General features: G+C 36.4%; 54 protein-coding genes and 1 other annotated feature (1 of these 55 cut by a window edge). Of the genes, 46 read left to right on the forward strand and 8 right to left on the reverse strand.

The genetic code is table 11. The features are described from left to right. Positions 1–11: 11 nt before the first annotated feature. From BLR36_RS03770 to BLR36_RS03785, 4 genes are all read left to right on the forward strand, one after another. Entirely contained in the window at positions 12–326 is a 315-nt protein-coding gene (locus tag BLR36_RS03770) for a hypothetical protein (protein ID WP_093060396.1), read from the forward strand. Next, a complete protein-coding gene (locus BLR36_RS03775) occupies positions 319–906 on the forward strand; it encodes a hypothetical protein (RefSeq protein WP_093060397.1) in 588 nt (195 codons plus the stop codon). Before BLR36_RS03770 ends, BLR36_RS03775 begins: the two co-directional genes overlap by 8 nt. A 460-nt stretch (positions 907–1,366) precedes the next feature. Next, positions 1,367–3,124, forward strand: a complete 1,758-nt coding sequence (locus BLR36_RS03780) for an extracellular catalytic domain type 1 short-chain-length polyhydroxyalkanoate depolymerase (protein ID WP_371326694.1) — start codon at positions 1,367–1,369, stop codon at positions 3,122–3,124. A 160-nt stretch (positions 3,125–3,284) separates the two neighbouring features. Continuing rightward, a complete protein-coding gene (locus tag BLR36_RS03785; protein ID WP_139185061.1) occupies positions 3,285–3,602 on the forward strand; it encodes a hypothetical protein in 318 nt (105 codons plus the stop codon). A gap of 83 nt (positions 3,603–3,685) precedes the next feature. On the opposite strand, the gene BLR36_RS03790 is transcribed toward BLR36_RS03785, so the two are convergent. Next, positions 3,686–4,141, reverse strand: coding sequence for a universal stress protein (locus BLR36_RS03790; RefSeq protein WP_093060399.1), 456 nt, complete (start codon positions 4,139–4,141; stop codon positions 3,686–3,688). Between the two features lie 226 nt (positions 4,142–4,367). Here BLR36_RS03790 and ald point away from each other — a divergent pair, with 226 nt between their 5' ends. The 3 genes from ald to BLR36_RS03805 all read left to right on the forward strand — a co-directional run bounded on the left by ald (position 4,368) and on the right by BLR36_RS03805 (position 6,241). After that, positions 4,368–5,483 carry an alanine dehydrogenase gene (ald, locus tag BLR36_RS03795; RefSeq protein ID WP_093060400.1) on the forward strand — a complete coding sequence of 372 codons (1,116 nt, stop codon included), beginning with the start codon at positions 4,368–4,370 and terminating at the stop codon, positions 5,481–5,483. A 66-nt stretch (positions 5,484–5,549) separates the two neighbouring features. Then, positions 5,550–5,906: a fluoride efflux transporter CrcB gene (gene crcB / locus BLR36_RS03800; protein WP_093060401.1), complete on the forward strand. Its 357-nt coding sequence runs from the start codon at positions 5,550–5,552 to the stop codon at positions 5,904–5,906. After that, entirely contained in the window at positions 5,903–6,241 is a 339-nt protein-coding gene (locus BLR36_RS03805; RefSeq protein ID WP_093060402.1) for a fluoride efflux transporter FluC, read from the forward strand. Before crcB ends, BLR36_RS03805 begins: the two co-directional genes overlap by 4 nt. 43 nt (positions 6,242–6,284) lie before the next feature. Here the strand turns inward: BLR36_RS03805 and BLR36_RS03810 are convergent, their stop codons facing one another. Next, positions 6,285–7,379, reverse strand: coding sequence for a M24 family metallopeptidase (locus BLR36_RS03810; RefSeq protein ID WP_093060403.1), 1,095 nt, complete (start codon positions 7,377–7,379; stop codon positions 6,285–6,287). 124 nt (positions 7,380–7,503) lie between these two features. Here BLR36_RS03810 and BLR36_RS03815 point away from each other — a divergent pair, with 124 nt between their 5' ends. Both BLR36_RS03815 and BLR36_RS03820 read left to right on the forward strand, forming a co-directional pair. Continuing rightward, on the forward strand, positions 7,504–8,193 hold the full coding sequence (locus BLR36_RS03815) for a metal-dependent hydrolase (RefSeq protein WP_093060404.1): 690 nt from the start codon (positions 7,504–7,506) through the stop codon (positions 8,191–8,193). A 55-nt stretch (positions 8,194–8,248) separates the two neighbouring features. Continuing rightward, positions 8,249–9,556 carry a DRTGG domain-containing protein gene (locus BLR36_RS03820; protein WP_093060405.1) on the forward strand — a complete coding sequence of 436 codons (1,308 nt, stop codon included), beginning with the start codon at positions 8,249–8,251 and terminating at the stop codon, positions 9,554–9,556. Between the two features lie 209 nt (positions 9,557–9,765). On the opposite strand, the gene BLR36_RS03825 is transcribed toward BLR36_RS03820, so the two are convergent. Beyond that, positions 9,766–10,071 (reverse strand): YtpI family protein, encoded by a 306-nt coding sequence (locus BLR36_RS03825; protein WP_093060406.1) that lies wholly within the window; start codon positions 10,069–10,071, stop codon positions 9,766–9,768. Positions 10,072–10,165: 94 nt separating this feature from the next. On the opposite strand from BLR36_RS03825, the gene BLR36_RS03830 reads away from it, so the two are divergent. The 8 genes from BLR36_RS03830 (at position 10,166) to BLR36_RS03865 (ending at position 20,286) form a co-directional block, all read left to right on the forward strand. After that, positions 10,166–11,095 (forward strand): DHH family phosphoesterase, encoded by a 930-nt coding sequence (locus BLR36_RS03830; RefSeq protein ID WP_093060407.1) that lies wholly within the window; start codon positions 10,166–10,168, stop codon positions 11,093–11,095. Positions 11,096–11,108: 13 nt separating this feature from the next. Then, complete coding sequence (dnaE, locus tag BLR36_RS03835) at positions 11,109–14,168, forward strand: DNA polymerase III subunit alpha (protein ID WP_093060408.1); 3,060 nt, start codon at positions 11,109–11,111, stop codon at positions 14,166–14,168. Positions 14,169–14,275: 107 nt separating this feature from the next. Next, positions 14,276–14,920, forward strand: a complete 645-nt coding sequence (locus tag BLR36_RS03840) for a FadR/GntR family transcriptional regulator (RefSeq protein ID WP_093060409.1) — start codon at positions 14,276–14,278, stop codon at positions 14,918–14,920. Then, positions 14,921–15,793: an acetyl-CoA carboxylase, carboxyltransferase subunit beta gene (accD, locus tag BLR36_RS03845; protein ID WP_093060410.1), complete on the forward strand. Its 873-nt coding sequence runs from the start codon at positions 14,921–14,923 to the stop codon at positions 15,791–15,793. Then, positions 15,787–16,740 carry an acetyl-CoA carboxylase carboxyl transferase subunit alpha gene (gene accA, locus BLR36_RS03850; protein ID WP_093060411.1) on the forward strand — a complete coding sequence of 318 codons (954 nt, stop codon included), beginning with the start codon at positions 15,787–15,789 and terminating at the stop codon, positions 16,738–16,740. The genes accD and accA overlap by 7 nt, the downstream gene beginning before the upstream one ends. Before the next feature lie 84 nt (positions 16,741–16,824). Next, the gene (gene pfkA, locus BLR36_RS03855; RefSeq protein WP_093060412.1) at positions 16,825–17,784 is read left to right on the forward strand and encodes a 6-phosphofructokinase; all 960 of its coding nucleotides are present in this window, start codon (positions 16,825–16,827) and stop codon (positions 17,782–17,784) included. Positions 17,785–17,825: 41 nt separating this feature from the next. Further along, positions 17,826–19,586 (forward strand): pyruvate kinase, encoded by a 1,761-nt coding sequence (gene pyk, locus BLR36_RS03860; protein ID WP_093060413.1) that lies wholly within the window; start codon positions 17,826–17,828, stop codon positions 19,584–19,586. Between the two features lie 304 nt (positions 19,587–19,890). Further along, entirely contained in the window at positions 19,891–20,286 is a 396-nt protein-coding gene (locus BLR36_RS03865) for an FxsA family protein (RefSeq protein WP_254771323.1), read from the forward strand. Here BLR36_RS03865 and BLR36_RS03870 read toward each other — a convergent pair. Then, a complete protein-coding gene (locus tag BLR36_RS03870) occupies positions 20,270–21,238 on the reverse strand; it encodes an AI-2E family transporter (protein ID WP_093060415.1) in 969 nt (322 codons plus the stop codon). The two genes, BLR36_RS03865 and BLR36_RS03870, sit on opposite strands and share 17 nt — an antisense overlap. Before the next feature lie 184 nt (positions 21,239–21,422). Here BLR36_RS03870 and citZ point away from each other — a divergent pair, with 184 nt between their 5' ends. The 22 genes from citZ (at position 21,423) to BLR36_RS03980 (ending at position 45,551) form a co-directional block, all read left to right on the forward strand. After that, a complete protein-coding gene (citZ, locus tag BLR36_RS03875) occupies positions 21,423–22,538 on the forward strand; it encodes a citrate synthase (RefSeq protein ID WP_093060416.1) in 1,116 nt (371 codons plus the stop codon). Between the two features lie 83 nt (positions 22,539–22,621). Continuing rightward, a complete protein-coding gene (icd, locus tag BLR36_RS03880; protein ID WP_093060417.1) occupies positions 22,622–23,887 on the forward strand; it encodes an NADP-dependent isocitrate dehydrogenase in 1,266 nt (421 codons plus the stop codon). Positions 23,888–24,109: 222 nt separating this feature from the next. Further along, the gene (gene mdh / locus BLR36_RS03885) at positions 24,110–25,048 is read left to right on the forward strand and encodes a malate dehydrogenase (RefSeq protein WP_093060418.1); all 939 of its coding nucleotides are present in this window, start codon (positions 24,110–24,112) and stop codon (positions 25,046–25,048) included. 449 nt (positions 25,049–25,497) lie between these two features. Beyond that, positions 25,498–25,947 carry a MaoC/PaaZ C-terminal domain-containing protein gene (locus tag BLR36_RS03890; protein WP_093060419.1) on the forward strand — a complete coding sequence of 150 codons (450 nt, stop codon included), beginning with the start codon at positions 25,498–25,500 and terminating at the stop codon, positions 25,945–25,947. Between the two features lie 58 nt (positions 25,948–26,005). Beyond that, the gene (locus BLR36_RS03895; protein WP_093060420.1) at positions 26,006–26,713 is read left to right on the forward strand and encodes a response regulator transcription factor; all 708 of its coding nucleotides are present in this window, start codon (positions 26,006–26,008) and stop codon (positions 26,711–26,713) included. Further along, positions 26,713–28,245, forward strand: coding sequence for a two-component system histidine kinase PnpS (pnpS, locus tag BLR36_RS03900; RefSeq protein ID WP_093060421.1), 1,533 nt, complete (start codon positions 26,713–26,715; stop codon positions 28,243–28,245). Before BLR36_RS03895 ends, pnpS begins: the two co-directional genes overlap by 1 nt. 11 nt (positions 28,246–28,256) lie before the next feature. Beyond that, positions 28,257–29,471: a carboxylate--amine ligase gene (locus BLR36_RS03905; protein ID WP_093060422.1), complete on the forward strand. Its 1,215-nt coding sequence runs from the start codon at positions 28,257–28,259 to the stop codon at positions 29,469–29,471. A gap of 966 nt (positions 29,472–30,437) precedes the next feature. Next, entirely contained in the window at positions 30,438–31,433 is a 996-nt protein-coding gene (gene hflK, locus BLR36_RS03910; protein ID WP_093060423.1) for an FtsH protease activity modulator HflK, read from the forward strand. Then, positions 31,433–32,413, forward strand: coding sequence for a protease modulator HflC (gene hflC, locus BLR36_RS03915; RefSeq protein WP_093060424.1), 981 nt, complete (start codon positions 31,433–31,435; stop codon positions 32,411–32,413). Before hflK ends, hflC begins: the two co-directional genes overlap by 1 nt. 77 nt (positions 32,414–32,490) lie before the next feature. After that, positions 32,491–35,118 (forward strand): DNA polymerase I, encoded by a 2,628-nt coding sequence (gene polA, locus BLR36_RS03920; protein WP_093060425.1) that lies wholly within the window; start codon positions 32,491–32,493, stop codon positions 35,116–35,118. A 12-nt stretch (positions 35,119–35,130) separates the two neighbouring features. Next, positions 35,131–36,003 carry a DNA-formamidopyrimidine glycosylase gene (gene mutM / locus BLR36_RS03925; protein ID WP_093060426.1) on the forward strand — a complete coding sequence of 291 codons (873 nt, stop codon included), beginning with the start codon at positions 35,131–35,133 and terminating at the stop codon, positions 36,001–36,003. A gap of 12 nt (positions 36,004–36,015) precedes the next feature. Further along, entirely contained in the window at positions 36,016–36,612 is a 597-nt protein-coding gene (gene coaE, locus BLR36_RS03930; RefSeq protein WP_093060427.1) for a dephospho-CoA kinase, read from the forward strand. Between the two features lie 296 nt (positions 36,613–36,908). Next, complete coding sequence (locus tag BLR36_RS03935; protein ID WP_093060428.1) at positions 36,909–37,913, forward strand: glyceraldehyde-3-phosphate dehydrogenase; 1,005 nt, start codon at positions 36,909–36,911, stop codon at positions 37,911–37,913. A gap of 200 nt (positions 37,914–38,113) precedes the next feature. Further along, entirely contained in the window at positions 38,114–38,497 is a 384-nt protein-coding gene (gene speD, locus BLR36_RS03940) for an adenosylmethionine decarboxylase (protein ID WP_093060429.1), read from the forward strand. Between the two features lie 118 nt (positions 38,498–38,615). Further along, entirely contained in the window at positions 38,616–39,080 is a 465-nt protein-coding gene (gene nrdR / locus BLR36_RS03945) for a transcriptional regulator NrdR (protein ID WP_093060430.1), read from the forward strand. Positions 39,081–39,128: 48 nt separating this feature from the next. After that, positions 39,129–40,484, forward strand: coding sequence for a replication initiation and membrane attachment family protein (locus BLR36_RS03950; protein WP_254771335.1), 1,356 nt, complete (start codon positions 39,129–39,131; stop codon positions 40,482–40,484). A gap of 9 nt (positions 40,485–40,493) precedes the next feature. Continuing rightward, the gene (gene dnaI, locus BLR36_RS03955) at positions 40,494–41,432 is read left to right on the forward strand and encodes a primosomal protein DnaI (RefSeq protein ID WP_093060431.1); all 939 of its coding nucleotides are present in this window, start codon (positions 40,494–40,496) and stop codon (positions 41,430–41,432) included. A 388-nt stretch (positions 41,433–41,820) separates the two neighbouring features. Continuing rightward, positions 41,821–43,746: a threonine--tRNA ligase gene (thrS, locus tag BLR36_RS03960; protein WP_093060432.1), complete on the forward strand. Its 1,926-nt coding sequence runs from the start codon at positions 41,821–41,823 to the stop codon at positions 43,744–43,746. Positions 43,747–44,003: 257 nt separating this feature from the next. Next, on the forward strand, positions 44,004–44,567 hold the full coding sequence (infC, locus tag BLR36_RS03965; RefSeq protein ID WP_093060784.1) for a translation initiation factor IF-3: 564 nt from the start codon (positions 44,004–44,006) through the stop codon (positions 44,565–44,567). A 30-nt stretch (positions 44,568–44,597) separates the two neighbouring features. After that, positions 44,598–44,798, forward strand: a complete 201-nt coding sequence (gene rpmI, locus BLR36_RS03970) for a 50S ribosomal protein L35 (RefSeq protein ID WP_053588661.1) — start codon at positions 44,598–44,600, stop codon at positions 44,796–44,798. 46 nt (positions 44,799–44,844) lie between these two features. Further along, the gene (gene rplT / locus BLR36_RS03975; RefSeq protein ID WP_090564198.1) at positions 44,845–45,204 is read left to right on the forward strand and encodes a 50S ribosomal protein L20; all 360 of its coding nucleotides are present in this window, start codon (positions 44,845–44,847) and stop codon (positions 45,202–45,204) included. Positions 45,205–45,266: 62 nt separating this feature from the next. After that, positions 45,267–45,551 (forward strand): DUF1294 domain-containing protein, encoded by a 285-nt coding sequence (locus tag BLR36_RS03980; protein WP_093060433.1) that lies wholly within the window; start codon positions 45,267–45,269, stop codon positions 45,549–45,551. A gap of 292 nt (positions 45,552–45,843) precedes the next feature. On the opposite strand, the gene BLR36_RS03985 is transcribed toward BLR36_RS03980, so the two are convergent. Then, positions 45,844–46,230 (reverse strand): sigma-w pathway protein ysdB, encoded by a 387-nt coding sequence (locus BLR36_RS03985; RefSeq protein ID WP_093060434.1) that lies wholly within the window; start codon positions 46,228–46,230, stop codon positions 45,844–45,846. A gap of 93 nt (positions 46,231–46,323) precedes the next feature. On the opposite strand from BLR36_RS03985, the gene BLR36_RS03990 reads away from it, so the two are divergent. The 4 genes from BLR36_RS03990 (at position 46,324) to argF (ending at position 51,059) form a co-directional block, all read left to right on the forward strand. Further along, complete coding sequence (locus BLR36_RS03990; protein ID WP_093060435.1) at positions 46,324–46,809, forward strand: dUTP diphosphatase; 486 nt, start codon at positions 46,324–46,326, stop codon at positions 46,807–46,809. Positions 46,810–46,874: 65 nt separating this feature from the next. Further along, positions 46,875–48,776: a DUF2207 domain-containing protein gene (locus BLR36_RS03995; RefSeq protein WP_093060436.1), complete on the forward strand. Its 1,902-nt coding sequence runs from the start codon at positions 46,875–46,877 to the stop codon at positions 48,774–48,776. Positions 48,777–48,861: 85 nt separating this feature from the next. Then, on the forward strand, positions 48,862–49,950 hold the full coding sequence (locus BLR36_RS04000; protein WP_093060437.1) for a M42 family metallopeptidase: 1,089 nt from the start codon (positions 48,862–48,864) through the stop codon (positions 49,948–49,950). Positions 49,951–50,093: 143 nt separating this feature from the next. Then, positions 50,094–51,059 (forward strand): ornithine carbamoyltransferase, encoded by a 966-nt coding sequence (argF, locus tag BLR36_RS04005; protein ID WP_093060438.1) that lies wholly within the window; start codon positions 50,094–50,096, stop codon positions 51,057–51,059. Between the two features lie 239 nt (positions 51,060–51,298). On the opposite strand, the gene BLR36_RS04010 is transcribed toward argF, so the two are convergent. The 3 genes from BLR36_RS04010 to sspI all read right to left on the reverse strand — a co-directional run bounded on the left by BLR36_RS04010 (position 51,299) and on the right by sspI (position 54,140). Further along, a complete protein-coding gene (locus tag BLR36_RS04010; RefSeq protein ID WP_093060439.1) occupies positions 51,299–52,282 on the reverse strand; it encodes a bile acid:sodium symporter family protein in 984 nt (327 codons plus the stop codon). A 1-nt stretch (position 52,283) separates the two neighbouring features. Then, the gene (locus BLR36_RS04015) at positions 52,284–53,678 is read right to left on the reverse strand and encodes an FAD-binding oxidoreductase (protein WP_093060440.1); all 1,395 of its coding nucleotides are present in this window, start codon (positions 53,676–53,678) and stop codon (positions 52,284–52,286) included. A gap of 252 nt (positions 53,679–53,930) precedes the next feature. Then, positions 53,931–54,140: a small acid-soluble spore protein SspI gene (gene sspI / locus BLR36_RS04020; RefSeq protein ID WP_093060441.1), complete on the reverse strand. Its 210-nt coding sequence runs from the start codon at positions 54,138–54,140 to the stop codon at positions 53,931–53,933. Between the two features lie 90 nt (positions 54,141–54,230). Here sspI and BLR36_RS04025 point away from each other — a divergent pair, with 90 nt between their 5' ends. The 3 genes from BLR36_RS04025 to pheT all read left to right on the forward strand — a co-directional run. Next, the gene (locus tag BLR36_RS04025) at positions 54,231–54,995 is read left to right on the forward strand and encodes a TrmH family RNA methyltransferase (protein WP_093060442.1); all 765 of its coding nucleotides are present in this window, start codon (positions 54,231–54,233) and stop codon (positions 54,993–54,995) included. Positions 54,996–55,047: 52 nt separating this feature from the next. Next, positions 55,048–55,281 (forward strand) — a binding site (T-box leader). 45 nt (positions 55,282–55,326) lie between these two features. Further along, the gene (pheS, locus tag BLR36_RS04030; RefSeq protein ID WP_093060443.1) at positions 55,327–56,364 is read left to right on the forward strand and encodes a phenylalanine--tRNA ligase subunit alpha; all 1,038 of its coding nucleotides are present in this window, start codon (positions 55,327–55,329) and stop codon (positions 56,362–56,364) included. A 13-nt stretch (positions 56,365–56,377) separates the two neighbouring features. Beyond that, positions 56,378–57,671, forward strand: the 5' portion of a protein-coding gene (pheT, locus tag BLR36_RS04035) for a phenylalanine--tRNA ligase subunit beta (RefSeq protein ID WP_093060444.1). It continues 1,118 nt past the right edge of the window; only the first 1,294 of its 2,412 coding nucleotides appear in the window; its start codon is at positions 56,378–56,380; its stop codon lies off the right edge, out of view.

A 57,671-nucleotide genomic window follows, 5' to 3' on the forward strand; every position in this document is an offset into this window, starting at 1 on the left:
GAGATGTTACGTTGGCAAATCAATTTCATTTTAATAAAACATTTATTGAGTCAGTAAAAAGAATGAACCATCAAATAATAGACTTTAATAGAAAGATGCAACCTGTATTCAGTTCAATTGGTGAATTTGCTTTAAAGATGAACCATCTAGGTCAATTAATTAAAAAGTACTTTGATGAGAATGAAATTTTGGAAGCAGTTTCAAGATTAAGTAAAGGAATTTTAGAAACCGAGGAAGACTTAAAAGTATTTAAGGCTCTAATGGTAGAGATGGGTTATCCACCGCACAACGGCATTGATATTCCTACTATGAGATTAATTGTATGAAAATAACAGCGAGGATCTAACAACTGAAATCATAGACGAATTTATGTTTAATTATTATAGTTCAGAAAAAATTAGATTGATAGCTTTTGAATGGGAGTCAAACGAACTCTTAAAAGAAAGAATGTCTATTTTAAGAAATGTAATCATGGCTCATAATTTAGGAATGTATAACGTAACAATTCCCACTTTGCTTACACAATTAGAGGGTGTTTTAATAGATACTTTTAATATTAGGGGTAAAGTAGACGGGAAAATAATTGAATTACTGTTGGAATGCTTATTAAAAGATGATAACAATGAAAGTGGCTTTAATTTCGATACAGAGATTCATGAATATTATACAAAAAACATTATACAAAGTTTTAAACATGGCGAGCCTATTAAGTCAGGAATTAGCAGAAACGCCATTCTGCATGGAGCTGATAAAAGATATGGGATACTCTCTAATTCATTAAAAACTATTTTATTATTTGATTATATCTCAAATGCTGGTTTTTGTATCGACAAGGACAAGCAACAAAGAGGAAGAGAAAAAATAAAAATTCATAGAAAAAACAGATATCCCAAAAAACGAAAATAAAAGCAATTGTTGTTAAATATTCACTAATCAAAAGCTTACTTTGGTTGAAAATTATTAAGTAAGAAAAAAATGAGAATAAAGCTTAGAAAAGAAATCATAACCATTTTTATAAATAATGGAGCAATCACAACCGAAATGGTATAATTAGATTAATAATGCTTCGAAACGTTGTCATATCAGGGATTCATTCACTAGTAAAAGTGATTGTTATTCCGACAAACGAGGAGATTATGATTGCAAGAGATACGGTGAGAATTGCGAAGCTTTAAGAGTCTTGTAGGGAGTTTGAACGAGCGATTACCTTTGGAAAAGTCCATCGTCAAGCTTTAATTTGTAACTTTTTACAGTGCTAAAACTCTATAAAAGTAGTAATATTTATCTTGAAATTAAAGTATTTTGTAACTTATTTGTAACTCCAATCCCCTACCATTGGTTAAATCAAATGGAAGGGGTTGTTTTATTGATACGATATAAAAGAATTTGGTTCTTTGTAATCTGTCTAGTGCTAATTGGTTCTATGGTTAGTTTGCCTTCAATGACAAAAGCATCAGGAGGTTTTATCTCAGGATCCTATGGTGGAAAGACTTATAAGTTGTATGTGCCTAGTCACTATGACTCTAGTAAGAGTTATCCACTATTTGTTATGTTACATGGTTGTACACAAGATGCTGCTCAGTTTTCAACAGGAACAAAAATGAATGCGCTTTCAGAGGAAAAAGAGTTTCTGGTACTTTACCCAGAACAAAACTCAAGCTCTAACTCAAATAAATGTTGGAATTGGTTTGAACCAAGTCATCAATCTCGTGGAAGTGGCGAGCCTAGTGTGATTGCTGGTATGGTGCAATCCATTAAAACTAATTATTCTATCCAGAATGATCAAGTGTACGTTGCTGGTCTTTCAGCAGGGGCTGCAATGAGTGTCATTATGGGCGCAACGTATCCAGATGTCTTTTCAGGTGTAGGAGTTGGAGCAGGCTTAGAATATAAGGCGGCTACTAGTATGACTGAAGCTTTTACAGCGATGTCTAGTGGTGGAGCAAATCCAACTCAAAGAGGAAGAGATGCCTATAACGCAATGGGAAGTAGGGCTAAACCATTGAAGGTTATTGTCTTTCATGGAACTTCTGACTACACAGTTAATAAAGTAAATGGAGATCAAGTCATTTCCCAATGGGCAATAACAAATAGCTTAGCTGCGACTGGAACCGAAGGATGGCTAAACGACCAAGCGGATAACACACAGAATTTACAGGTACCATCTGGAAAAAGTTATACGGTATATGACTATAAAGCACAGGATGAAAAAGTTTGGATGAAAAAGATTAATATCTTAAATATGGGGCATGCATGGTCAGGAGGAAGTTCACAAGGAAGTTACACAGATCCACAAGGTCCTGATGCTAGTCGAATGATGTGGGAATTTTTTCAAAATGAAGTAGACCCCCCTGCGGTTATACCTGTTACAACTGCAACTCCAGCTGGAGGAACTTACAATGGTTCCGTAAGTGTTGAGCTCAATTCTAATAAAACAGGGACGACCTACTATACAACAGATGGATCTGAACCAACTATCAACTCAACAATATATTCAAAAGCGCTTTCAATAACAGAAGACACAACTTTAAAGTTCTTTAGTCGTGATAGTGATGGCAACTCCGAATCAGTCAAAACAGAAAAGTATTTTATTAAAACAGAAGATACTCCTAGAGATGAAACAACCATATCATCCAATGGCAATGAAGATGGGTTTGTAGGAAAGTATACTGCAGATGGAAAAAGTAATGCGACCATTAAGGTTGGGGATAAAGGAATGTATAATACGGATACGTATAGAGGTATTTTATCGTTCGATACAAGTACAATAACAGAACCTATAGAATCAGCCAAAATTCGACTATATATTAAAACGAAACTAGGAACGATTTCAATACTCCGATTAGACATGAAAAATGGAGTATTCGGAACAAGTTCTACAATTGAACAAACAGATTATGCCAATTCAGCTACCCAATCAAATTTAAGTAGCTTCTCACCTGTTGAAGGTGAATATTTGGATATTAATATACCTATCAATAGTTTGGCACAGATCAACTTGAACGGTATTACACAATTCAGATTAAAGGCTGAAACTACGGCAGGGCTCAACTCTAATTTCATTGAATTTTATGGAGGTGAAACTGTCGATTATGCACCAACACTTATAATTAATAGCAATTAAGATATTCAGTAAAACATTGGAACAGATTAAAAAATAATATTAAAAGAGGGTGTAGAGAAAATACTCTACGCCCTTTTAGTTTAAAAAATGGCAGGAGTTTTAAGGGGTTTTGTAGAATAGAAAGCTGAATGAATTTGTAGATTTACTAAGGAGGGCGCTAATGCCACTAGAACAAGAAGTAAAAGGAATATTAATTGTAGGATTCTTAATTGTTATGATAATTGCAATAATATTTACATTATTTTTTGCTATAAAAAATAAACAATCAATAACTGGTTATGCGTGGATCTTCTTGTACTTTATATTTTTTACGGTTGCCATACTTTTTGGCTATAATGCTATTTCCTTCGATTATAATCACCCAATGGCCTCAGAAGAAATATCACTTCAGATAGGGTTTGCAGGAGTAGCCTGGAGTATAAGTATGTTCTGCTTGGTTATGGGGATCTATATCTTTTCGAGAAAAAGTTTGATTTAAAGAGTTTAAGTCCCTAGTTTTAATATAAAAATGGTTGGTCGTGAGAAGTATCACGATCAACCACTTTATATTATTCTACTAAATTATGCTTCTAGTGGTTCGTCAGTGCGAACTACTAATACATCACAAGAAGCGGAGCGAACGATATATTCGGATACGCTACCGATTAAGAATCGTTCCATGGCATTTAGACCTGTCGCACCACAGATGATTAAATCTGCTTCAACCTTTTTAGCGATGTCTTTAGAAATCATTGATTTTGGTGAACCATAGTCTACTACGACATTCACGTTTTTTACCCCAGCAGCAAGAGCTTCTTTTTTATATCCACCTAGTAAATCTTCTGCAAAAGTTTGTGCTCTTTCTGCAATTGAACGATCATACGCCTCAATTGCAGCAAATGAACGAGTATCGATAATATTGATAAGGTTTAAAGTTGCATTGTTACGTGCTGCAATAGATACAGATTTTTTAAATGCATATTCGGCTTCTTTCGAACCATCGACAGCCACTAGAATTTGATTGTATCTTAATGTCATTTTAAAAACCTCCTTATAGTTATATATATATTATTCGAGATTTTTAGACATATTCCTTCTTATCATTCATTTTTTATTTAGTCTTATTTGTGAACATTTTAATCCGTAAATTAAATAGTTGAAGTATTTTAAATATATAAATGATAAGATAGATTTGTATGAAATGATACATTTATATATTGTGTCATTTTCACACCAACATGGTTTACATAGGAGGATGCAAGAAATGCGTATTGGGATTCCAAAGGAAACAAAAAACAATGAAAATCGCGTTGCAATGACGCCTGCTGGGGTAGTAAGCTTAAAGCATTATAAACATGAGGTTTTTATTGAAACGGGTGCTGGACTTGGTTCAAGCTTTACCGATGAAGACTACATCGCTGCAGGAGCAACAATTGTATCTACAGCTGAAGAAGCTTGGAATCAAGAAATGGTCATGAAAGTAAAGGAACCTACTCATGAAGAATATTATTTAATTCGCGAAGAATCGATTCTTTTTACTTATTTACACCTAGCACCTGAAGCAGATTTAACAAAAGTTTTACTAGAAAAAAAAGTGACAGCAATTGCTTACGAAACAGTTCAATTGCCTAATAATACATTACCTTTATTGTCTCCAATGAGTGAAGTTGCTGGTCGTATGTCAACTCAAATAGGAGCACAGTATTTAGAGCAAATTAATGGGGGAAAAGGAATATTACTTGGGGGAGTTCCTGGAGTTCCGCGTGCGAAAGTAGCAATTATTGGGGGAGGTATTGCTGGTGCTAGTGCCGCTCGTGTTGCAATTGGAATGGGAGCACAAGTTACAATCATCGATTTAAATCCAGATCGCCTACGTCAATTAGAGGATATCTTTGGAGCGAGCATCCAAACATTGATTTCTAGCCCATATAATATTGCTGAAGCAGTGAAAGAAGCTGACCTAGTGATAGGTTGTGTTTTAATACCAGGTGCAAAAGCTCCGAAACTAGTAACAGAAGAAATGATTAAAACGATGTCTCCTGGATCTGTTGTTATTGATATTGCAATCGACCAAGGTGGTATTTTTGAAACTTCCGATCGTATTACAACACACGATAACCCTACGTACGAAAAGCATGGGGTAGTACATTACGCTGTTGCTAATATGCCTGGAGCAGTACCAAGAACTTCTACTATGGCCCTGATAAATGCTACAATTCCGTATGCATTACAAATTGCCAATAAAGGCTATAAACAAGCGTGTTTAGATAATCCTTCTCTTCAAAAAGGGATTAACACGTTAGCTGGACATGTTACCTTTAAAGCCGTCGCAGAAGCACAAGATCTTCCTTATGTGGATGTTGCGACGCTTTTAAACTAATAGCTTAAAAATAATCACTCGAGGCAGCAATGCTTTGGGTGATTTCTAATTAATGGAGTGATCTAAATGCGGTATATGTATATAGGAATAGCAGGAGCAATTGGAGCAATTGCAAGGTATTTGGTAAGTGTTTTTATATTAGTTGACTCAGAGTTTCCGTTTACTACTTTACTGGTCAACCTGGTGGGATGCTATGCATTGGCATTTATAACGTCTAGAACGCTACCGTTTTCAAATAAACTCAAGTCTGCTATAGGTACTGGTTTTCTAGGGTCTTTTACAACTTTTTCTGCATTTAGCGTGGAAACGATAACGATGATAGAAAATGGACAAATTGGATTTGCTATACTTTATATTATCCTTAGCATTGTAGGTGGAATCATAATGAGTAATATTGGTTGGAAAAATGAGGTGGCTAAATGAGTATCATCCTAGTAGGGATTGCAGGGTTTATAGGTGCAAATATACGCTATATTGTTTCCAAAAGGCTAAATAACGGTACAAGTGATGCTTTTCCATATGGTACTCTTTCAGTAAATCTTATTGGAGCATTCTTACTCGGATTGTTAGTCGGAGGACAAGCAAGCGAAATTTATATGCTAATACTTGGAACAGGGTTGCTAGGTTCCATAACAACTTTCTCCACATTAAATAAAGAACTATATACTTTACAAAAGCATCCTAAAGTCTGGCTTCTTTATTTTCTTGCTACTTATATAGGTGGATTTGTTTTGGCATATATTGGATACCTCGTTTGAGAGTTTGAAAGCACTGCCAATTATTAGCAGCGCTTTCTAGAATCTATGATAAAATTTGTAATTCTTTTGGAAATTTAGTTAACACTTCTACACCATTTTCTGTTACCACTACATCGTCCTCTATACGAACGCCTGTGATTTCGGGGTGATAGATACCTGGTTCGATTGTAAATACCATACCTTTTTCAAGTTTCATATCATTCACACCAGTAATCGATGGAAATTCATGAACTGAAATTCCAAGTCCATGTCCTAGACGATGAGTGAAATAATCACCGTAACCAGCTTCCGTAATGACATCTCTCGCAATTTTATCAAGTGCCATAGCTGTAATCCCTGGTTTAACTGCTTCAACAGCTGCTTCCTCAGCTCGGCGAACTGTTTCGTATATTTCCCGTTTTTCTGGAGTAGGTTCCCCAAATGCTACTGTACGCGTAATATCCGAGCAATAGCCATTATAAACAACGCCTAAATCGAATAGTATGAAGTCCCCTTTTTGAATTTTACGATCCCCAGGAGTGCCATGAGGAGAAGCTGTTTTAGGACCGCTTAGTACCATTGTATCGAAGGACATTTGAGCAGCCCCTTTTTCTTTAACGGCTAATTCGATAGTATTTAAAATTTCAAGCTCCGTTTTTCCTTCTGCAATTTCCTTGCAACCTACTTCAATGGCATAATCTGCTAGCTCTGCTGCCATACGCATATTAACTAATTCTGCTTCTGATTTTATAACACGAAGGTCATTAATCTTTTCATCAATCCTAAATACTTGAAGATTGGATATACGTTCTTCTAGTGCCTCTAATCTTTCTACTGTCAGATGGGATTTCTCAACAGCAATGCTTTGAATTTTACCCACAGTTGCATTCATCTTCTGAACGAGGATATCCCATGCATTTTCTGTGTCCTGATGACCAATTATTTCTCCGTTCCATCCTGCTGCTTTCGCATCTGGTATTTCCATTTTAGGACAAATGATAAATGGTGCGGAATTTTTAAAAATTGCTACTCCTAAAAGGCGCTCATGTGGATTACTTCTAAATCCAGTAAAATAAAAAACGTTATCTGGAGTAGTAATAAATGCGGCATCAATTTGTTGTGCTTGAAGATATGATTGGATTTTTTCGGTTTGATTCATAGGGCACCCCTTTTAGATTTAATACTATTAGCATATCAGAATAAAGGATTTCTGGCATCTACGTGGAATGAATATATAAGGAGAAATAATTTAATAATACTTTTTTATAAGGAGAGAAAATATTATGCAAATTAGCTATCACGGACATTCAGTTGTGAAAATAAAAACAAATGCACACACGATTTTAATTGATCCATTTATTACAGGAAATGGACAAACTGATTTAATTGCGTCTGAAGAAAAAGCAGATGTTATTTTATTGACACATGGTCATAATGATCATTTTGGGGATACAGTAGATCTAGCAAAAAGAAATAACGCTACTGTAATTGCGATTTTCGAACTTGCCGAGTATGTTGAATCATTAGGAATTAAAGTACATGCAATGGGTATAGGGGGAGCTTATGATTTCGAGTTCGGGAGAGTGAAATTCACGCAAGCTTTCCATAGCAGTTCATATACAACAGAAGGTGGAGAGACAATTTACGGTGGAATGCCAGCAGGAGTTCTTCTAACAATAGAAGATAAAACAATCTATCATGCCGGAGATACAGCTTTGTTTGGAGATATGAAACTAATAGGAGAACGCAATGATATTGATGTTGCATTCCTACCAATTGGGGATAATTTCACTATGGGACCAGAAGATGCTGCCTACGCTGTCCAACTGTTAAAACCCCAAATTGTTGTACCTATTCACTATAATACGTTCCCGCCGATTAAACAGGATCCACAATTATTTAAAAACCTAGTGGATAGTGCTGAAGTTCAAGTGTTAAATGCCGGGGATCATGTTCAATTGAAACGTGACTAGGAATGGAGGCATATGTGGTACAATAAACGTATAATAATCGTTTGGATGTGACTACATGACAACAAAACACGAACAAATTTTAGCATATATTGAAAAACTTCCAGTCGGTGATAAAATATCTGTTAGACAAATTGCAAAGGACTTGACTGTCAGCGAGGGGACAGCCTACCGCGCGATAAAAGAGGCGGAAAACAGAAGACTAGTTAGTACAATTGAGCGAGTTGGAACGATTCGTATTGAGTTAAAGATAAAAGAGCATTTTGAGCGTTTAACCTACGCTGAAGTAGTAAATATTGTCGATGGACAAGTATTAGGTGGGAAAACTGGATTGCATAAAACATTAAACAAATTTGTCATCGGTGCCATGCAGCTCGAAGACATGATGCGTTATGTTGAACCGAGCAATCTGTTAATAGCAGGAAATCGATTAAAAGTTCATGAAACAGCTTTAAAAGCAGGAGCAGCTGTATTAGTAACAGGTGGCTTTGATGTGACAGACTCCACAAAAAAAATAGCAGATGAGCTGGAGTTACCTGTCATATCGACAAGTTTTGACACATTTACGGTAGCTACGATGATCAATCGAGCAATTGACGACCAACTCATCAAAAAAGATGTTTTGTTAATAGAGGATATTTATATCCCACTTGAAGAGACGTCTTATTTAATTGCAACTGATAAGGTCAAACAATACCGAGTGCTGAATGATGCGACCACACATGGTGTGTTCCCAGTTGTAGATGGATCTAAGAAACTGGTGGGGATTGTTACTGCTAGAGATGTCATCGGTAAATCGAACAATGAAACAATCGAGAAAGTAATGACAAAAAATCCGATTTCCGTCACGATGAAAACAAGCGTATCCTCTGCAAGTCATCGAATGATCTGGGAAGGTGTAGATTTATTGCCAGTAGTTCGTGAAACAAATTATTTAGAGGGAGTTATTAGTAGGCAGGATGTATTAAAAGCCCTTCAAGCTGCTGCTAGACAACCACAAAACGGTGAAACGATCGATGATATTGTAAAGCAACAAATAAAAATCATTTCTACAGAAGAATTTCTATTTGAGTTCGTTGTTACACCACAAATGACGGATCATTACGGTGCAATGTCTAATGGAGCTTTTACGATATTAGTAACAGAAACAGGAGCACAAACGTTGAAGATTCGTAAACGCGGTGAAAGTGTCGTGGAGAATATGACGATTTACTATACAAAGCCGATTCAACTAGAAAGTATTCTACGCATTCAAGCGAGAGTATTGGAGCTGAGTAGAAGAGTAGCGAAGATGGATATTGAAGTATATAACGACAAGCTACTAGTCGGAAAAGCAATGGTAACCTATCAGTTACTGGAGCGTTAAGAACAAAAGCCCTCGCGGCTATTTCAGCCCTGACGAACGTCGAAAGTTTTGCAATAAAGGCGTTCTTTGTCTTTATTCGCAAGTCTGAAGCGAATAGAGGGGCTAGGCGCTGAAGTCTGGACGGAAAATCACTCTTAGAATGCTATGAACATGCCAAAGATTTTATAATTTCCTAAGCAATAAAAAATGATGCAGCTAGTTTAGCTGCATCATTGATTTATAGATAGTTCCTCTTCCACGAATTGACCGTAATGCTTGGCTACTTTAACATTATGATATGTAAAATATCCTCCGAGTAGTATAAACAGACCCGCGACAATATAGGTTACGGAAGATTGATAAATGATTATAAAGTTAATACCGAAAAACAACAAAAAAGCACCTAAACATACAGAAGCCTTTGCACCAAACCATTTTTTGCGAATAGGTAAAGGTGTGCGGAATTGTTTCGTTTTAAAATAAAAATACCAAACAAACGTAATTACTATTAAAGCTACTAAAATAATATTAAGCATGACGAACCTCCAATAAAAAGTTAACCTTCTGTCTATTGTAAAGGGAAATTTTAAAAAATGCGAATCGTAAAACCATATAAGTGAGGTATTTCCATTGAAAAGACAAATCATAGACACAATCGAAAAATATGACAAAATTATTTTGCATCGCCATGTTAGACCTGATCCAGATGCATATGGTTCACAAATTGGTTTAAAAGAGCTTATTGCACTAAATTATCCGACAAAGGAAGTTTTAGCAACTGGCACACATGATGAGACATTAAATTTCCTTGCATATCCTGACAATGTTTCCGATGAGGACTTTCAAGGTGCTCTAATTATTGTTACAGATACAGCAAATACGGAAAGAATAGATGATGCACGCTATAAACTAGGAAGTTTTCTTATTAAAATTGATCATCATCCAAACGATGATGCTTACGGAGATTTACTTTGGGTAAATACAGCTGCTAGTTCGGTTAGTGAAATGATTTGTGAGCTGTTCGAGGAAGCAAAAATCTATAAGCAGTGGAAAATGGATGCTTCTATCGCTCGATTATTATTTGCAGGAATTGTCGGCGACACCGGAAGATTTATGTTTCAAAGTACAACAAAGCAGACAATGGATTTCGCTGGTAACTTACTTACATATGGTTTTGATAGTACTACATTATTTAACGGAATGTATGAAGTCGAAAGAAATCTCCTTCAGTTAAAAGGTTATGTATATGCAAATTTTGAAATGGATGAAACTGGTGTAGGTCATGTGAAACTTACGAAAGAAATTCTTGATAAGTATCAAGTAGATCAATCAGAAGCATCTCTCCTAGTAAGTGCGTTAGCGGATGTGAAGGGGATGAAATGCTGGGTATTCTTTATAGAAGATTCCTCTGAAATTCGAGTTCGTTTACGTTCAAAAGGTCCTGTTATTAATGGTATAGCTAAAAAGTATGGGGGAGGAGGACATCCTCTTGCTTCAGGAGCTGCTGTAAAGACATGGGAGGAAGCAGATTTAGTTATTGAAGATTTAAAAATGTTGTAATTGAGGTGTTTACATGAAAACAGTATATCCACAAATTGTGACATCGGCGGATATGCTGAAAAGCACAATACAATTGGAACAACTTACACAAAAGTTAAAACAAAATAATGCAAAGGCGGCAGCCATTACAAATAGCAGATTGTATGGTTTACTGCCTTTTTGGCATGCATTACAAGCGCAAAATATTAAACCTGTACTTGGACTCACTGTAAAAGTTCAATTGGAGTTAACTGTAGTAGAAATGGTGCTATATGCGAAAGATGCGAATGGCTATGAAAATCTATTGAAAATATCTAGTAGTCTCGAGACAAGAGACATTACAGCGCTACCAAAAAGATGGCTAGAAGCATATAAAAATGGATTAATCGGCCTTTACAAAGGAGACGCAACTACGACGTTCGAGCAGCTAAGCGAATTACAATTGATATTTGGTAATTTGAACTTCTACTTGGCAATTGAACGGCAAAATGGAGAAAAATTAGAACATGAAGAAATGATTGTGGAGTTCAGTAAGCAGCTATCGATCCCAATTACTGTGTTCCATATGAGTAGATACATAGAAAAAGAAGATGCCTTTGCTTATGAAGTATTAAACGCAATGGATCAATCACTCAAAATGAATGACCATACACGTCTTAAACCCTCCACCAATACGCTTCATCTACTTTCTAATGAAGAATGGGGTAGATGGTTTTCCGATGTTCCCTCATGGCTTGAAAACACGGAACAGATGCTCAATAGCTGTAACGTTTCCATCGAAAGAACAGCTTCAATAATGCCGAAATTTCCATTACCTGAAACGAAAAATTCAAAGGACTTCTTACGAGAGCTATGTGAGGATGGCTTGAATAATCGACTAAAGGAAGTCACCAAGCCATATATAGATCGATTAAATTATGAATTATCCATCATAAACCAGATGAACTATGAAGACTATTTTTTAATCGTTCAAGATTTTATGAAATTTTCTAAGCAGCAAAACATATTAACAGGTCCAGGCCGTGGATCATCTGCCAGTTCACTAGTCGCATTTTCTTTGAATATCACGGATGTAGACCCGCTCCGTTATGGTTTGTTATTTGAACGATTTTTAAATCCAGAGCGAATTACAATGCCAGATATTGATATCGATTTCGCTGATTCGAGAAGAATGGAAGTTATTCAATATGTCGTTAAAAAGTACGGTCAGAACTATGCTTCTCAAATAATAACGTTCGGTACTTTATCGGCAAAAGCAGCGGCTAGAGAGGTTGCAAGAATTTTCGGTTTCGAATCTTCCACCTTGGAGGCTATTTCTTCTTTTATCCCTTCTAAGCCAGGGATTACGTTAAAAGAAGCATTTGCAATGTCCGAGAAATTGCGTGCGTTTATACAGACAGAAGAAATTCGAAAAAAATGGTTTGACGTCGCGCTTGCTTTGGAAGGACTACCAAGGAATGCCTCTACGCATGCAGCCGGTGTCGTATTATCACCAGTTCCTTTAGTAGATGTCATACCCATTCAAAGTGGGCATGAGGATATCTATTTGACACAGTGGCCGATGAAGGAAGTAGAACAAGTCGGACTGCTTAAAATGGATTTTCTAGGGTTGCGAAACTTGACGATTATTGAAAGAATTTTGAAGATCATTAATTATAAACAATCGAATCCATTTAATTTATCCGAAATACCCCTACATGACGAATTAACCTTTCAGTTATTACAGCAGGGGGATACAACAGGGGTATTTCAATTGGAATCGACCGGAATGCGACAAGCCCTAAAACAAATCAATCCAACAAAATTTGAGGATGTTGTTGCAGTAAATGCATTATTCCGACCAGGTCCTATGGAGAGCATACCTCTATATGCAAAGCGAAAAGCGGGTCAAGCTAAAGTAACCTATGAACATCCGATTTTAGAGCCGATATTAAAAGAAACATATGGCATTATTGTATATCAGGAGCAAATCATGCAAATTGCCTCTAAAATGGCTGGTTTTACATTCGGGGAAGCCGATTTATTACGTAGAGCTGTGAGCAAAAAAAATCGTGAAGTATTACAAAGTGAAAGAGTACATTTTGTTCAAAAAGCTATTCAAGAGGGACATTCAGAACAATCAGCCTCAGCTGTTTATGATTTAATCGTCCGATTTGCTGACTATGGTTTTCCAAAGAGTCATGCAGTTGCTTATAGTGTTATTTCCTTTCAAATGGCGTATTTGAAAGCCCATTTTCCCGTAGCTTTTTATAGCGCATTACTGAGTCAAGCTACAGGCAACCAAGCGAAAATCAATGAGTTATTGATGGAAATGAGACATAAAGGCATAACCATTTTAGCTCCCTCTATTTTTCAAAGTCAGCGTTTCTTTACGATGGAAAATAGTGGGGTCCGATTCGGGTTACAAGCTATAAAAGGGGTTTCTCATAATTTTATTCAAAAACTACTGCAAAAACGTATGGAAAGAGAAAACAAATGGGAGGATATTTTTGAGCTTGCTTCTGATCTGTCTGCAATTCACTTTACGAGAAAAAATGTAGAACCTTTGATAAAAGCAGGAGCTCTCGATGATTTTGGTTTTGATCGATCTACTCTTTTAAGTACTTTAGATGCGGCGGTCAAATATGCAGAATTGATAAGTCCTACGGAAGAATCTGATTTATTTGGCGGGGATGCCTCCCACTTTGGAAAGTCTAAATATATCAAAACGGACCCACTTCCGATTATGGAGAAGTTACAATTTGAAAAAGAGGTTTTAGGTCAATACTTTTCTGAGCATCCAACATTATCTAAAAAGAAAACGCTCAGTGATAATTTAAATGATATTTGGGATATATTGCAAACAACGAGAGATATGCCTGTAAAGATAGTAGGACTCATACAGGACATAAAAAGAATTAGGACAAAAAAAGGGGAAGCAATGGCATTTCTAACTGTTCAGGACGATACTGGTAACTTGTCCGTAACACTTTTTCCAGAGGAATACGCAAAATTCAATGCTCTATTAAAAGAGCAGGAAATGCTTGTTATTACTGGAAAGTCAGAACGTAGAAATGGACGCACCCAAATTATAACTAAACATATTGAGAAATAACTGCATATTTTATATGCAGTTTTTTCTTTACGTTTGAGCAAATCTTTTGTATGCTATTATTTATGAGTGGTCAGACCACTTTGTAATTTATGGAAGAGTGAGGCTCAATGAACCAAACGAATAATCCTAAAAAAATGTTTCTGGAAATAGTAAAACAATTGAGGCAGCTAATTGCAGATGAAAATGTTTCTGTTGGTGGTAAATTACCTTCCGAAAGGGAGCTAGCAGAGCGGCTTCAAGTAGGTAGATCAACTATCAGAGAAGCGCTAAGAAGTTTAGAATTACTCGGTTTAATAGAAACACGACGTGGGGAAGGTACTTTTCTTTCGGATTATCGAAAGCATCGGCTTGTCGAGCTGTTGTCTACATTTATCCTGCAAGAGTCGAAGTCAAAGGAAGATGTGCATATAACGAGGCAAGCATTGGAAAAGGATGCTATTCATACAATTTGTAACACGGAGAGACTTTATAGACTACATATATGGGAAGCCTTTAAAGAAAAACTTATTAAAGAAGAAATTGTAAGAGAGGATATAATTCGTGAAATTATCATCATCTCGGATAATCGATTAGGATTAAAAATATGGTTTTTGTTAAAGCAGTTTGCAGGAGAGCCTTACCGAGAGAATATGAACCTACAAGAGAAGTCTCTTTGGATTCAGCTTCTAACTTCGTTACAAAAGGGAGAAGAACACCAGGTGTTTTCTTTATATTATGAATGGCTTTTGTTAATCAATAGGGGAGATGTATAAATGAGTATTCGAGATATATTTAGAAAAAATCAAAAGAAAAAATATGCCACAATACCAACTGAAAAAGCAAAAAATGATGTACCAGAAGGCATTATGGTGAAATGTCCAGAATGCAGAAAAAATGTATTTACAAAAGACTTGATGAAGAATTTCAAGGTATGCCCTACTTGCGATCATCATATGAAAATGACAGCGTGGGAGCGTGTAGATACATTCTTAGATGAAGATTCTTTTGAATCAATGGATGATCATTTAGAAACAGTAAATCCATTGAATTTCCCAAGCTATACTGAAAAGATAAAGGCAGACTCGCAGAAAAGTGGTTTGAATGAAGCTGTTCTTACTGGACTTGGAAAGCTGGACGGACAACAAGTCGCCTTAGCAATAATGGATTCTCATTTTCGAATGGGATCAATGGGGTCAGTAGTAGGAGAAAAAATTACAAGAGCTGTGGAGAAAGCTACAGAGCTTGGTATTCCTTTTATAATATTTACTGCAAGTGGTGGAGCAAGAATGCAAGAAGGCGTTTTGTCGTTAATGCAAATGGCTAAAACGTCCGTTGCGCTTAGACGACATAGTGATCATGGTCTTTTATATATTTCCATTCTTACTCATCCGACGACGGGTGGAGTTTCTGCGAGTTTTGCATCAGTTGGAGATATAAATATAGCCGAGCCTAAAGCGTTAATCGGCTTTGCGGGGAGACGTGTGATTGAACAGACGGTACGAGAAAAACTTCCAGAGGATTTTCAAACTGCTGAGTTTTTATTGAATCATGGTCAGCTAGATGCCATAATTCATCGCAAAGAAATGCGTGAAAAAGTAGCTTCCATCGTTCATCTTCATACGACTAAGGAGGTCACAAAATGGTAAAAGTACTACCTTTTGAAGAACCAATCATTCAATTAAAAACAAAAATTGAGGAACTTAAAGAGTATACGGCAAATGCTGACGTGGATATGTCAGTAGAGATTGTCAACCTCGAAGCAAGACTAGAGAAATTAGAGCAAGAAGTATATGAAAATATGGAACCTTGGGACCGTGTTCAAGTTGCTCGACACCCTAGTCGTCCAACAACGAGAGATTATATTCAATTATTATGTACAGACTTTATCGAACTTCATGGAGATAGACTCTATGGTGACGATGCTGCAATTATAGGTGGAATAGCTTTGTTTGAAGGTAAACCAATAACAATTATTGGACATCAAAGAGGCTTAGATACGAAAGAGAATATTAAGCGTAATTTTGGTATGCCTCATCCAGAGGGATATCGAAAAGCATTACGATTGATGAAACAAGCAGAAAAGTTTAACCGTCCGATTATTTGTATGATTGATACAAAGGGAGCTTATCCAGGAAAGGCGGCAGAAGAACGCGGTCAAAGTGAAGCCATCGCTCGGAACTTAGTAGAAATGGCTGGTTTAAAAGTACCGGTTATTAGTGTTGTTATTGGCGAAGGTGGAAGTGGAGGAGCATTAGCATTAGGTGTAGCTAATCACATTCATATGTTAGAAAACTCTACGTACTCCGTTATTTCACCTGAAGGAGCAGCATCTATTCTTTGGAAGGATGCTGCACTCGCAAAAGAAGCTGCAGAAGCGATGAAAATCACTGCACCTGATCTAAAGAAAATGGGTATAATTGACACTGTCATTACAGAGGTTCATGGGGGAGCACATAAAAACATAGAGGCACAGGCTATGTATATGAAAGAAACACTACTTACTTCTTTAAAAGAATTAAGCGAATTAACACCAGATGAATTAGTTGAAAATCGATATTCTAAATTTAAAAATATTGGAGAATTCAATGAATAAAATGCGCCAGACACGGCGCATTTTTTTTTAATTCATTTCATGTTAAGCTTATAGTATGAAATTCATATTATGGAGGGGAAGTAGATGAAGAGAATTGGTGTTTTAACAAGTGGAGGAGACGCTCCAGGTATGAATGCAGCTGTGCGAGCAGTTGTAAGAAAGGCCATCTTTGAGGGTATTGAAGTAGTTGGGATCTTCCATGGCTATCAAGGATTAATAGAGGGTAAAATGGAAGTTTTAGATCTAGGTTCTGTAGGTGACATCATTCAAAGAGGTGGAACTAAGCTATATTCAGCAAGATGTCCTGAATTCAAAACGGAAGAAGGGCAACAAAAAGGTATAGAGCAGCTGAAAGCTCATGGAATTGAAGGATTAGTAGTTATCGGTGGAGATGGTTCTTACCGTGGTTCTATGAAACTGACCGAAAATGGTTTCCCTTGTGTAGGAATTCCCGGAACAATTGATAATGATATTCCTGGTACGGATTATACACTGGGATTTGATACAGCGTTAAATACAGTCATAGAAAGTATTGATAAAATTAGAGATACTGCCACATCTCATGAACGTACTTTTATCGTAGAAGTAATGGGAAGAGATGCTGGAGATCTAGCTTTATGGGCTGGTCTTGCTGGAGGAGCAGAAACTATCATTATTCCTGAAGTTGAGATAAATATGGATGAGATTGTAGAACGTCTAAAAAGCGGTTCGGAACGTGGCAAAAAGCATAGTATAATTATTGTTGCTGAAGGTGTAATGAGTGGTGGAGAATTTGCTAAAAAACTGAAAGACTTAGCTGATATTGAGACGAGAGTTTCTGTACTTGGACATATTCAACGCGGTGGTTCTCCTACAGGTCGCGATCGTGTGCTTGCGAGTTTATTTGGAGCTAAAGCTGTAGAGGTTCTACTAAAAGGAAATGGTGGGCGTGCTATTGGCATCCAGAATCATCAAGTGGTAGACTATGATATGAATGAAGCATTTGAAAATCATGAGGATTTTGATATGTCGATGTATCAATTATCAAAAGAATTATCCATTTAACAACTGGGTAAATATCTTGCCATTATAGAAAGGACTGTACTATGAGAAAAACTAAAATAGTTTGTACAATTGGACCCGCAAGTGAATCAGAAGAAATGTTAGAGAAATTAATCAATGCTGGAATGAATGTTGCCAGATTGAATTTCTCACATGGAAATCACGAGGAGCATTCTGCAAGAATTCAAACGATTCGTAAAGTATCTAATAAGTTAGGTAAAGTTGTTGGAATCTTGTTGGATACTAAGGGACCAGAAATTCGTACACATAAAATGGAAAATGGAGCACTGGAACTTCAGTCTGGTGAAACAATAGAAATTTCGATGACAGAAGTATTAGGAACTTTAGATCGTTTCTCTATTTCTTACGACAAACTAATCGAGGATGTTCATGAAGGATCAATCATTCTTTTAGATGACGGTCTTATTGAATTAGTCGTACAAAAAATTGACAAAGCGAATGGAATTATTTCCACTTATATTCAAAATGCAGGAACGTTAAAAAATAATAAAGGTGTAAACGTACCTGGCGTTTCTGTACAATTACCTGGTATGACAGAAAAAGACGCACAGGATATCCTTTTTGGTATAGAGCAGGATATAGATTTTGTTGCAGCTTCCTTCGTTCGTCGTGCAAAAGATGTGTTAGAAATCCGCAAACTACTAGAAGAAAATAATGGTGCACATATTCAAATTATTCCTAAAATCGAAAACCAAGAGGGCGTAGATAATATTGATGAAATAATTCAAGTTTCTGACGGTTTAATGGTTGCAAGGGGAGATTTAGGTGTAGAAATACCAGCAGAAGAAGTTCCTTTAGTTCAGAAGAAACTAATAGGGAAATGTAACGAAGCTGGAAAACCTGTTATTACCGCTACTCAAATGCTCGATTCGATGCAACGTAATCCTAGACCTACTCGAGCAGAGGCAAGTGACGTAGCAAACGCAATATTTGATGGAACAGATGCGATAATGCTTTCAGGAGAAACAGCAGCAGGTCTTTACCCAGTAGAAGCTGTACAAACGATGGATAAAATTGCACGACGTACAGAAAATGCTGTAGATTATCGTGAAAATGTAACTAAAATTAGTAAGGCACGTGATGTAAATCTAACGGATGCTATTGGTCAAGCAGTTGCACACACAGCGATTAATCTAAAAGTTAAAGCAGTTATTGCACCAACTGAAAGTGGATATACTGCAAAAATGATTTCAAAATTTAGACCAGGTGTTCCGATTATTGCAGTTACTTCATCAGAAACTCCATCTAGAAAACTTACATTAGTTTGGGGAGTATATCCAATTGTAGGGAAAAAAGCTCATTCTACAGATGAAATTTTAGAAGATGCTGTAGAGGAAAGTATTCTTCATAAGTATGTTACCCATGGTGACTTAGTTGTAATTACGGCTGGTGTACCGGTTGGAGAAGCGGGTACTACAAACTTGATGAAGGTCCATATTATTGGCGACTTAGTTGCAAAAGGACAAGGTATTGGTAAAAGTACTGCTTTCGGTAAAGCAATAGTCGTGAATAATGCAGAAGAGTTAGCAGGAAAAGATACGACAGATAGTATTATTGTGACGTTAGGATCTGACCGTGATATGGTTCCTGGTATTGAAAAATGCAAAGGCTTAATCACCGAAGAGGGTGGATTGACTAGTCATGCGGCAGTCGTAGGGTTAAGCTTAGGAGTACCAGTAATTGTGGGCGTTAAAGATGCAACAACGCTTATTAAAAATGGACAAGAATTGACGATAGATGCCGAAAGTGGCTTTATCTATCATGGTCATGCAAGCATAATTTAATAGCAAGCCTCACCATAAAAGGTGGGGCTTTTATTGAATGGAACGATATAATATTTTGCTGCTAATGTAGTGCTGTTGGTATATAAAGAATTAACCATACTGCAGATTTCCGCTCCAGGCGGACGCTTTACGTGGGCACGGCTTCAATCTCCTCGTAACTGGGACTGAGGTTACTCGTCGCAAAGACAATGGCCAAACAAAGTTCGATCAATGTCTTTCCTGTGGGGCTTGCAGCTCGTGCTGTTCCTATTGGAGTCCGCCCCCTACGTTAGAAGCGCTTAGCTATTTCAGATAGGAAGGTGAAATGATGAAATGGATTATTGGATTGTTTATATTAATCCCGGCGGTTGAATTGTATATCCTAATGCTCTCAGGTAAAACTATTGGTGTAGGTTATACATTTTTATTGATCATTGCAAGTGGTATTATTGGTGGATATCTTGCAAAAAGACAGGGTCTAAAAGCATTTCGAGAAGTTTCAGAAAGCGTTAAAAACTACCAAGCACCAGGTGAAGCTGCGATAAATGGCATTAGTATATTTGTAGGAGCTATTTTAGTAGTGCTACCAGGATTTATATCAGATATATTAGGTTTAATGCTTTTATTTGCTCCGACTCGAAACTTGTTCAAACCATTAGTTTATAGATGGATCCGTAAGAAAATGAAAAAAGGACAAGTTATTGTCATGAAGTCTTCGTAAAGCTCTCCCATTTATGGGCGAACAAATAAATAAAAGGACTAAACAAAATCCCAATAAATCCAAATATTAAAATGGCTGCCGCGCTCAAATAAAAGACGTGGACAGCCTTTATTTGTGTTGTGGATGACCAGAGTACCGATTCGACAATATGTCTTGTTAACTGTACAAATAGATATAAAAGCAAGACGATTGTACCAACCATGCGCATTTCCATTAAAAAAAAGTAAATAGACAAAGGAATCAGTATTAGGCCTGTACCTAAAAAAGGAATACTATCGACTAAAGAAATTAGAAATGCATACTTAATCGGATTATGTAATCCTAATACTGATAATCCAATAGATATTAATACAAACGTTAAAATGAAAAGCTTCAATTCTACATGAATAAATTGATTTACAATCGTAGAGGATTTAAGTAATGCACGATGGCAAAGTTTGCGGGTTTTTTTAGGAAAGTAAATTAAAAACCACTCACGGTCTTTTAAAGATTCAATTAAAGAAAAAAATAATCCAATACTAAAAAGGAATATCTCAAAAAAGTAAGAAGGAATATGTGTCACATTTATCAATAAATCATTTAATAGTTTGTTTAGGAGTGTCTGGAATTTGCCTTCAAACAACATAAATATAGGATGGTTTTGTAATTCCATAACAGGTAATTGTACAACATGCTCGTGTATAAATGGAATTAGAACTATTAAAGTCTGAATTAGAAAAAACAATATAGCTAAAAAACTCGCTAATATGAAAATCACTGTGAGGAGAACACTAATTAAAACTGGTATTTTGAATTTTTTATGTAACAACTGGGTTATGGGAAAAAGAAAATAACCACCAATTATTGACAAGGTGAGAGGGTAAGCGACTAATGATATTAGTATAATTATTCCAAATGGTACCCATTGCGACAAAAAATCTTTTTTATTTAATTGTAGAGTAATCATTTTCATCCAATCTTTTCAAATAATTAGGAGATTTAAAGATAATTTTCAATAAACTTAAGCGTTTTCATTCACAAAAACGCCAAAATTGATTATACTGTTTAAGTAAGCAATGCTAAAAACATTAATATATACATATAATTCTTCTGTGAAATTTGGTCAGAAGTGTTATGTGTAAAAGGGAGACTTTGATATGACAACAACTAAAGGTTTAGAAGGAATTGTAGCGGCAGAAACGTCAATCAGTTCAATCATCGATGACACACTTACATATGTTGGATACGATATTGATGATTTAGCAAACAATGCTAGTTTCGAAGAGGTAGTGTACTTACTTTGGCATAAACGACTTCCAAATGCTACAGAATTAGCTGAATTGAAACAACAATTAGCTGATAACATGGCTGTACCACAAGAAATTTTGAATCATTTCAAAACATTCCCAATCCAGGAAGTTCATCCAATGACTGCTCTTAGAACGACAGTTTCTATGCTTGCATTATATGATGATGCTGCAGAAGATATGTCCGATGAGGCAAATTACTTAAAAGCTATTAAATTACAAGCAAAAATCCCAACACTAGTTACAGCTTTCTCACGTGTTCGTAAAGGACTAGAGCCTGTTGCACCAAAATCAGACTTAAGTTATGCTGCTAACTTCTTGTACATGCTACACGGTGAATTACCAGAAGACATAGAAGTCGAAGCATTTGATAAAGCACTTGTTTTACATGCAGACCATGAACTGAATGCATCTACATTCACTGCTCGCGTATGTGTAGCTACTCTTTCAGATATCTATTCAGGCGTAGTAGCTGCTATTGGTGCTTTAAAAGGACCTCTACATGGTGGAGCTAACGAACAAGTTATGAAAATGTTAACAGAAATCGATACACTTGAAAATGTCGATACTTATATTAAAGACAAGTTAGACAATAAAGTTAAGATTATGGGATTCGGTCACCGTGTATATAGAAAAGGAGACCCACGTGCAAAACATTTACGTGAAATGTCTAAAAAATTGACTACACTTAATGGTGAATCTAAACTTTATGATATGTCTATTCGTATCGAAGAAATAGTTACAGGGCAAAAGAATCTACCACCAAATGTAGATTTCTATTCTGCATCTGTTTATCATTCTTTAAAAATAGATCATGATTTATTTACACCAATTTTTGCCGTATCACGTATTTCTGGTTGGAGCGCTCATATTCTAGAGCAATATGCAAATAACCGTTTAATTCGTCCTCGTGCAGAATATGTTGGACCTGGAATGCAAAAGTATATTCCAATTGAAGAAAGATAATAGTAGTATTATCTTAGTAGATAGGGCTTAAACACTTCCCGTGTTTACTGCCCTATGATTATGATGGTAGGAGGAAAAAACAAATGACAACAGGTAAAATTACAGTAGAAAATGGTGTACTTAACGTACCAAACACAGCAGTAATTCCATTCATCGAAGGTGACGGAACTGGTCCGGATATCTGGGCTGCAGCATCACGTGTATTAGAAGCTTCAGTAGAAAAAGCTTATAATGGTGAAAAGAAGATTGAATGGAAAGAAGTTCTTGCTGGTCAAAAAGCATTCGATAAAACTGGTGAATGGTTACCTCAAGAAACTTTAGATGTTATTAATGAGTACTTAATCGCTATTAAAGGACCTCTTACAACGCCAATCGGTGGGGGAATTCGTTCTTTAAACGTAGCTTTACGTCAAGAGCTTGATCTATATACTTGCCTACGTCCAGTTCGCTACTTCACTGGTGTTCCATCTCCAGTTAAACGTCCTGAAGATACAGATATGGTTATTTTCCGTGAAAATACAGAAGATATCTATGCAGGTATTGAGTATGCTAAAGGTACTGATAATGCGAAAAAACTAATCGACTTCCTACAAACAGAATTCGGAGTGAAAAATATTCGTTTCCCAGAAACTTCAGGTATCGGTATTAAACCAATTTCTGAAGAAGGTACAAAACGTTTAGTTCGTGCTGCTCTTAACTATATTATTAAAGAAGGTCGTACTTCTTTAACATTAGTTCATAAAGGAAATATCATGAAATTCACTGAAGGTGCTTTCAAAACTTGGGGTTACGAAGTAGCAGAACAAGAATTTGGTGATAAAGTATTTACTTGGAACCAATATGATCAAATTAAAGAAGAGCAAGGAGCAGAAGCAGCTGATAAAGCACAAGCTGATGCACTTGCAGACGGCAAAATTCTAGTAAAAGATTCGATTGCAGATATCTTCTTACAACAAATTTTAACTCGTCCAAAAGAGTTTGATGTAGTAGCTACAATGAACTTAAATGGAGATTATATTTCTGATGCACTTGCTGCACAAGTTGGTGGTATTGGTATCGCTCCAGGAGCTAACATTAACTATGTAACTGGACATGCTATTTTCGAAGCTACACATGGTACAGCTCCTAAATATGCTGGTTTAGACAAAGTTAACCCATCTTCTGTAATTCTTTCAGGAGTATTGATGTTAGAACATTTAGGTTGGAATGAAGCTGCTAAACTTATCATGGATTCAATGGAGAAATCTATTGCTTCTAAAGTGGTGACTTATGACTTCGCTCGCTTAATGGATGGTGCAACTGAAGTTAAATGTTCTGAATTCGCTGATGAACTTATTAAAAACATGTAATATAAAACTGAATTTTGGTTTTTAAGGAAGGGAATTTTCCCTTCCTTTTCTTATAAAAATAAAAGTGTGTTTTAACTAATTATTTGTCTAGCTTCAGTCGCCAGCAACACGAGCGCTTCAAACTTGTTGAAAAGGCAAAAAGCGCCTTTTGCTTCGAGTCTCCCAGCGTTTTTCATTGCAATATGGCGTCTGCCGCTTTTCTTACAAAAGGAGAGTTTTCTAATGACATTGAACAGAAGTAAAATCTCAGTAATTGGTGGCGGATTTACAGGTGCAACAACGGCTTTTCTACTTGCTCAAAAGGAACTTGGTGATATTGTATTAGTTGACATTCCACAAGCAGAAAATGCTACAAAAGGTAAGGCTTTGGATATGGCACAAGCTGGACCGGTACAAGGGTTTGACGCTGATATCATTGGTACTTCTAATTATGAAGATACGAAGGACTCTGATTTAGTAATTATCACTGCTGGAATTGCACGTAAACCAGGAATGAGCCGTGACGATTTAGTTCAAACAAACCAAAAAGTGATGAAATCTGTTACATCTGAAATTGTTAAATATTCTCCAAACACTACAATCTTAGTATTAACAAACCCAGTTGACGCGATGACTTATACAGTTTATAAGGAATCTGGATTACCTAAAGAGCGTGTTATCGGACAATCAGGAGTACTTGATACCGCACGTTTCCGTACGTTTGTTGCCAAAGAACTTAACCTTTCCGTTAAAGATGTAACTGGTTTTGTTCTTGGTGGACATGGTGACGATATGGTGCCACTAGTTAGATATTCTTACGCTGGAGGAATTCCTTTAGAAACTCTGATTGACTCGGATCGTTTAGAAGAAATAGTAGACCGCACTCGTAAGGGTGGAGCTGAAATAGTGAATCTTCTAGGTAATGGTTCTGCTTACTATGCTCCAGCTGCTTCTTTAGTCGAAATGGCTGAAGCTATTCTGAAGGACCAAAAACGAGTATTACCATCTATCGCATATTTAGAAGGCGAGTATGGTATGGATGGAATTTACCTTGGTGTTCCTACAATACTTGGTGCTGGTGGTATTGAGAAGATTATTGAACTAGAGTTAACAGAAGATGAGAAAGCATTATTAAATAAATCAGCTGATGCAGTCAAAACTGTGATGAAAGTTTTAGCTTAACTATTAGGTGAGATCAATCGAGTGGGGAAACCTACTCGATTTTTTAAATGAAAAGAAAGTATAAAAATGTCCTATTCACAGTTGCTTGAAGGAAATAGTAGGAATGAAAAATACTACTGGTTTTCCGTTTCTGTTTGAGCGTTTCACGGGGGCAGCGATGAGCTATTACCGTCGAAATTGAATTCTATTCAGATGCTTAACATTGATCCAAGGCAAAGAGTGCCACAACGAGATCGCAATTTTAGAGATTAACTTAAAATTACTTATAATTTTTCTTCAAAGAAAAATGCTATTCAATAATTGAGCCAAGCAGAAGTAAAGCCTCCGCCCTGAACGAAAATCAATATTGATCGAATTTCACTATTTAATACAGGTCCTATCATCATCTTGCACATTGCTTGAGTTTATTGTTAATATAGAGTTAGCTATTAGTTAGGGGGAGAAACTTATTGTTATTAGGGAAAACTCGTAAAATAGGTAGACATATTCAAGAAATTGAGACTGGCGAAAAATTAACAGTAACTGAAAAAATAGAGGACAAAGACTTGTTGCTTTATCTTGGGCTAACGAATGACAATAATCCTTTATATATTCAACATGATTTTGCAGCCAAGACTCAATATGAAAAACCTATCGTGCCGTCAATTATGTTAACGGGTATTATTACATCCGCTATATCAAAATATTTGCCGGGTCCTGGATCACATATAACAAAACAGTTTGTTAGCTTTCCAACACCAACCTACCATTACTCAATAGTTGAATTTACATTAGAAATAAAAGAAGTAAATGTACAGTTAAACAATATTATCATTTCAGTCCTTGCTAAAAACGATCAAAATGAAATAGTTGTGGATGGCCAATTTTATGTAACGCCACCACTCAAAGAAAAGTTATAACGTTGTTGCTAACATCGATTTGGAATGGGGGTTTCAAATCAACCTTGGAGGCCAAAAAATGAGAAAAGTATTAGTAGTGGATGATGAAAGCTCTATTGTAACGCTATTAAAATATAATTTAGAGGAAGCTGGCTTTGAAGTCATTACTGCAAGTGACGGCTTAGAGGGGCTCAATAAAGCATTAGAAGAAAAGCCAGAGGTTATTGTACTAGATTGGATGCTACCGAAAATGGACGGCATGGAAGTTTGTAAAGAGCTTCGTTTAAAGAAAATCCAAATTCCTATAATAATGTTAACTGCAAAAGATGAGGAATTCGATAAAGTGTTAGGGCTCGAACTAGGTGCTGATGATTATATGACAAAGCCATTCAGTCCAAGAGAAGTTACTGCAAGGGTAAAAGCAATGATTCGTCGTTCTGGTATTTCTACTGATCAAAAGCCGGAGAAAACGAAAGAAGAGACATATACATTTGGTCCCCTTGAAGTTTTCCCAGAACGTTTTGAAGTGCTTTTAAACAACGAAGTAATCGAGTTTACACCAAAAGAATTTGAGTTACTCGTGTATTTAATAGAAAATAAAAATAGAGTACTGACTCGAGATCAGCTATTAAGTGCGGTATGGAATTATGATTTTGCCGGAGACACTCGTATTGTGGATGTCCATATTAGCCATTTACGTGACAAGATTGAAGTAAATAGTAGGAAGCCAACTTTCATCAAAACAATTAGAGGACTAGGATACAAGTTTGAGGAGCCAAAGAGCTAATGAAATCATTTCATTACAAACTTTTTAGAACTTATTCGATTATGATAGGGTTAATATTAGCTTGTCTAGGATTAGTACTTGGACAGCTTTTTCCTATTTACGTTAAAAACTCTTCTGAAAAAGTCATCAATACAAAAATAGATGAAGTTTCTAACTACATAAGCTCTACGGGACTCACAACAGATGAACAAAAGGATATTACTTCGATGTTAGATGCCTCTTTCTCTAATTCGCATTTAATTGAACCTCATTCCTTATGGTTGTTTTTATTTATTATTTTGAGTATTTCTTTTCTTGTTTCACTAATTTTGGGGACGAGTATTTTCAAAAAGTATGCACAGCCAATTGAACATCTCACAGAAACAGCAATGGAATTAGCGAGAGGGAATTATCGGATTCGAGCATTTGAGGATGATTTTTCTGGAATGTCGAAGCTAAGTAACTCTATTAATATACTTGCACGAAATTTGCATGATATATCCGTGATGAGAGAAACGGAAAAAGAACGATTAAAAACTTTAATCGAGAATATGGGAAGTGCTCTCATTATGATGGATCGTAACGGATATATTACGATTGTGAATCGTTCGTTTCTTAAGCAGCTTACAATTTCATTCGAGGATGTTGACGGAAAGTTATTCAAAAAAATTGGACTTCCCAAAAAGATTGAGGCTTTCATTGATCAGCTATTTTTGACAGAGGCAGCTAGTCGGGAGCAAATATCCATCAAGAAAAACCTACATACTTATTATATGGATGCTTATGGGGCTCCTGTAATTGGGGAACATGGTAAATGGCTTGGTATAGTAGTAGTCATGCATGATATTACGGAACTTGTAAAACTGGAGCAAGTCAGAAAAGATTTTGTAGCGAATGTTTCGCACGAATTAAAAACTCCTGTTACTAGTATAAAAGGATTTTCAGAAACGCTATTATATGGTGCATATAAAAATGAAGATACATTGCTTTCATTTCTGGAGATTATTCACAAAGAAAGTAATAGACTGCAAATGCTCATTAATGATTTATTGGACCTTTCCAAAGTGGAGCAGGTAGGGTATGAGATGAATTTACAAAAGGTCAACTTGTTGGAAGTAGTTGAACGTAGTAAAGAAATGACGAACCATATTGTGGAAGAGAAAAATATGCGTATTGAAACGATATATGAAGAACCAATCTATGTATTGGGCGATTTAAATCGTTTAATCCAAATCACGATGAATTTATTGATGAATGCACTTACTTACTCCCCTGAGGAAAAAACGGTGACTATATCTATTGATCAAAACGAAAAGTGTGGAATATTGCGTATACAGGATGAAGGAATTGGAATAGCCAAAGAAGAGATTAACCGGGTATTCGAGCGTTTTTACCGAGTGGATAGAGCGAGAAGCAGAAACTCAGGAGGAACTGGTCTTGGTTTAGCAATTGTGAAGCACTTAGTGGAAGCCCATCACGGGTTACTAGAAGTTGAAAGCGAAGTAGGAAAAGGTACTGTTTTTACTGTATCGATTCCACTTGTTAAAAGATAACGGAGGTCTTTATGAATAACCAACCCTTTATCCCAATAATTATTGGGACAGATATGAATGCCTACAATATGGCGATTTCCTTTCATGAGGAATACAATATTAAGCCGATTTTAGTAGGTAAAGAAGAAATGTCATTTACAAAATTGAGTAGTATAATTGAGCATATTGAAATTCAGCCTAATTTATGGGATAAAACTGCATTTGTCCAAGTTCTAACAGAAGTTGCACAAAAATATAAAGTTAAAGACAAACAATTACTGTTAATAGGGACAAATGATTTTTATGTACGCTTAATAATTGAAAATGCAGATGCTTTAAAGAAAATGTATGTTTTTAATTATATGTCAGAAGAATTGATGAACAACCTGCTCGTGAAATCGAATTTCTATAAGCTTTGTGAAGAGCATGGGATTGATACGCCGAAAACATATTATTACACATGTGGAAATAAAGCTGTATTTACTGAAGATGTCCTATTCCCATTAATCATAAAACCAAGTAATGGTGTTATGTATTACAAAAATAAGTTTCCTGGTCAGCAAAAGGTTTATCGTGTTGAAACAAAAGCAGAATTAGATGATGTGCTAAACAAAGTAAATGCTAGTGGATATACAGAGGACTTAATAATTCAGGATTACATTCCTGGGGATGATACGTATATGTGGGATTCCGTATTTTATATGAGTTCAAAAGGCAAAGCCCAGCTGAGCACACTTGCACAAGTGGTACTTCAAGAACATACTGTAACGGCTATCGGTAACTATACAGCTCTCATTACTAGATATAATGAGGAGCTGATGAAAAAGCTTCAACACTTTTTAGAAGCGATAGGTTATGTTGGATTTGCGAACTTTGACTTAAAATTTGATGAGCGTGATGGGAAGTTTAAAGTATTTGAGGTAAACATTAGACAGGGGAGATCTAGTTATTATACAACTGCCCTAGGTCATAATATGGCGAGATATTTTGTGGATGATGTTATTTATCAAAAGGAAAAATCGCTTACTTTACTAAATGAGCATTATTTGTTTACAGTAGTTCCTAAAATAGTTTTAAAGAAATTTGTTGAAAACAAAGAGATTCAACAAGAAGTTAGAACACTTTTGAATGCTGGGAAATGGGGAAATCCACTGTTCTACAAACAGGACAAGCATTTTAAGCGTAAATTATATTTAGTTGCCCGTCAGTTAAATTATTATAAAAAGTATAAAAACAATAATTGGTGAGGAAATATTTACAAAACATTCATAATACATTAACAATCATCTGATACATTTAAATAGACCCCTTTTCCAAACGATTTACCTAAAAAAAGCTAGCATTTTTGCTAGCTTTTTTTAATTGCGATGAAAGTGTAAGCTGTGCATTAATTCATCCCCCTGATTTCCGTTTCAGGTGGACGCTTTCCGAGGGCGTTGCCTCAGCCTCCTCGTTGGAAAACATATGCTCCTGCGGTTACTCGTCGCAAAGACATTGGCCAAACAAAGTTTGTCCAATGTCTTCGCTGCGGGGTCTTCGACTAACGCTTTTCCCACCGGAGTCGCCACCTTACACTCCAATCAATTAAAAGAGTGGTACTCAACTATAAGATAGAGCATAGCCTATCGCTTAGATAATAAGAGTAGTCAAAGTTAATGTAGGGATAAAACCGTCTGTTGAATTAGCGAAAATACTCTGTAAGCAAGGATAAAGAGGTTAGATTTCTTTTTATCTCGTGGAAATAAAGAAAATAATAAGTAGTTACTAAATAAAGAAGCGAGATAGCGAACGAAATTGCATCTTCGTGAGCTTGCTTTATCTGTAGAAAGGTATCTTATCTCCAGTTTTCCAAAAACGCACTTGCCTGTTTCTATGGGGTGTAGGAGGGCGCCGGATAGAAAAACGCCATAAGATTACCGAAAAATGGAATGCTGGTTGGTTGTGACAACGTCACAACCAACCAGCAGCCATAAAATTCTCTCGGTAATAATATAGCGTAACATCTGTCCAAAGCCCTTCAAAAACAATAGAACAGGTTTTTACCCTTAATGGACCGGGTCATTTCAAATCCCAACTAAGGGTCCGATTATTCCAACTAAACCTTTAGCATTTTATTCATAGAAAAAGTACATGAAACAACTATTCTATTATTTTTGAAACCAATTACCAGGTTAAACCGTAAAAGGAAGTATACATACAAAGGAGGAAGTAAAATGAGTACTAAAAGGCTTCTAACTATTTTCACCATGAGTGTAATTGGCATTATTTTAATATCTGCTGTGTTTACATCTTGGTATACAGTAGATGAATCAGAACAAGCAATCGTAATAACGTTTGGTGAAGCAAGTGAACCAATAGTCGATCCAGGGTTAAAGTTTAAAATGCCGTGGCCAATTCAAAAAGTGGAGAAATTGTCCAAAGAAACATTCAGCCTTCAATTTGGTTACAGCCAAAAAGCAAACGGTGAAATTGAATCATTTGATAAGGATACGAAAATGATTACAGGGGATGACAATATTGTATTAACAGATTTAGTCGTTCAATGGAAAATCACAGATCCCAAATCATATTTATTTAATGCTGAAAATCCACGAGAGCTACTACATGATGCAACCTCTGCTTCGATTCGTTCTGTTATTGGGAACTCTAAAATAGATGATGCCCTAACGTCAGGAAAAGCACAGATTGAAAGTGATACGAGCGATCTATTACGTTCGTTAATAGAAAAGTATGATATTGGAATTACTGTATTAACTGTGAAGCTACAAGATGTAGAGCTTCCTAATGCAGAGGTTCGTTCAGCATTTACTGCAGTAACAGATGCAGAAGAAACGAAAAATACAAAGGTAAATCAAGCAGAAAAATACAGAAATCAAAAGTTAAGTGAAGCAGTTGGTGAAAAGGATGCTATTATTTCAAATGCGACTGGTTATAAAACGGCTCGTATTGAGCAGGCAAAAGGTGATGTAGCACTTTTCGATAAGCTATACGCAGAATATCAAAACAACAAAGTGATCACTAGACAGCGTTTAGTTATGGAGACTTTAGATGCGGTATTACCAAATGCTAATTTGTATATTATGAATGATGACGGTGGAACGATGAAATACCTACCTCTTCAATCGCTAGAATCTACTAAACAAGCAGCTCCACAAGCTAGCAAGACAACTGAGGAAGATACAGAAAAAGAAGAAGGAGGAGGAAAATAATGGCTGAAAACAAAAATCCATTCTCCGGTTTAGAGGAAAAGTTTAAAACAGTTGGAAGCAAGCCAAGTAAAGCTCCCAAAGAAAAGAAACCGACTGATTATAAAAAGTTTACGAAACCATTTATTGCAATCTTCCTAGTTTTTGTGTTATTCATTATCGCTCTTGCAAATATTTACGTAGTAAAAGAAGGAGAATATAAGGTTATTCGTCAGTTCGGAGAAATCAAAGATGTGAAACAAACTCCCGGAATTCACATGAAAATACCATTCGTTCAAACTGTTACTACTGTACCTAAATATCAAATGAATTATAAACTATCGGAAGCTGAGATCAATACAAAAGATAAGCGTCGAATCATTATTGATAATTATGCAGTATGGAGAGTAGTAAACGTTAAACAAATGATTTCTAGTGCAGGGACATTAGTCGGTGCAGGCTCTCGTATGGAAGAGTTCATCTACTCTGTAGTTCGCTCTGAGCTTGGTCAATTAGAATACAGTGAGATTATTAACGATGAAAATTCTTCACGTGGTAGCCTTAATGATCAAATTACAAGCCATGTGAATGAATTATTGAAAAAGGATAACTATGGAATTGAAGTAATAGACGTTCGTATTAAACGTACCGATCTCCCTCAAGAGAATGAGCAGTCCGTTTACAATGAAATGATTTCAGAAAGACAAAGTATTGCCCAAAAGTTCTTATCTACTGGGGATGCGGATAAACGCCGTATTGAAGCTGAAACAGATCGAGAAGTTCGTGAAATGTTAGCAACTGCCAACAAAGATGCAGCAGTAATAGCAGCAGAAGGGGACGCAGAAGCAGCAAAAATTTATAATCAAAGTTTCTCGAAGGATCCGGAGTTCTATTCACTATACAGAACATTAGAATCGTATAAGAAAACTATTGGTGATGATACAATGATCATCATCCCATCAGATTCACCTTATGCTAATATTTTATCGGGGTACTTAGAATAGTATATGAATCGTCATTCCCCTTACTGTCATGGTAAGATATAGGGAATGACGATTTTATTTAGAAGGAGTGAAAGCATTTGTCAACTGAGAAAATCTTATTACTAGACGGCAATAGTTTGGCTTACAGAGCTTTTTTTGCCCTGCCCTTATTAACGAACGAACATGGTATACATACAAATGCAGTGTATGGCTTTACAATGATGCTACAAAAAATTATGGAAGAAGAAAATCCAACCCATATGTTAGTGGCATTTGATGCCGGAAAAACAACTTTCCGTCATTCTACATTTGGCGAATATAAAGGTGGACGACAAAAAACTCCACCAGAGCTTTCAGAACAATTTCCTTATATACGTAAATTGATTGATGCGTATGGCATTAAGCGGTATGAACTGGAAATGTATGAGGCTGACGATATTATCGGGACTTTAAGTAAGCAAGCAGATGAAAAAGGACAACAAGTAGTAATTGTTTCCGGAGATAAGGATTTAACACAATTAGCTACCGATAAAACAACTGTATATATTACCAGAAAAGGAATTACCGATATTGAAAAGTACACACCTGAACATGTCCAAGAAAAGTATGGTTTAACTCCTCTACAAATTATTGATATGAAAGGCTTGATGGGAGATGCTTCAGATAATATTCCTGGAGTGCCGGGTGTTGGGGAAAAGACAGCTATAAAGTTATTAAAGGAGCATGGCTCTGTTGAGAACTTGTACAAAGCGTTGGAAACAGTGAGTGGCGCTAAGTTAAAGGAAAAACTTATTGCCAATGAAGAACAGGCTATTATGAGTAAAGCATTGGCTACAATTGAAACAGCTGCACCAATAGAGGTTTCTATTAATGATATTTCATATAATGGTCCCAATATGGAAGAGGTAATTGAAGTTTGGAAAGAACTATCTTTTAAAACACTTTTGGATAAAACTGACTATATTACAGAGGAATCAGAAACGACAGAAGTAGCATTCGAAATTATTGAACAAATAGACTCTACTATATTAGACAAAGTAATGGCGGTTCATTTAGAGATGTATGATGGTCAATACCACACTAGTGAACTATTAGGGATTGCTTTATCGAATGGAGAAAAAGGTTATTTTGCTCCAGCAGATGTAGCTTTTAAATCGGAGGATTTTTGTTCGTGGTTAGAGAATAATACGAACAAAAAATATTTAGCAGATTCAAAAGCAACACAAGCAGTTAGCAGAAAACACAATGTTAATGTTCATGGAGTTGAATTTGACCTACTTTTAGCAGCGTATATAGTAAATCCAGCTATTTCGTCAGAGGATGTTGCAGCAATTGCGAAAGAATTTGGTTACTTTAACCTGCTGACAAATGATAGTGTTTACGGAAAAGGTGCCAAAAAATCCGCGCCTGAAATCGATAAAATTGCAGAACATGCAGTTAGAAAAGCAAAGGCAATATGGGATTTAAAAGAAAAGTTAGAAATAAAGCTTGAAGAAAATGAACAATACGCATTGTATAAAGAAATAGAGCTGCCACTTGCTTCTATCCTCGGCACGATGGAATCGGATGGTGTATTGGTGGATAAAAAAATACTAGTAGAAATGGGTCATGAGCTAAATATTAAACTACAGGCGATTGAACAAGACATTTATACACTAGCGGGAGAAACATTTAATATTAATTCACCTAAACAATTAGGCGTAATACTATTTGAAAAAATTGGTCTTACACCTATTAAAAAGACGAAAACAGGTTACTCAACTGCAGCGGATGTTTTAGAGAAACTTGCAAATGAGCATGAAATAATCGAACAAATTCTACTGTATCGTCAATTAGGTAAGCTCAATTCGACGTATATTGAAGGATTGTTAAAAGAGATTCATGAAGATGATGGTAAAATTCATACAAGGTATCAACAAGCACTTACTTCAACTGGTCGCTTGAGTTCGATCAATCCTAATCTACAAAATATACCAGTTCGCTTAGAAGAGGGTAGAAAGATCCGTAAAGCATTTGTCCCTTCTCAACCTGGATGGGTAATGTTTGCAGCTGATTATTCACAAATTGAATTACGTGTACTTGCTCATATGTCAAAGGATGAAAACCTAGTAGATGCTTTTAATAATGACTTAGATATTCATACGAAAACAGCAATGGATGTCTTTCATGTAGAGCAGGACGGTGTTACATCGGATATGCGTCGTGCTGCTAAAGCGGTTAACTTTGGTATCGTATATGGCATTAGTGATTATGGGTTATCACAAAGCCTGGATATTACTAGAAAAGAAGCAGCTAAATTTATCGAGAACTATCTAAATAGCTTCCCTGGGGTAAAAGAATACATGGATGATATCGTTCATGATGCAAAACAAACAGGCTACGTTACAACCATATTAAATAGAAGAAGGTATTTGCCAGAAATAACAAGTTCAAACTTTAATCTACGAAGTTTTGCGGAACGCACTGCGATGAATACACCAATTCAAGGAAGTGCAGCAGATATTATTAAAAAGGCAATGATCGATATGGCAGAAAGATTAAAAGCAGAAAATATGCAAACTAGAATGCTACTGCAGGTTCATGATGAACTGATTTTTGAGGCGCCACCAGAGGAAATTGAAATGCTAGAAAAAATTGTTCCAGAAGTAATGGAAAATGCGATTAAGCTAATTGTCCCTCTTAAAGTCGATTATGCCTTTGGATCATCTTGGTACGACACAAAGTAGGAGGGTTTAAATATGCCTGAATTACCAGAAGTGGAGGGCGTATTACGCGCTCTTCAACCAATTGTCACTGGAAAGACGATTAAGTCTGTGGAGGTTTCTGATACCATTTATAAATCTAAAGCAAATGGTAGAGAAGCAATTATTAAAGGGTTAGATGTAGAGCAGTTTTGTTTAGCTTTACTTGGTGCAAAGATTGATCATTTAGAAAGACGGTCAAAATATATTTATTTTCATCTTATAAAAAATGGACAAGCTCATATGCTCGTCTCTCATTTGGGGATGTCAGGAGCATGGTTTTCTGTGAAAAACGTGCATGAAATAACGGAAGATAAATTTAGAAAGCATGCGCATGTAAGTCTCTTTTTTGAAGAGGGTGACATGCTAGTCTATGCGGATATTCGTCGATTTGGAGAACTGCGATTTTTAGAAACAGAAGCAGACTATCCATCTTTGTTGCTTATGGCACCCGAGCCTTTTGATCAACATGCATTAGATCATTTTCTGCATATGAGCGCATTGCCAAAATATGAAAATAAAGCAATAAAAGAATTTATCATGGATGGTCATATCATATCTGGTTGTGGAAATATATATGCAACTGAAGCGTTATTTCGTATGAAAATACATCCAGCCCGTACAGTAAAAAGAATTAGTAGAGAGCGAAAAATTCAGTTGTTTCAAGAAATTGTAATTGTTCTGCTAGATAGTATTGAAAACGGAGGAAGTACGATTTCAGATTATCGTAGTATTAACGGTGGAGCAGGCAATATGCAAAATAGACTCCAAATGTATGGCAAAAAGGAATGTGGAGTCTGTGGTACGAAAACAAAACAGAAGACGATCGGTGGTCGTACTTCTACCTACTGTCCAGCATGTCAGAAATAAGGGAGTAACTAAATGATTATCGGATTAACAGGTAGTATTGCTAGTGGGAAAAGTACCGTTTCCAATATGTTAAAAGAAATGGGCTTCCCGATAATAGATGCAGATATTGTTGCGCGTGTAGTAGTAGAAAAAGGTACTAGCACACTTGAAATGATTAAAGAAACATTTGGTCCTGTTGTTGTCCACGAAGATGGTGCTTTAAATCGTGAAGCACTAGGTGAGATCATCTTTTCGAATCCTTCTAAACGGAAACAGTTAAATGATATTATTCATCCTGCTATTCGAGCAGAAATGCTTGCTCAGAAGGAGCATTTAGTGCAGCAAAATCATCCAGTTATCATTATGGATATTCCATTGCTTTTTGAAAGCAGGCTGCAGTCCTTCGTGGATAAAATTTTAGTGGTAACAGTAACTGAGCAGACGCAACTAGAAAGATTAATGGCTCGGAATGGTTTTACGCACGAGGAAGCCAAATTACGTATTCAATCACAATTACCTTTATCAGTTAAAGAAGAAGGTGCGGATGCGGTTATTTATAACAATGGATCAATAGAAGAAACCGAACAACAATTGAAAAAAATAATAGCTATTTGGGAACAAGAAAACTAAAAATTAGGTAATCATAATTTGTTCAACATTGGGTGGTCGTGACGTTAGTCGTGACCATCTTTTTTTGAAAAACGGTAATAATAGTGCAATAAATCTGTCAAAAGCATCTCCGAAACATTAGTAACAGATTGTGTCCTTATTATGTTCCTTATCTCAACAGAAACAAGCAAATAAATATCTGAAAATATCGACTTTATTATTCTATCTTTTTAGGGCTACACAATAAAGAAAATGTGTTATACTAATTCAAGGTTAAAAAACAATAAGTATCACATAGTTACAGGAGGACTTTTCATATGGCAGTTTCAGTTGCAATTAATGGTTTTGGACGTATTGGGCGGATGGTATTTCGCCAATTAATAGCTCAAGAGGACATCAATGTGGTAGCGATTAATGCGAGGTACCCATTAGAAACATTGGCACACCTTATCAAATATGATTCTACACATGGTACTTTCACTGGAAATATTGAATTGGCTGATGATGCATTAATAGTAAATGGTCAGCGTGTACAAATTGTAGATGATAGAGATCCAGCCAATTTGCCTTGGAAAGCTTTAAATGTGGATATTGTTATTGAATCCACAGGTAAATTCAATGACGGTGAAAAAGCCAAAGCACATATTGAAGCTGGTGCTAAAAAGGTAATTATTACTGCTCCTGCAAAAAATGAAGATGCAACAATTGTAATGGGCGTTAACGATGATAAATTAGATTCTTCGATTCACCATATTATTTCAAATGCTAGCTGCACTACAAACTGCTTAGCACCTGTCGTTAAAGTATTAAATGACACATTTGGCATTGAAAATGGATTGATGACAACTGTTCATGCATATACAAACGATCAAAATAATTTAGACAATCCTCATAAAGATTTGAGACGTGCGCGTGCCTGTGGCCAATCGATCATTCCAACTTCTACCGGAGCAGCAAAAGCTCTTACGCTTGTACTGCCAGAGCTTGAAGGGAAAATTCATGGTATGGCATTACGTGTACCAACTCCGAATGTTTCTTTAGTTGATTTAGTTGTGGATTTACAAAAGAATGTTACTGTTGAAGAGGTAAACAAAGCTTTCGTTAAAGCATCTGAAGGCGCAATGCAAGGAATCTTGGGTATTACAATGGAACCACTCGTATCAATCGACTTTAACACTACAACACTATCAACAACAGTTGATGGTTTAACAACTATGGTTATTGGGGACCGAAAAGTGAAAGTTCTTGCGTGGTACGATAATGAATGGGGTTACTCTGCAAGAGTAGTAGACCTTACTAAAAAAGTTGCGTCGTCTCTATGATTATTCAATCCTCTTTCTAATAATTAGAAAGAGGATATATTATTTCTTGCATAATTAAATAAAACAACATATAATGAGAATCGTGTTACTTTACTTGTACACCGACTACTTAAAGGGTTAGGACCTCTTTGGACTAACTTTCCCCCGTGGTAGTCAACTTTGAGGTTAAAAATAAAACTTATCAAAGGGGGAAACGGACATTGGAAACAATGGGACGTCACATTATTGCAGAACTATGGGAGTGCGATTTCGACAAACTTAACGATATGCAATTTATCGAGCAAACATTTGTTGATGCTGCACTAAAATCTGGTGCAGAGGTCAGAGAAGTTGCATTTCACAAATTTGCACCACAAGGTGTAAGTGGAGTCGTTATTATTTCCGAATCGCATTTAACGATTCACAGCTTTCCAGAGCACGGTTATGCGAGCATTGATGTGTATACATGTGGTGATTTAGATCCATCAATCGCAGCTAACTATATTGCAGATGCTCTTAACGCTGGAACACGCGAAACGTTAGAAATGCCACGTGGTATGGGACCTGTTAAAAAGCCTGCATCACGAATGACAGTTCAAGCGTAATAGATTTATACCTGACTGAGTGAGCAGAGGAAGCGATTCCTCTGCTTTTTCGATTTTATAGAAGAATGTTGTTATAATAGATACATAAAACTACCGTGATGAATTAGGAGAGATCAATATGAGATGCCCAACTTGCCAATATAATGGCACTAAAGTTGTCGATTCTCGTCCTGTGGATGACAATAAGGCAATCAGAAGAAGAAGAGAGTGCGAGGATTGTGGATTTCGTTTTACTACATTTGAAAAAGTAGAGGAGACACCACTAATCGTTGTAAAAAAAGATGGCTCTCGTGAAGAGTTTAGTCGTGAAAAAGTATTGCGTGGGCTTATTCGAGCTTGTGAAAAGAGACCAGTTGCACTAGAGCAGCTTGAAAATATGGTCTTCTCTATTGAAAAAGAATTACGAAGAATGGGCAATGCAGAGGTAAAGTCAGAGGACGTTGGTGAGATTGTAATGGATAAGCTTGCGGAAGTAGATGAAGTAGCTTACGTACGCTTTGCTTCTGTCTACCGTCAGTTCAAAGACCTTAATGTATTCATCGATGAACTTAAAGAAATTTTAAAGAAAAATCCATCATTATAAACATTTTATATATATCAAAATCTAAAAGGAGCGTAGATGCAATTGTCGATGTTATATAAAGAGCTACAGCCAGCAGATTTGTATATGATTCGCTTACCATATTCTTTATCAGATTATGATCGGCAATTGTTGACTTTGTTTTATCAGCCGTTGGTTGGAGCAGAAAGTATAAGTTTGTATTTAACACTTTGGGCAGATGGAGAACATAAAAACAGTGAGCGATGGTCGCACTATCAACTGATGAATGTTCTTGGCATGCCAATCGGTAAAATTTTTCGAGCACGTCTTGCTCTCGAGGCAATCGGTTTGCTGCGTACTTGGAAAAGAACAATGGATGAAGGAAGTATATTCCATTATGAGCTTGCAGCCCCATTAGATGCTGAATCATTCTTGAAGGATCCGTTGCTATCCATGTTTTTGCTAAACAAGGTAGGAGAAAATGCTTTTATACAATTGCGTAATCGCTTTGTCCAAAGCTCTAATTGGAATGAGGGCTTCACAGACGTCTCAAGAACTTTTGTCGATGTTTTTAAACCATCAACCAAAATGAATAATACTGTATCTGTCGATGAAACTTTCGAATCAAAGGAAAGAAAATCTTCAGTCCCTTTTTATTACGATGAATTTGATTTTTCATTACTTCAAGAAGGACTTTCAGAACAATTAGTGCCTAAATCAGCGATGAACATTGAAGCAAAAGAAGTAATTGCAAAACTCGCTTTCTTATATAACCTAAGCCCAGTGGAAATGCAAAAAGTAGTTATTTTAGCTTTAGATGATGATTTACATTTATCAGAAGCTAGATTAAAAAAAGCGTGCGCAGATTATTACAAACTAACGGTTTCAAAAGTGGCACCAGTAATTGAGAAGATTGAAAAGAAAGCTGTACCTATAGATACTACCGTGCCTTTAACGAAGGAAGGGGAGCTAATCCACTATTTAGAAACAACTCCTCCAATAACCGTATTAAAGGATATTGCAAACGGGAAAGAGCCGATTCTCGCCGATGTTCAGTTAGCTAATCACTTTATAACTCATTTTAAAATGCCAATAGGTGTAGTTAATGTATTACTGCAATATGTTTTACTACGTACAGACATGAAACTCACAAAAAATTATGCAGAAAAAATTGCTTCTCACTGGATGCGTAAGGATGTCAAAACAGCTAAAGAGGCAATGGAACTTGCTAGAAATGAGCATGAACAATACGTAAAATGGAAAAATGAAGGCTCTCCACAAAAATCGTATTCTAAAAAACCGACACGTGAGGAAAAAGTGCCTGATTGGTTTTATAAGAAAGAAGGAGAAGCGAAGAAATCCTCTGGTAATTCGACAAATGGCATTCAAAATATCGATGAGGAACGTCAAAAACTATTAGCAGAGCTAGGCATGCTAAAAAGGTAGGTGGAAAAAGTGGAACGTATAAATGAGACCTTAAGAAGAGTTGTGTCACCCGAATTTACTACGAGATTAAATGATATGAAAAAAGAAGTTTTAGAAGATCAACGGGTACAGAGTTTCTTAGAGGAAAATGCATCACATATTAACAAGGAGATAGTCGATCGAAGCTTAAGTAAGTTATATGAATTTATCTCTCAGTCTCATAATTGTGAGGCTTGTCCAACGCTAGATGAATGTAAGAACTACATGAAAGGTTATGAACCTAAACTAGTTCTTGATCGAAACTTGATTGATAATGATTTTATTCGTTGTAAACGAGGTATTATTGAAGATGAGCGTAAGAAGGTTACTTCCATGATAGATAGTATTCATATGCCTAAAGAGGTTATGGAGGCTAGTCTTGCTGGAGTGGACTTAGAGGATGGTAGTAGAGTAGTAGCAGTCCGTGCAGCTAAGGATTTTCTGAACGAGTGGGAGCGTACAAATGTGTTACCAGCTAAAGGATTGTATATCCACGGCAAGTTTGGTGTAGGAAAGTCCTATTTATTAGGTGCTCTCGCAAATGAGCTAGCGGCAAGACATATACATTCGGTAGTTGTGTATGTTCCGGAATTTTTTAGAGAAATGAAACAATCCATCCAGGATCAGTCACTTGCGGAGAAAATTGAATTCGTCAAGCGAGCTCCAGTTTTAATGCTAGATGATATTGGTGCTGAAACAATGTCCAGCTGGACGAGAGATGAAATCTTAGGTACGATTTTACATTATCGAATGTCGGAACAGTTACCAACTTTTATGTCTTCTAATTTCAACTATGACGAGTTACAGCATCATTTATCTTTCACACAACGTGGAGAAAAGGAAGTAGTCAAAGCTGGTCGAATTATGGAACGTATTCGTGCACTTACGACTCCAATTGCACTTCAAGGGAAAAATTGGAGAGAAAGTTAAAGAATATGTGAGAGATCGCTCGGAAAAAATGGATTTCATCTTGCAATTGAATTTTCTGTGGCGTATAATCATTTTCATAAGAATAAGTAAATGCGAGGAAGAGGACAACAATCAGTTTGTACGACTTTAAAGAGAGAGAAGCCTTGGCTGTAAGCTTCTTAAGTATCGGCAATCGATTTACCACCTCAGAGCAGTAATTGTGAATTTATATAGCAATTACCGGAAACCGGCCCGTTAGCCGATGCAGAGCTTCGTCTATTTCATTTGTCATTACTTTTAGTAATGGGTAGACAGAAGAAGGGTGGAACCACGACTTGAACCTCGTCCCTTTTTAGGGATGGGGTTTTTTATTGTTTTCACTATTTTTACTATTAAAGGAGTGTTCAAAATGGCAGAAATTATTAAATTGAAATTTCCAGATGGAGCAGTGAAGGAATTCCCTATATCAACAACTACAGAAGAAATTGCTCAATCGATTAGTCCGGGATTACGCAAAAAAGCACTTGCTGGAAAACTAAGTGGAGTATTAATCGATCTTAAAACACCAATCACAGAAGATGGAGAAATAGCAATCATTACTCCGGAATCTGACGAAGCGCTTGAAATTTTGCGCCACAGTTCAGCACATTTACTTGCGCAAGCAGTTAAACGTCTTTTTAAAGATGTTAAATTAGGTATTGGACCAGTTATCGAAAATGGTTTTTACTATGATATTGATTCACCGACACCAATAACTGCAGAAGACTTACCATTAATAGAAAAAGAAATGAAAAAAATTATTAATGAAAATATTGAAATCATTCGTCATGATGTTTCACGCCAGGTTGCTTTTGAGAAATTTAAAGAAGATGAATACAAAGTAGAACTTTTGGAAGCAATTCCAGAAGGCGAACAGGTTTCAATTTATGAGCAAGGGGACTTCTTTGACCTTTGCCGTGGCGTCCATGTTCCATCTACAGGTAAACTTAAAGAGTTTAAATTATTAAGTATCGCTGGTGCTTACTGGCGTGGAAATAGTGATAATAAAATGCTACAACGTATTTATGGTACTGCATTCTTCAAAAAAGAAGAGCTTACACATCATTTAAATATGCTTGAAGAAGCAAGAGAACGTGACCACCGTAAAATCGGGAAAGAATTAGATCTATTCACAACTTCCCAAAAAGTTGGGCAAGGCTTGCCACTTTGGTTACCGAACGGTGCAACAATCCGTCGTGTAATTGAACGGTATATTGTAGATAAAGAGCTTAAACTAGGCTATAAACATGTTTATACACCGGTATTAGGTTCGAAAGAGCTTTACGAAACATCTGGTCACTGGGATCATTATCAAGACTCTATGTTCCCACCAATGGAAATGGACAATGAAACTTTAGTTCTTCGTCCAATGAACTGTCCACATCATATGATGGTGTTCAAAAATGGTATGCATTCTTATAGAAACCTACCATTACGCATTGCTGAATTAGGTACAATGCACCGTTATGAAATGTCAGGTGCAGTATCAGGCTTACAACGTGTTCGCGGAATGACTTTAAATGATGCGCATTTATTTGTACGACCAGACCAAATTAAATCAGAATTCCAAAAAGTCGTAGAATTAATTATTTCGGTTTATAAAGATTTTAACTTGGAAGACTACTCATTCCGTCTTTCTTATCGTGATCCTCAAAACAAAGAAAAATATTTTGACAACGATGAAATGTGGGAAAAAGCACAAAGCATGTTAAAAGAAGCAATGGACGAGCTTGGTCTAGATTACTTTGAAGCAGAAGATGAAGCAGCATTCTACGGACCAAAATTAGACGTTCAAGTGAAAACAGCAATTGGTAAAGAGGAAACTTTATCTACTGTTCAATTAGACTTCTTGTTACCAGAACGCTTTGACTTAAATTACATTGGAGAAGATGGCAAGCATCATCGTCCAGTTGTTATCCACCGCGGAGTAGTTTCTACAATGGAACGCTTTGTAGCATTCTTGATCGAAGAGTATAAAGGTGCATTCCCAACTTGGTTAGCTCCTGTTCAAGTGGAAATCATTCCAGTTTCCAATGAAGTGCATTTTGAATTTGCTAAGCAAATTGAAGAGCAACTAGTTGCTGCTGGTTTCCGTGTTGAAATGGATGACCGCGAAGAGAAACTAGGATATAAAATCCGCGAAGCACAAATGCAAAAAATTCCATACATGCTTGTACTAGGCGATAAAGAGCTAGAAGCAGGTAATGTAAATGTTCGTAAATACGGAGAACAAAAATCAGAAAGCATTCCTTTTGCAGAGTTCTTAGAACGCCTGAAAGAAGAAGTAGCACATTAATAAAATTGGTTGTTGACATGATCATATCAACGTGCTATAGTTAATAAGGTTATTGAATACAAGTTTGCGGTATAAGAAGAGGCTGCCCGCTTCTCACCTGTTTGACACCTACAAGTGTTGTTGACTGGTAAGCATAAGATCGACTGTAACATGTAGTTTCTACATGTACTCATATCGGCGGGCAGACATATATTATATGTCTGTCCGCTTTTTTTATGGATCTAAAACGGCGTAACTTATTCGTTTCTACGGAATTTATGCCCAAACCATGTATTCGCGACACTATTTGGAGGTGGATCAATATTAGCAAAGACATGTATGTAAACGATGGCATTCGAGCACGCGAACTACGAGTTATTGATCAGAACGGTGATCAATTAGGTTTAAAAACCCGTAATGAAGCACTTGAAATAGCTGGTCGAGTAAATTTGGATCTTGTCCTTGTGGCTCCTCAAGCCAAGCCGCCAGTCGCTCGTATCATGGACTATGGTAAGTTCAAATTTGAGCAGCAAAAGAAAGATCGTGAAGTTCGTAAAAATCAAAAAATTATCGTGATGAAAGAGGTTCGTTTGAGCCCAACAATCGATGAGCATGATTTCCAAACGAAATTAAAAAACGCGATTAAATTCCTTGAAAAAGGAGACAAAGTGAAAGCATCTATTCGCTTTAAAGGTCGTGCCATTACTCATAAAGAGATTGGACAACGAGTTTTAGATAGATTTGCAGAAGCTTGTACGGAAGTATCCACTGTCGAGTCAAAACCGAAAATGGATGGCCGTAGTATGTTTTTAGTGCTTGCACCAAAAAACGAAAAACAGTAATAGAGTACAATTGTTTAGGAGGAATTCGACATGCCGAAAATGAAAACTCACCGTGGAGCTGCAAAGCGTTTCAAAAAAACCGGGACTGGAAAATTAAAACATGACCGTGCTTTTGGAAGCCACTTATTCGCTAACAAATCTACTAAAGCAAAACGTAAATTACGTAAAACTAAAGTAGCTTCTTCAGGCGATTACAAACGTATCAAAACTTTATTAACTTACATGAAATAATAATAGAAATTCAATCATTCGAAAGAATAGCAGGAGGTAATGAATCATGCCACGCGTAAAAAGCACACCAGTAACTAAACGTCGTCGTAAAAAAGTATTAAAATTAGCTAAAGGTTATTACGGTTCAAAACATACATTATACAAAGTTGCTAACCAACAAGTAATGAAATCATTCATGTATGCATACCGTGATCGTCGTAACAAAAAACGTGATTTCCGTAGACTATGGATTACACGTATCAATGCGGCAGCACGTATGAACGGACTTTCGTATAGCCGTTTAATGCACGGATTGAAATTAGCTGAAATCGAAGTTAACCGTAAAATGTTAGCAGATCTTGCAGTAACAGATTCTCAAGCATTTACACAACTTGCAGATGCAGCAAAAAAAGCAATCGCAAAATAATTTAAGTTAAAAAAGCTGATAGAGATTCTATCAGCTTTTTTTGTACAAGGAGCAAAATAAGTATGACAAATGTTCTTCTTATGTTTATATTGATCATGTCGATTATAGCTTTTGTTGTAATGGGATATGACAAATCACAAGCAAGAAAACAGGGACAACGCATATCAGAAAAAACACTTTGGACACTAGCGATTGTTGGAGGCGGAATCGGCGCATACATTGGCATGCAAATGTTTCGCCATAAAACGAAACACACGAATTTTCGTGTTGGGTTTTTAATGCTAATGATTTTATATGCATTTTTAATTTTTTACATATTAACAAAAGACAGCTCTATCATTGCATAGAGCTGTCTTTTTTGCTCTGATTTGTCAACCGACCTTGATGTCTCACCAGGAGGATCTACGCCAAGCGCACACCTGTATGGTGGGTATAGACCCAATAAGCGTAGAATCGATCAATGAACATCAAAAATCGATCGATCAAGCTATAAAATCGATCGATCCCCACTCACAATCGATCAATCAATAGCAATAATCGATCAATGACGACATATGATCGATCGACCACACCAAATAATCGATCGCTCACTCACTTAAAAAAGTTGGTCGAAGATTCTCGACCAACCATTTTTTATTATCACTCATCGTCTTTCATTAATTGTTCGATTGGACTTTTCCAGTTGATTTTGGCTTCTGGATAATTCATTTTGATTTCATTTTGTAAAAAACGTAAATCCTCTTTTGTAAAGCCCTGTAGTTTAGCGGGATCTTTTGTCCATATGAAAATAGAGACGACTTCGAAAGCCTGATCGGTCGTACCTAAATATTTTTCTCCCTCAAATAGAGCGCCTTTATACGTGATAAAGAAGTTTTTACGAACATTTTTTACTTCATCATAATAATAATATTGTTCCTTTTCATATGCCTCATCTAGCTTACGCTTCGGATCAAATAAGTAGCGCAGGATTTTATAAAAAACATATATGATAAGTATTAAAATAAGTAATCTTAATATATAGAACATCTCAAATGTCCTCCTTGTAAAATACATTGTACTTGCTATACGATAGAGAAGGTAGTTTGGTTTCAAAATAAATTAAAATATTTGGAGGAAATGATGAATTTACACAAACTTTTTACAATGCAGCGTGGTTTAGACCAATATATACAAGCTAACATGCAAGTAACGGAGGACGTTTTTATAAAAAAAGGGTTGGCACTAATAGTTGAACTCGCAGAACTTGCGAATGAAACGAGATGCTTTAAATTCTGGAGTGAGAAGGGACCTTCAGAACGAAGCGTTATTTTGGAGGAATATGTTGATTCTATCCACTTTATATTATCATTAGGAATAGAAAAAGGCTTTCAAGATTTACACGAGTGGCCACGTGAAGTTGTGGAAGGTGATTTAACTGCACTCTTCATAGGTACGAATAAATCTATTTTAACTTTTTTAACTGAGCCGACTAAAATTCATTACGAAAAATTGTGGATTTTGTATGGTGCAATTGCAGAAAGGCTTGGCTTTAGTAGTGAGGATGTCTTACAGGCATATATCGAAAAAAATGAAACGAATTATGAGCGCCAAAAAAATGGTTATTAACTTTGGTTGAAACTTTTTCACATTTTAGCCGTAAATTAGCAAAAGCTTTATTGGGGGTTAAATCAATGAAAAAGTTTTTATTGTATTTTCTTTTAATATTTCTTTCCTTTTCTTTCGGAATAGTAGCAGAAGCAAAGTCCTATTCCATAGATAAAGTACATATAAAGTCTTGGATTCAACCAAACGGTGATCTTTTAGTAAATGAAGTATTTACATATAATTTTGAGGGATCCTTCTCTAATTTGCGCCGCTCTTTCCCAACAGAACACGGGGAAAATGTAGAAGAATTCTACGCTTATGAATTAAACCAATTAGACTTGGAACCTGGGTTTATCGATCAAACTATGATGACACCCCTAGAAGTACAGCGAAAAAATAACACGTTCTATTCCAACATAGGTATACATAGTCAGCAAGTGTCGTTTTTATATGTGTATAGGCTTAAAAAGAGTATTACGGCCTATGATAATTATAACGATCTGGATGTTGTTTACTTTGAAGATGGGGATGCTCATGACCAGGATTTCTCTAATTTAACGATTGATTATATTTTCCCGGAAACTGTTGAAACAAAAATGTTTGAAGGTGTATTCTATAATAAAACAAAGGTGCAGATCGAAAAAAATAATATTGGTATTCGGTTTAGAAGTCCTGCTGCCAAAGCTTATACGGAAACTAAGACTAGTTTAATATTTCCGGCAAACCTAATTTCAACACATGAAAAAATTAAAGCATCCTTAACCTATGAAGAGGCATTGGCCAATGAAATAAAAAAGCAAAAAGAATGGAATAAAAAGCTATCCTATTTGGATGCACTTATCTCATTCATTCCGAAAGTATCTTTTGCTATGCTACTCATCATTCTTAGCTTTCTTTTGTTTTTGCCACAAAGGCATTTTTGGAGAAAAGGACAAAGTGATGTAATTTTAAGTACCGATGTATTGTATTTATTTTTTGTTGATAAATGTGGAAAACCTCATCCTAAAGCCTTCCTTGCAGGTCTTTTTTCACTAGTAGAAAAAGGAGCTGTGAAAGTTAAGCATGCAAAGTCTGCGCTTCGTTTTAAACATGATCCGAAAGCTCCTGAAGAAACACTAGATTTTCGGCTTATAAATGGTGGATTAGCAGTGTCAGCTTTTGAAAAGCATTTGATTAGTTGGCTGTTTACAACTAAAAGTGGCTCCAGAAAATGGGCATTTCATTTACATGATGCTGCAGGTGCCGCGAAGGATAATAGGGACTCCAAATTCTTTCATACTAAAGTGAAGGTCTTTAAAAAGAAACAAACAGAGTGGCACCATTTAGTAGAAAAAGAGCTAGAAGAAGCGGGAGCTATTAACAGTAAAATTCCTTTACTAATTATATCTGCTGCGATCCTTATAGTTTCAATGATTACTATGTTTGCATATTATGCGAATGCGCAAAGCTATTTTGCGATTGCTTTTATTATCACAATAACGATTAGCTTTTTAGTTATCCTTTGGATTAAAAAACGTTCAACTCTTTTTCTTAGTATATACTTAGTTTTATTATTTTTTTCTATTGCTTCTATTGGGAATGAAGAGGTAGTAGATTTAATCATTGGATTGTTATTTCTGATTATTGTTTTATATTTAGTTGTACCTAGAAACATTCTTTCGATGAATGCGGTACGAGCAAAAGATGCAATACGGTCCTATCGAAAAGAACTAAAGAATGGTATGCCATTTACATTAGGTAATGTTGAACAAGAAAAATGGATTATTAGAGCTTATTTATTAGGTAGAAAAAATATTGACATCCCACTCAAAGAATTGTCTATTCCTATTGCTACTGTATTATTTGCAAGCACTGACCCGATAGATTATGTTACAAAGTCTTGGTCAAGGACTAAGGTTTCCACTTCTTCGTCAGATGGAGGAGGTTCTTATGGAGGAGATTCTTCGGGAGGGGGAGGAGACGGCGGTGGCGGAGCTGGAGCTGATTGAAGTTTCACTTTTTGTTTTCAAATTTTGAAAATGTCATTAATTTAGAATATAATTAAACCGTACATATATTTAGGAGGTCGAAATAATGCCAAAGCTAGATGAAACATTAACGATGTTAAAGGATTTAACAGATGCAAAAGGGATTCCTGGTAACGAGCGTGAACCAAGAGAAGTAATGGAGAAGTACATCGCACCTTTTGCAGATAAAATTGAATACGATAATTTAGGAAGTCTTATTGCAGAAAAAGTTGGAGATGCGAACGGACCTAAGATAATGGTAGCTGGACATTTAGATGAGGTAGGATTTATGATCTCAAAAATTGATGACAAAGGGTTTTTGAGCTTCCAAACAGTTGGTGGTTGGTGGTCTCAAGTTATGCTTGCACAGCGAGTAACAATTGTGACACGTAAAGGAGACACAATTACTGGTATTATTGGTTCAAAACCTCCTCATATATTATCCGCAGAAGCTCGTAAAAAAGCGGCTGATGTGAAAGATATGTTCATTGATATAGGTGCATCATCAAAAGAGGAAGCAATGGAATGGGGAGTATTACCAGGAGATATGGTAGTTCCTTATTTTGAGTTCTCCGTAATGAATAACGATAAGCTACTATTAGCAAAAGCATGGGATAACCGTATTGGCTGTGCAATTGCAATTGATGTGTTAAAAGCGCTTAAAGATGAAAAACATCCAAACATCGTTTATGGAGTAGGTAATGTTCAAGAAGAGGTTGGTCTACGAGGTGCTAAAACAACAACTAATAAAATTAAACCTGATATAGGCTTTGCAGTAGATGTAGGTGTAGCTGGCGACACTCCAGGTATAACTGCAAAAGAATCGACAAGTAAAATGGGTGTGGGTCCACAAATCGTATTATTTGATGCATCCATGGTTTCCCATAAAGGTTTACGTGATTTCGTAACGGATACAGCAGACGAGCACAATATACCTTATCAATTTGAAACGATACCAGGTGGTGGGACAGATGCAGGCTCTATGCATATTTCCGTAAATGGTGTTCCTTCTCTTGCAATTGGTGTTGCAACTCGTTATATACATTCTCATGCAGGAATCTTGCATAGAGATGATTATGAAAACGCAGTGAAGTTAATTGTAGAAGTGATAAAAAAATTAGATCGTGATGCAGTAAACAAAATAACATTCGATTAATACTGGCGTTTAAAGGGTTTCGAGTATGAAATCCTTTAAACGTTTTTATTATTTTAAAATTGTATATAAATCCACTTGACTTTATATTTATTCAACCATATAATTAGCATTACATAAATATACGGAAAAAGGAGTTTTTATAAATGAAGTTACTTGAATGGGTGAATTTAAAAGTAGTGGATAGTTTAAAGGGGAAAGACTTATTGACGCTTTTAGATTACTCAAAAGAGGAGGTAGAAGACTTAGTTCAGTTGGCTGTTGAATTGAAGACGTTGACGAAAGCTGGAAAATGTCCTCCTTTACTTGAAGGTAAAACGTTAGGAATGATATTCGAGAAACATTCCACTCGTACAAGAATCTCCTTTGAAGTAGGTATGAAGCAATTAGGTGGTAATGGTATGTTCATGAATGCACGCGATTTACAAATTGGTCGCGGTGAATCTGTATACGACACTGGCCATGTATTGTCCGGTTATTTGGACGGCATCATGATTCGTGCAAACTCACATGAGATGGTTAAAGAACTAGCAGAGCATGCTAGTATTCCAGTTATTAATGGATTGACCGATATTTTTCATCCCTGCCAGGCGCTTGCAGATATTTTAACGATACATGAAGTGAAAGGCTACACGGCTGGATTGAAGCTTGCTTATATCGGTGACGGGAATAATGTTGCTCATTCCCTAGTTATAGCAGCTGCCTATATGGGAATGCATATTTCAGTAGCAACTCCGGTTGGCTATGAAGCTGATGTGCAAATACTAGAAAAGGCTAAAAATATTGCTCTAGCAAATGGTGGCTCCTTGTTCGTATCCAATGATCCAGTAGAGGCGGCTGTAAATGCAGATGTTGTATATACAGATGTTTGGACTTCTATGGGGCAAGAAGAGGAGACAGTTAAAAGACTAGCAGATTTTAAAGATTTTCAAATCAATGACGCGTTAGTTGCAAATGCAAAAGATGATTATATGTTTTTACATTGCTTACCAGCTCATCGAGAAGAAGAGGTTGCAACCTCTGTAATTGATGGCCCCAACTCGTATATTTTTCAGCAAGCAGAAAATCGCTTGCATGCACAAAAAGCAGTACTTGCATCGGTTATGGCTTAAATGGTTTTAGCAAATGGAGAAGACAGGGGTTGTCTCTTCATTTGAGATTATAAATATTTCAGTGATGTCGTTTATCAAGATGGATAACTTCATCACTACATAGGAAGAGTGATTCGGGAGACGCTGAATCACTCTTTATTACATTTAAAAGACTGTCTTCAAGTCGATTGCTTCGACAAGTAAGACAGTCTTTTTAGATTCGGTATAGAATAAAATTAGATTAAAGAAGTTTCATCATATTAAGCTTTTGTTAATGTGCTGTTACTAGAAACAGCTATGTTTTCTTTCCCTTCATCATTGACCGGACGTTTAGACCAATATGTTGCTAAAATAGGTCCAGAAATATTATGCCATACAGCTCCTAATGCACTTGGTAATGCGGCTAGAGGTCCTAAGTGAGCGGTCGCAAGTGCAACACCTAAACCAGAGTTTTGCATGCCAACTTCAATCGAAATAGCGCGGCGATCTAGCACGGATAATCCCATAAATTTCGCTGCATAGTACCCTAATAATAAACCTGCTCCATTATGCAAGAATACTCCTAAGAATACTAGCAAACCAGCAGAAGCAATATTATTTACATTACCAGCTACAACTGCAGAAACTATTGTGATAATCGCTAAAACAGAAATTAACGGTACAACGTTTATACTTTTCTCTACAGCAGCGGGGAACAATTTTTTTACTAGTAATCCAAGTACGATTGGAATAATAATTACTTGTACGATTGATTTAAACATAGCAAATGCATCTACAGGCATCCATTGTCCAGCGAATAAAAGCAATAACGCTGGTGTTAAGAGAGGAGCTAGTAGTGTAGAGAATGATGTCATCGTAATAGAAAGTGGTACATTACCTTTAGCCAAGTATACCATCACGTTAGAAGCAGTACCCCCAGGAACGGAACCAAGTAATACAAGTCCAGCTGCTAATTCACTAGGCAAATTTAAAATATAAGCAATGGCAAAAGCGGTAATTGGCATTATGACAAATTGTGCAATTACACCGAAGATAACTGGCTTAGGGTGTGTTGCGATTAATTTGAAATCGACTGCCTTCAAAGTCAGACCCATACCAAACATAACAATACCTAGTAAAATCGTAATATACTTACCAAATGGTAAAAACGTTTCTGGAATGAAGAATGCTACTACTGCAACGATAATTACGAGAAAAGCAAAATTCTTACCTGCAAAATTACTTATTGATTCTAATAATTTCATATTATACACCTGTACTTTCTATTTTTACGATTTTTTGTGGATTTAAAATATTGTTAGGATCGAGAGCTATTTTAATCTTTTCCATCACCTGTAAGGCATCTCCATGCTCTAAAACTTGGTACTTTTGTTTGCCGATGCCGACTCCGTGCTCACCAGTACAAGTACCGTTACGATCTAAAGCATAGTGCACTATTTTTTCATTAAAACTGTCTGCCTTCGCAACTTCTTCTGGATCATTCATATCAATCATTATTATCGCATGGAAATTCCCATCTCCGACATGCCCAGTGAGTCCACCTATAAGACCAATAGAATTCAATTCATTTCGTGCATATACTACTGCTTCAGCTAGTTCCGAAATAGGTACACAAACATCTGTCACCATCATTTTTTTTCCGACATTGCTATGGATATAAGCATACGCTAGGTTATGTCTTGCATCCCATAGCTTAGTGCGTGCAGTATTATCAGATTCAAATTGAATTTCCACACAGCCATGATCTTCCATGATTTCTTGTGTAAACTCCACATCCTGTTTTAAACCTGCTTCATTTCCATCAAATTCTAAAAATAAGGTAGGTTGTTCTGCATAATCCGTTTCGCTAAAACGATTTACCTGACGGATGGATTCTTCATCGACCAATTCTACGCGAGCAATTGGAATTCCAGCTTGTAAAATGGAAGTAACGGCTTCTACCGCACTTTGAACAGAAGGAAAGACTGCTCGAGCTGCAGTTGTAAATTCAGGTATTCCGTATACCCTTAATGTTAATTCTGTAAAGCAACCAAGGGTCCCTTCAGAACCAACAAATAATCCATTTAAATGGAACCCTGATGCTGATTTTGCAGCTAAGCTTCCAGTGTGAATAATAGTCCCATCTGCTAGGACAACTTCTAAATCACGAACTTGATCACGCATCACTCCGTACTTAACAGTTGTGGTCCCACTTGCATTAGTGGCAGCCATACCACCGAGTGTAGCATCTGCTCCTGGATCTACGGAGAAGAACAACCCATACTTTTTAAGCTCTTTGTTTAATTGTGTACGTGTTACACCAGGTTGCACTTTTACAAGCAGATCACTTTCCCTAACTTCTAATATTTTATCCATTAATGAAAAATCTATAGTAATTCCGTTATCATAGGGAATTATATGACCCTCTAAACTGGAACCACGTCCAAAAGGGACAATTGGAATCTGAAAATTATTGGCTAGTTTCATAATTTCGCTAACCTCATTCGTGTTTTTAGGAAAAACAACTATGTCTGGAAGACTTACCTCATGATAGGACTCATCTTTACTATGTAATTCTCTTACAGTTAAATTGACCGAAACCTGTTCATCGCTTAAAAATTTCTTTAATTCGGTTAAAATATTTTCGATAGATTTACTCACTTTATTCGCCTCTTTAATTTAATAATATACTTATTAGAATATTTAGAACGATTCCAATAAAACAATTATAAGCAGAATGAATAAAAAGGTAAACTCACATTATTGTATTTTATGGAAATAAAAGTAATTTAATATATTGTATATTTCTATGAAAAGACTGATTTAATAACTTTGTAAGCGTTTGATTAATTTTCTAAATATTTTTATTAAATAAAAATTCCGTGAAGAATTTCTATCTCCACGGAATTTCCTTTATTTTGCAAATGCAGTAGCCAATTCACTTAAAACAGATTGTTTACTGGTTTCGTCTGTCATGTTCCACCATTTTTCGAAGAAAACACCTAGTCCAGGTAGTAAGTGCTCCTCGCCTCTTTGAATAGCGTCTTCTACTACTCCTCGAATATCTGTTGCCGTATGACCTTTCATATTAGCTGTAATAGCTTCTCTAATTTGAAAATCCATTTTTATCACTCCTTGCAATTATCTTCCCCAAACTCTCGCCAGCTATACATGATTTTGTTACACTTAAATAAAAAAGGCGGTTACATATATATGAAGCGAATTGAATCTCCGCAAAATGCTTTAGTAAAGCATTGGAAAAAATTATTAAGTGTTCGTAAAGAACGTGACAAAACTGGTGAATTCATAATAGAAGGATATCATTTAGTTGAAGAAGCGATTAAACAAAAAGAAAATGTACTTACTATTATGGTCAGTGATACATCTGAAATTCCTGAAACATGGGATATTGAAAATTTAGTTGTTGTAGAAATAAATGATCTGATAAAAAAGGAACTAGCGGAAACAGAGCATACGCAAGGTATATTTGCGCATTGCAAACAACAAACTGTGAATGTAGAGGAACAGGATAACTGGAATCGTCTATTATTAATAGATGCTGTGCAGGATCCAGGAAATATTGGCACAATGATTCGTACTGCAGATGCAGCAGGTATTGATGCTGTTGTTCTTGGAAAAGGTTCAGCTGATGCATATAATTCAAAAACATTACGCTCAGCACAAGGTTCACACTTTCATTTGCCAATCGTAAAAGGAGACCTCTTTGAATGGGTAGAGAAGCTAAAGGAACGAAATGTATCTGTGTATGGTACAGCTTTTGAAAATTCTACACCTTTCAATGAAGTAAAAAAAGAAGCTTCATTTGCGTTAATTGTAGGAAACGAAGGAAATGGTATTAACTCTGAACTTCTTGAGCAAACCGACCAAAATATAATCGTCCCTTTACTTGGGCAAGCAGAATCATTAAATGTTGCAGTAGCTACTGGTATTTTACTATACGGTCTTACGTTAAAATAAATCAGACTTGAAGAAAAATGCAAAATTCCGTATAATAAATGTAATTTGATACATAAAAGCTGTAATCGGGAAAAGTATATATGAATATTCGAAATGAAGGGAATTTACACCTTGACTGAAAGTGTAAATGGAGAATGCATATAGAAGTTCACCCCGTTAGCTGCCACCGGGACCAGCAATTGCTGTAAAGGTGCGCCGGTGTAGAGCCGTTAGTCGAATTGAGTGATTGCACGTAGGTTTGTGCAATAATCAGGGTGGTACCGCGAAATTAGTCCTCGTCCCTTTTATAGGGGCGGGGTTTTTTATTTTGTGAAAAAGGAGAATTATAAACATGGAAGCACAACTTCAACAGTTAAAAGAAGAAGTACTACAAAAAATTGCAGCTTCATCGAACGTCAAAGAATTAAACGATGTTCGTGTTGCCTATTTAGGGAAAAAGGGACCTATTACAGATCTACTAAAAGGAATGGGTAAACTTCCTGCAGAAGAGCGTCCGAAAATGGGTGCACTAGTAAACGTCGTGCGCGAAGAGGTAACAACTGTATTAGAAGCTCGCATGTCGTTACTTCAAGAACAGGCAATAAATGAGCAATTAGAAAAAGAATCTATTGACGTAACATTACCAGGTCGTCCCGTGAAGACCGGAAATCACCATCCACTTACTCGAGTAGTAGAGGAAATTGAGGATTTATTTATTGGCATGGGGTATGAAATTGCGGAAGGTCCAGAAGTCGAGAAAGATTACTATAACTTCGAAGCTTTGAACTTACCAAAAGGTCATCCAGCTCGTGATATGCAGGATTCTTTTTATATTTCAGAGGATATTCTATTGCGTACACATACATCACCAGTTCAAGCACGTACGATGGAAGCAAAAGAAGGTCAACCTATTAAAATTATTTGCCCAGGTAAAGTGTATCGTCGTGATAATGATGATGCGACACATTCGCATCAATTTACACAAATTGAAGGGCTTGTAATCGGAGAAAATATCCGCATGAGTGATCTTAAAGGAACGCTTTCTGTTTTTGCAAAGAAAATGTTCGGGAACGATCGTGAAATCCGTCTACGTCCAAGCTTTTTTCCTTTCACAGAGCCTTCTGTAGAAATGGATATTTCTTGCTTCAAATGTGGAGGAGACGGCTGTAACGTGTGTAAGAAAACTGGCTGGATTGAAATTTTAGGAGCTGGTATGGTTCATCCGAACGTTTTAGAGATGGCTGGTTATGATTCTAAAAAGCTTTCTGGATTTGCATTTGGTATGGGTCCAGAACGAATTGCAATGTTGAAATATGGTGTGGAAGATATTCGTCATTTCTATACGAATGATGTGCGTTTCTTATCGCAATTCCACCGAACAGAAGTGTAAGGAGGAATTTGACATGTTAGTTTCGACGAAATGGTTATCAGAATATGTTAATACACAAGGATTAGATCCAAAAGATTTAGGAGAGAAGATCACGCGTGCTGGTATTGAAGTGGATGCGGTGATTGATCGTTCTCATGGAATGACAAATGTTGTAGTTGGATATGTAAAAGAAAAAGTGAAGCACCCAGAAGCAGATAAACTGAATATTTGTCAGGTAGATGTTGGGGAAGAAACGACACAAATTATTTGTGGAGCACCTAATGTAGATGCAGGGCAAAAAGTAATCGTCGCTCGTCCAGGAGCAGTACTTCCAGGCGGTATGAAGATTAAAAAAGCGAAGCTTCGCGGAGAAGAATCAAACGGTATGATATGTTCGCTTCAAGAACTAGGGATTGAAGGACGTCTTGTTCCTAAAGCGTATGCAGATGGGATTTATGTTCTTCCGGAAACAGCTGTGCCTGGAGAAAGTGTACTTCCTCTTCTAGGTTTAGATGACATTGTATTAGAGCTTGGTTTGACCCCAAACCGTTCAGACGCATTAAGTATGCTTGGAGTTGCTTATGAAGTAGGCGCTATACTGTCAGAGGATATGAAATATCCAGAAGTAAACTATACTGAAAGTGATGAAAAAGCAACGGATTACTTAAATCTGAAAGTAGATGCAATCGAAGAAAATCCAATGTATATTGCTAAAGTTGTGAAAAATATTCAAGTAAAAGAGTCACCACTTTGGTTACAGCATCGTTTAATGGCTGCTGGAGTTCGTCCACATAATAATGTAGTAGACATTACGAACTATGTATTAATGGAATATGGTCAACCACTTCATGCGTTTGACTATGATCGATTAGAAACGAAAGAAATTATTGTTCGCCTTGCTGAAGAAGGGGAAAAAATTGTTACCCTGGATGATCAAGAACGTACACTGAAATCAAATCACTTAGTTATTACAAATGGCAAGGAGCCAGTTGCAATTGCAGGTGTGATGGGTGGAGCAAACTCGGAAGTTCATGATGGAACGACAACTGTTGTCATAGAGTCAGCATACTTTGTAGGTGGATCTGTTCGTCAGACATCGAAAGACCATAATTTACGCAGTGATGCGAGTGCACGATTTGAAAAAGGTGTCGATCCAAATCGCGTTATTCTTGCAGCAGAGCGTGCGGCAAGCCTACTTGCTGAGCTTGCAGGAGGAGAAGTGCTAGCGGGTACTGTCATGGTGGATGAGCTAGACAAAACTCCTGCAGAAGTGGTTGTATCTCCAGACTTTATCAATAATCGTTTAGGGATGAAGATTTCTTTAGAGG

It is taken from the genome of Psychrobacillus sp. OK028 (assembly GCF_900103605.1).
Classification (GTDB): Bacteria; Bacillota; Bacilli; order Bacillales_A; family Planococcaceae; genus Psychrobacillus.

Bases quoted from the DNA above. Each gene is read 5' to 3' on its own strand.
- BLR36_RS03785 (WP_139185061.1), top strand. From the start codon at position 3,285: ATGCCACTAGAACAAGAAGTAAAAGGAATATTAATTGTAGGATTCTTA.
- BLR36_RS03790 (WP_093060399.1), bottom strand. From the start codon at position 4,141: ATGACATTAAGATACAATCAAATTCTAGTGGCTGTCGATGGTTCGAAA.
- ald (WP_093060400.1), top strand. From the start codon at position 4,368: ATGCGTATTGGGATTCCAAAGGAAACAAAAAACAATGAAAATCGCGTT.
- crcB (WP_093060401.1), top strand. From the start codon at position 5,550: ATGCGGTATATGTATATAGGAATAGCAGGAGCAATTGGAGCAATTGCA.
- BLR36_RS03805 (WP_093060402.1), top strand. From the start codon at position 5,903: ATGAGTATCATCCTAGTAGGGATTGCAGGGTTTATAGGTGCAAATATA.
- BLR36_RS03810 (WP_093060403.1), bottom strand. From the start codon at position 7,379: ATGAATCAAACCGAAAAAATCCAATCATATCTTCAAGCACAACAAATT.
- BLR36_RS03815 (WP_093060404.1), top strand. From the start codon at position 7,504: ATGCAAATTAGCTATCACGGACATTCAGTTGTGAAAATAAAAACAAAT.
- BLR36_RS03820 (WP_093060405.1), top strand. From the start codon at position 8,249: ATGACAACAAAACACGAACAAATTTTAGCATATATTGAAAAACTTCCA.
- BLR36_RS03825 (WP_093060406.1), bottom strand. From the start codon at position 10,071: ATGCTTAATATTATTTTAGTAGCTTTAATAGTAATTACGTTTGTTTGG.
- dnaE (WP_093060408.1), top strand. From the start codon at position 11,109: ATGAAAACAGTATATCCACAAATTGTGACATCGGCGGATATGCTGAAA.
- BLR36_RS03840 (WP_093060409.1), top strand. From the start codon at position 14,276: ATGAACCAAACGAATAATCCTAAAAAAATGTTTCTGGAAATAGTAAAA.
- accD (WP_093060410.1), top strand. From the start codon at position 14,921: ATGAGTATTCGAGATATATTTAGAAAAAATCAAAAGAAAAAATATGCC.
- accA (WP_093060411.1), top strand. From the start codon at position 15,787: ATGGTAAAAGTACTACCTTTTGAAGAACCAATCATTCAATTAAAAACA.
- pfkA (WP_093060412.1), top strand. From the start codon at position 16,825: ATGAAGAGAATTGGTGTTTTAACAAGTGGAGGAGACGCTCCAGGTATG.
- pyk (WP_093060413.1), top strand. From the start codon at position 17,826: ATGAGAAAAACTAAAATAGTTTGTACAATTGGACCCGCAAGTGAATCA.
- BLR36_RS03865 (WP_254771323.1), top strand. From the start codon at position 19,891: ATGATGAAATGGATTATTGGATTGTTTATATTAATCCCGGCGGTTGAA.
- BLR36_RS03870 (WP_093060415.1), bottom strand. From the start codon at position 21,238: ATGAAAATGATTACTCTACAATTAAATAAAAAAGATTTTTTGTCGCAA.
- citZ (WP_093060416.1), top strand. From the start codon at position 21,423: ATGACAACAACTAAAGGTTTAGAAGGAATTGTAGCGGCAGAAACGTCA.
- icd (WP_093060417.1), top strand. From the start codon at position 22,622: ATGACAACAGGTAAAATTACAGTAGAAAATGGTGTACTTAACGTACCA.
- mdh (WP_093060418.1), top strand. From the start codon at position 24,110: ATGACATTGAACAGAAGTAAAATCTCAGTAATTGGTGGCGGATTTACA.
- BLR36_RS03895 (WP_093060420.1), top strand. From the start codon at position 26,006: ATGAGAAAAGTATTAGTAGTGGATGATGAAAGCTCTATTGTAACGCTA.
- pnpS (WP_093060421.1), top strand. From the start codon at position 26,713: ATGAAATCATTTCATTACAAACTTTTTAGAACTTATTCGATTATGATA.
- BLR36_RS03905 (WP_093060422.1), top strand. From the start codon at position 28,257: ATGAATAACCAACCCTTTATCCCAATAATTATTGGGACAGATATGAAT.
- hflK (WP_093060423.1), top strand. From the start codon at position 30,438: ATGAGTACTAAAAGGCTTCTAACTATTTTCACCATGAGTGTAATTGGC.
- hflC (WP_093060424.1), top strand. From the start codon at position 31,433: ATGGCTGAAAACAAAAATCCATTCTCCGGTTTAGAGGAAAAGTTTAAA.
- mutM (WP_093060426.1), top strand. From the start codon at position 35,131: ATGCCTGAATTACCAGAAGTGGAGGGCGTATTACGCGCTCTTCAACCA.
- coaE (WP_093060427.1), top strand. From the start codon at position 36,016: ATGATTATCGGATTAACAGGTAGTATTGCTAGTGGGAAAAGTACCGTT.
- BLR36_RS03935 (WP_093060428.1), top strand. From the start codon at position 36,909: ATGGCAGTTTCAGTTGCAATTAATGGTTTTGGACGTATTGGGCGGATG.
- nrdR (WP_093060430.1), top strand. From the start codon at position 38,616: ATGAGATGCCCAACTTGCCAATATAATGGCACTAAAGTTGTCGATTCT.
- BLR36_RS03950 (WP_254771335.1), top strand. From the start codon at position 39,129: ATGTTATATAAAGAGCTACAGCCAGCAGATTTGTATATGATTCGCTTA.
- thrS (WP_093060432.1), top strand. From the start codon at position 41,821: ATGGCAGAAATTATTAAATTGAAATTTCCAGATGGAGCAGTGAAGGAA.
- infC (WP_093060784.1), top strand. From the start codon at position 44,004: ATGCCCAAACCATGTATTCGCGACACTATTTGGAGGTGGATCAATATT.
- rpmI (WP_053588661.1), top strand. From the start codon at position 44,598: ATGCCGAAAATGAAAACTCACCGTGGAGCTGCAAAGCGTTTCAAAAAA.
- rplT (WP_090564198.1), top strand. From the start codon at position 44,845: ATGCCACGCGTAAAAAGCACACCAGTAACTAAACGTCGTCGTAAAAAA.
- BLR36_RS03980 (WP_093060433.1), top strand. From the start codon at position 45,267: ATGACAAATGTTCTTCTTATGTTTATATTGATCATGTCGATTATAGCT.
- BLR36_RS03985 (WP_093060434.1), bottom strand. From the start codon at position 46,230: ATGTTCTATATATTAAGATTACTTATTTTAATACTTATCATATATGTT.
- BLR36_RS03990 (WP_093060435.1), top strand. From the start codon at position 46,324: ATGAATTTACACAAACTTTTTACAATGCAGCGTGGTTTAGACCAATAT.
- BLR36_RS03995 (WP_093060436.1), top strand. From the start codon at position 46,875: ATGAAAAAGTTTTTATTGTATTTTCTTTTAATATTTCTTTCCTTTTCT.
- BLR36_RS04000 (WP_093060437.1), top strand. From the start codon at position 48,862: ATGCCAAAGCTAGATGAAACATTAACGATGTTAAAGGATTTAACAGAT.
- argF (WP_093060438.1), top strand. From the start codon at position 50,094: ATGAAGTTACTTGAATGGGTGAATTTAAAAGTAGTGGATAGTTTAAAG.
- BLR36_RS04010 (WP_093060439.1), bottom strand. From the start codon at position 52,282: ATGAAATTATTAGAATCAATAAGTAATTTTGCAGGTAAGAATTTTGCT.
- sspI (WP_093060441.1), bottom strand. From the start codon at position 54,140: ATGGATTTTCAAATTAGAGAAGCTATTACAGCTAATATGAAAGGTCAT.
- BLR36_RS04025 (WP_093060442.1), top strand. From the start codon at position 54,231: ATGAAGCGAATTGAATCTCCGCAAAATGCTTTAGTAAAGCATTGGAAA.
- pheS (WP_093060443.1), top strand. From the start codon at position 55,327: ATGGAAGCACAACTTCAACAGTTAAAAGAAGAAGTACTACAAAAAATT.